The sequence below is a fragment of the Pseudoalteromonas obscura genome (genome assembly GCF_030135505.1).
GTDB lineage: Bacteria > Pseudomonadota > Gammaproteobacteria > Enterobacterales > Alteromonadaceae > Pseudoalteromonas > Pseudoalteromonas obscura.
Genome location: NZ_JASJUT010000004.1, coordinates 57,672 through 115,342 on the forward strand (window position 1 = coordinate 57,672; position 57,671 = coordinate 115,342).

The following is a 57,671-nucleotide window of genomic DNA, read 5'->3' on the forward strand; positions in this document are numbered from 1 at the left end:
ACGCCAGAGCAAGCTCTATTTGATTTTGATGGAATTGAATTTACGTTAAATGCAATGCAGGACTGGATCCCATAATTCAGTCACTGTGCGACCACCTTAGCGGCGCGAGTCGGTCGCTAAGGTAACATCGAATGACGAAAAAACTTAATTAAATCGAGTCCAAATTCTTCAGGCTTTACAGCAGCTTCTAACTCATCATCAACTCGCTTATCGCTCAAATCTATATCTCTCACTTCAACATGGAACATGTTTTTCGCGTTATAAAAGACTTTAACTACAGGTTGTAAAGGCGAATCAGGGTTGCTGGCAGCAACAATGCCAACTCGGTGGCTTTTGAGTTTGACTAGAGTGCCGACTGGGTACATGCCAATACAATGAATAAATTGATTGAGTAAGTGCTCATCAAACTCATGTGGACAGCCATCTTTGAGCTTTTTAAACGCTTGTATCGGCGTCATACCTACTTTGTAGACTCTATCTGCGGTGAGTGCATCGTAAACATCGACTATTGAGATCATGCGAACATATTGAGATAACTCCTCTCCTTTTTTTGCATAAGGGTAGCCTGTGCCATCTAATCGTTCATGATGAAAGCCTGCAATTTCTGAGGCAATGTCACCAAGCCCACTGTCTTTAACAATATCGTGGCTAAATTTGGCATGTTCGCGCATAATCGCGAATTCGTTTTCACTGAGTTTGTCTGGCTTTTGTAGTATTTCGTCAGGGATTTTGATTTTACCAATATCATGGAGCAGCGCACCAGTTGACAGCTCTTCAATGAGCGTACGCTCGAAGCCAAGGTGTTTCGCAAAGATACTCATTAAAATGGAGACGTTTAGGGAATGCTCCAGTAGATAGCCATCTTTTTCACGGATCCGCGCAATACATGCCAATGCGTCTTGGTTTCTAAATACTGAATCAATAAATCCTGAAGCCGTTTCTTTAAAGTCCGCAACATCGATTTTGCGTCCTTCTTTGATGTCTAAAAAGGTTTTCTCTTGGAGTTGTTTAGCCTGTTCATACATCTGAACTGCATGACCAAGTTCAGCTTCAACAGGCACAGACTTATGCCACGGATCCTGTTTGGGTGCTTCGGCGATCTCTTTGACTGTTTCGGTTTCAGGTTGAGATTGATCTAATGTTTTATCGGGATCTATTTCAACTTCCAATACACCAGAGTTGATCAGGTTATTGATCCCTTTTTCATTTCTGACCCAACCCTGATTTTTTACGCGAACATGTCCGGCTTGTCTGATCACGCCAACAACAAACATACCCGGTTGTAAATCTTTGATATTTATTGTTTTCACTGTATAAAAATCCCCCTGTAGAGAATTTAAGCTTAGCAAATGGATGTAAAAATGAAAGGGAGAAAAGTGTTCAGATCTTAATATGATAACGGCAAGTGATCGGTCATAAAGTGGTTGCATTTACCCGCATTTGTTTGCAAGCTGGTACGACTTTTTCAACTTAATAATAATAACCTTATGAAAACATTGCTCACATCAGTGGCGTTATTGTGTTGCGCCAATCAGGTTATCGCCAGTGATTTAGAATCGGCAGTGAGTCTATCACTGCCAAAATTAGAACAACTTTATCTCCACCTTCACCAAAACCCCGAATTATCGTTGCAAGAGAAAAACACCGGAGCACGTTTGGCACAGGAACTCAGGCAGCTCGGTTTTGATGTAACGGATCGCGTTGGTGGATATGGTGTGGTTGGCCTATTCAAAAACGGGCTTGGGCCGACCGTAATGATCCGTGCAGACACTGATGGCTTGCCAATCATAGAGCAAACAGGCAAGTCATATGCTTCAAAAGTCAGAGTGCAAGATGCGAACAATAATACGGTAGGCGTGATGCATGGGTGTGGTCATGATATTCATATGACCAGTTTTATTGGTGCCGCAGAGCAGTTGATAAAGAATAAACACCAGTGGAAGGGCACCTTGATGATGGTCGCTCAGCCAGCAGAAGAAGTTGGCGCAGGTGCCAAGGCAATGTTAAAAGAAGGGCTATTTAGCAAGTTTGCCAAACCAGATCATGTGTTGGGTCTGCATGTCAGCGCATCACTACCTGCTGGTAAAGTGGCTATCTCTCCAGGTTATGCGCTTGCCAATGTCGACTCAGTGGATATTACTGTAAAAGGGCAAGGTGGCCACGGGGCCTACCCGCACACGACAATAGATCCTGTGGTACTCGCCTCTCGTATTGTACTTGGGATCCAGACAATCACAAGCCGAGAGATCTCGCCGCTGAAACCGTCGGTGATCACCGTGGGATCCATACATGGCGGATCTAAGCACAATATTATTTCTAATGAAGTAAAGCTGCAACTAACCTTACGATCTTACGACAGAGAAGTGAGAGATCAGCAAATAGCCGCATTAAAGCGGTTAACTCAAGGAGTGGCCATCAGTGCTGGATTACCCGCTGATAAAGCACCTGTAGTATATGTTCATGAATCGGAAAGCATTCCATCCACGTACAATGATCCTGAGCTTGCTAATGCTGTGACTGCAAGTATCAAAAATGAGTTAGGCGAAGAGAATGTTGTCAAGGCTGATCCTGTTATGGCGGGTGAAGACTTTGGTTTGTTTGGGCGCACAGTTGAGAATGTGCCAATCACTATCTTCTGGCTAGGTGGTGTAAATCCGCAGGATTATGCAGCGGCACAAAAAAATGGCACCGTATTACCGTCACTACATTCGAGCAAATTTGCACCAGACTACCCGCTGGCTTTACAAACGGGCGTGCGTGCAATGACTGCCAGTGCGTTAGATCTCTTTAATCAATAAATACAAATGCGGATCGGATCCTAAAATGGATCCGGCGCATTAAATTGCATCATCTCGCCGCTGACCGGATGGCAGATCTCAAGCATTTGCGCATGTAGTTGTAGCCTAGTTGCCGCTGTCAGGGCGTCTCCTTGGGCGTATAGTCTATCTCCTAAAATCACATGTCCTAAAGATTGCATATGCACGCGTAACTGATGGGAGCGCCCTGTGATAGGCGTTAGAGAAACGCGCGTTGCTTGTGGCTCATATTCGAGTACTTCAAAGTGCGTCAGTGAGGGTTTGCCTGATTCATGGCAGACCATTTGTTTTGGGCGGTTGGGCCAGTCACAGGTTAAGGGCAAATCGACAGAGCCTTGCTTGGACTCTAATTTACCAAATACACGCGCCACATAACGTTTTTTAGTGAGTCTGTCTTGAAACTGGATACTTAAAAAACGATGCGCCTCTTTGTGCATTGCTAAACACAGTACACCTGAGGTTGCCATATCCAAACGATGCACAATTTTTGCGTTTGGAAAAACTCGATTGACGCGGTTAATCGCGCTGTCTGCATGTTTTGGATCTTTGCCGGGAACGGTTAACAAGCCGCTTGGTTTATTGATCACCAACATATGTTCATCTTGATATAAAATTTCAAGGTAGGGATCGGTAGGCGGGTTGTAATTTAAAAGCACAGCAAAATTCCAAAAAAGATCAAAACAGGCATATTCTAACTGCCTACACTCGAAAGGCCAAGTAAGGAGCTAGCTTAACTACTTGGCACGATGGTTAGCTCTATACCAAGCGCTTGAATACTGGTTTGGACATCTGGGCGCACACCTGCATCGGTAATAACATGGTGGATCTTCTGTGCAGGCACGATTTGAAAAGTCATGGTTTTATCCAGTTTATCATGAGGGCCCATGAGTACAGTGCGATCGGCTTGCTCGATGGTTGCTCTAAGTACTTCAGCCTCTTCCAAATAACTCACGCAGAAACCGTGCTTTACATGAAATGCGCAGATCCCCATGAAGACTAAATCAAAACGGATTTGCTTGATCATCTCGATGGCTGAATTTCCAACTGTACGCATTGCCGGTTTGAACATTCTGCCACCAATTTGTATTACGTGTACCTGGGGGTGCTGCATGAGATCTTGAACAATTAAAGGGCAGCCTGTGACGACGGTTAAAGGTAAATTGGCGGGTAAATTTTGCGCCAAGTAACGACAGGTTTCTCCTGAGTCAATCACAATAGTTTGGCCCGCTTCAAGCATGTCGAGTGCGGGTTTTAAGAAACGCTTTTTTGATGGATCTGGCGTACTTAATCTATCGAAGTAGTCGGGCGTGTCCTCTTGTAAAACTAAGGCGCCGCCGTGAACGCGGCGTAACAGCTTGAGTTCTCCTAACTTGTTAAGATCGCGCCTGATCGTGTCTTCACTGACAGCCAGTGTTTTTGCCAGCTCTACCGAGGTGATCCTGCCATGTAGGGTGAGTTGGTCTAAGATCAATTGATGCCGTTCTGCGAGTAGCATTTTGCATGTTCCTGCGTTTTTTTGCCGAATTTTACTTGATCTAATTGGGATCGCAAGCGTATTATTTGCTTGTTGATGCATGTTTTTACGCTTTTTTTGTTTGTTTTGCATGTTTTTGCACTTTTAAGGAGAAGGTATGGAGTTGTTTTGTGACTTATCTAACTATCAAGGGATTATCTTTGATATGGATGGAACGTTAGTTGATTCTGATAAAGCCATCGCGAAAGCCATTGCACCTTGGTGTCAGATTCATCATCTGGACTTAGAAACTGTGCTCAAAGACGGTCGCGGTGTGCGGTTTGAAGATTATATCCGCCAGCATTTACCTCACTTGGATATTCATCAAGAAACCAAAAATTTAGAAGGCGCAGAGGCCACATTTGCCACATATGTATGCGAAATTGCAGGAGCTACGAGGTTTATCGCCCATCTGCACGAACGCCAAATACCTTGGGTATTGGCAACGTCAGCGGATCGGGAGAATGCGCTTCAACGTATGCAACATTGTGGATTGCCTAGGCCGGCATATTTAGTGGGCGCTGAAGATGTGCAAAATGGTAAACCTGATCCAGAGCCGTTTATTAGCGCTGCTAAAAAATTGGGATTATCTTGTCGGGATTGCGTGGTGTTTGAAGACTCGGATGCTGGTGTGCAAGGGGCATTAGCCGCCGGGTGTGACGTGGTGGTGGTAGGGCGATTCTGCCAGTTGGATCATCCCAATATTGTGGCGAGAGTGATAGATTATCGCAGTTGGAATATCGAGTTGTCACAGGGGAAGCAAGCATGTTGAAGACTGTTTGGCACCATTTATTGACCAGTAATGAGCGCTATTGGGATTTCGCTGGGATATTATTTGGTGGGATAGGTGCATTTGCTTTACTTGGACAGTTGCTCAGTGAAATAAATCGTCACGGTGAAAGTACATTATCGATGACATTTTTATTTGGGTATGTTGTCGTGTTTATGTTTTGGTTACTTTATGGAGTTCGCTTTAAGCGTCCTGCCATCGTCTTAACTAATTCAGCTTGTCTAGCATTGCAATCAATGATAGTCATTGTGGTCATTGGATAGAAAAGTGGGGACAAATGATGTCCCCATATGATTTTAGTTTGTTGCTGGGTAGGGGCCAGCATCATGAGTAAATTTAAATACAGCCTGTCGACCTGTCGCACAGCTTTCACCTGGCTGATATTGGCAGACAGAGAGACCATCTCGGGCAAACTTGGTTATTTCAAAAATGCTCTCTTGTTGGTTAATCAGCGTATGCAGGTTGCCATCAATGAAAGAGAAGGTACCAGTGCCCGCAGGCGATTTAACTCGGTTTACAACCTCTCCACTCTCGCTTGGAAATCGACTGAATACGTAAGCTTCTTTTTGCGCTTCATATTCCAAGGTCATTGGGGTGTTTGAGAAGATGTTTCTAGAAAAGTCTTGTATGCCAAACTCTTCATCATACTCGATTTTTAATATCCATTTACCTTGCATCTTCAGAGGACCTTGAGGATAAAACTCAGAGCTAAAATGATGTGCAACGTAAAGTGTATTGCCTTTTTTAGCGAGTAATTCATAGAAGAATTCACAACTAACATAGCAGCTATTATCAGGGCAATTTAATACTACACCTTGCTCTGGGTGTTCTAGTTTTTCTCTGACAAGCTGACCAAGATGGTTGAGCTCCCATTTAGACGCGGTATTGGCGACACCAGCAACCGCAATTTGATCAGGGTAGTAGTCATGAAAACGTCCAGAAGTCTTGCGCCATTGGCCAACGATTTGCTCGTAAGTGAGTGCGACATCCTGCTTTTCGATCATGTAGCCACTGATCCACTTGGCTTTTTTTGACTCTTTATTGACGTGTTTTGCGACAAAACGCAGCCCGATGTCGTCAATATATTCAAATACGCGTAGCACAATTTTCATGGGCTTATCGTTGCGCTGATAATTAAGAATGAGCTTTTTGCCTTTCTGCTTCCATGTTAGGTCACTCTGTGTGTTGTCCCAATGTTGTACGATCCCCGTGCCTTTTTCGTGAAAAGTGACCGAAGCTGAGCTACTGGCTTTAAACCAAGGAGTGTCAGCATGTGTTACTTCATCAATATTTGCGATTTCCCAAGTTTTATTTACCAGTTGTGATTGCCACCTTTTCAGTTGGCGTTGTTTTACTAACACTGCTTCACCTGAGATCGTATAGGTATCAACGACCTCTTGTGATTCTTTGTGCCAAACTTGCAAGTGTTGTGTGTAGGGGCTTTGTTGTTGTGTTTTTGAATTGAAGCTTAACCCCGTCAACTGGTGAATATAGGTCTCATTCTCAGACAATTGTATTTCGAATTGACTTTGCGGCTGAGCGAGCTGCGCCATGATTTGTTGCTGAGGTTGCCACTGCCATTGGGCGGATACTTTAAAGTCTCCAGATACAATGACTTGATTGTTAGGTTTGAAGCTTAATTTATAGGTTTGATCTGTGCCGCTACTATCAATTATAAAATAGTTTCCAATGGGCGAAGTGTTCTTGGCTGCATATGTTTGCATAGATGCTGTGGCCAGCATGAGAAGGCTGAGCATAAAAAGTGAGGTTATTATTCTTATCTTCATAGTCATTTCCTTGATTGTATAAATCTTGACCAAGTTATCAAGCTTTTAACCAATACACAATAACTATATGTTTTATATGAATTTAATAATAAATAATGAGGTTTATGGCTGGTGAAAGAATAAATAGGCAGTAAAGCGGGACTTTACTGCCTGATATTGAATAAATAGTTATTGGTTAGAAACCACAATTAAGCGAATGGCATCGAGTTTAACTTGCGCTTTAGAGATATGCTCGCTGAGCTGTGTTTTTTGTTTATCAAACACTTTAATCTCTTCGTCGCGAATATTGGGGTTGATGGCTTTTAGCGCGGTAAGGCGGTTTTGCTCTTCGTCCAATCGCGTTTGCATATCTGCTTGTGCCTGGTTTTGCAATGTTTCTAGCTGCTCATTTGCCATATCAGTTGCTTTGGCGATCAGTGGGTGGATTCCGGACTGAAGTGCATTGGCAAGCTTACTTGCAGTTTGGCGGCCAACAGCAGACAACTGCTGGTTAAATGCATCGAAGGCAACGTTATCTGCCAAGTTATTACCGGCTTTATCCATCAATACACGTATTGGCGTAGGAGGTAAGAAGCGTCCTACCTGCAATGATTTAGGCGCGGAAGTTTCGGCAACATAGATTAGTTCAACAAAGAAAGTACCTACTGGTAACTTGTTGTTTTTAAGCAATGCAACAGACGCACAGCCAAAATCATCATCACAGATCATGTCCATCACACCTTCTACCATAGGGTGATCCCAACTGATAAATTGTGCATCTTCTTGAGACAGTGATGTGGAGCGATCAAATGTGACTGTAATGCCATCATCTTTCAAACAAGGGAAGGATGGATTGAGCATGTGTTCTGTTGGCTTCAGAATAATGGTGTTTTCACCCTTGTCTTCTTGGTTAACGCCAAATATATCGAACACATTAATCATATAAGCTGGCAGAATAACATCGTCGTCGAGCGTTTCAATTTCACTGACGATTTGCTCGGCACGACCTTGACCGCTTGAATGTAGTTCAAGGAGTCTGTCTCGACCTTGCTCCATTTTGGCGCGCAGTACTTTATTCTGTTTGGCAACTTGCTCAAGCAGCGGATCTAGCTCTTCTTCGTCGCAATTATGGGCTGCGATAAACTCAAGCAAATCTTCAGAAAACTCTTTATAGAGTAGCTGACCTGTGGTGCTGGTGGTTTCAAATGCATCTAATGCTTCGTTGTACCAGCGCAGTAAAACTTCTTGTGCGGTATTGGCAAAGTAAGGCACATGAATATTCACATCATGTTGTTGACCAATACGGTCTAGACGTCCAATACGTTGCTCTAATAAATCTGGGTTCAGCGGTAAATCAAATAGCACTAAGTGGTGCGAGAACTGGAAGTTACGTCCTTCAGAACCAATTTCAGAACACAGTAATACCTGCGCACTGTCATATTCATCGGCAAAATACGCTGCAGCGCGGTCACGCTCAATAATAGACATGCCTTCATGGAACACCGCTGAACGAATGCCTTCACGTTCGCGCAAGGTTTGTTCTAGACTTATCGCGGTTTGTGCTTCTGCACAAATCAAGAGTACTTTTTCGTGTTTTAACTCTTTGAGTTTTTCAATCAGCCAATTTACACGTGGATCGAACTGTGTCCAGCTTGCACTTTCCCCTTCGAATTCTTGGAAGATTTTTTCTGGAAACAATGCACGTAACGCGCTTTTTTCAGCCGTTTGAATGCCACCCATATTACCTAAAACAGACATGGCTGTTTTATATTGTTTCGGCATTTCAACTGCATGTGCGTGGATTTTTCTGCTCGGGTAACCTTCAATACCGCTGCGGCTATTTCTAAACAAGATACGGCCGGTTCCATGACGGTCAAGCAGCATACCCAGCAGTTCTTGTTTTGCACTTTGTTCTTTTTCTGCAACACGCTTAAGTAACTCAGAGATATCGGTTTCTTTGAGAAGCTCAGTGATGGTCTGCGTGGCTTTTTCATCCAGTTCAGTATCTTGCAACAATTGATTTGCCGCGTCAGCAATTTCTTTGTAATTGCTCTCTTCCGCAACAAATGCATCGTAATCATAGAACCTATCAGGGTCTAATAGCTGCAAACGGGCAAAGTGACTGCGGTGACCCAGTTGATCAGGTGTCGCAGTTAACAAAATGAGGCCTGGAATATCTTGGCTAAGCTCAGCAATACGCTGATACTCAGTACTTGGTTTATCTTTTTCTACGGTTAAGTGGTGTGCTTCATCGACAATGAGCAGATCCCAATCAGCCAAGGTCGCCTGCTCAAACCAGCGGCGCTTTTTGGTGATAAACTCAAGGCTCACCAGTACCAATTGTTCAGTTTCAAAGACATTTGGAGAGTCGGCAAATGCTTCGTCGCAGCGTTCTTCATCAAAAATAGAAAAGCGCAAATTGAAACGACGTAACATCTCTACTAGCCATTGATGTTGCAGACTTTCAGGTACAATGATCAGCACTCGGCTAGCGCGGCCAGTGAGAATTTGCTGATGCAAAATCATACCGGCTTCAATGGTTTTACCCAGTCCCACTTCATCAGAAAGCAAAACACGTGGTGCAAAACGCTGTCCGACTTCATCGGCGATATATAATTGGTGAGGTATCAAGCTCGCACGTTGACCGATAAGGCCTTTAAGGTGAGATTGCTGACGGTTAAATTGGTGCTGCCATGTTTGGTAGCGTAATGTGTAGCGATCAAATCTATCTACTTGGCCTGCAAAAAGCCTGTCTTGCGGCTTATTAAACTTAATGAAGTGATCTAAAAAGGTTTCTTTCAGGCTGACAGTTTCTTCTGTGTCTAGACGAACACCATGATAGCAAAGCAGATCCCCTTGCTCTTCGATGCTCTCTACACGCATTTCCCATTCTTCAACACTGCGGATAACATCCCCAGGATTAAATGCTACACGAGTCACCGGCGCTTCTTGTACAGAATAAACGCGGTTTTCTCCACTGGCGGGAAACAGAATGGTTACTTGTCGACCCTCTAAGGCGACAATGGCCCCTAAACCCAAATCTGATTCGGTATCGCTTATCCAGCGCTGACCTAAGGAAAAATTCATGGTTTTCTCATCTTCGCAGAAAAAAGGCGGCTATGTTACCGAGAAGCAAAGCCTTGTTCAAGATTGTAAAAACACAATAAATGTGCCTTACAGCGTGGTGTTGTGCGGGTTTTACCAAATAACTCGGACATATTTGTTGTTTGCTCACCGTTGATTGTTTTTTAATGTGCAATAGTGGCTATTAAGCATAGTCAAACATGCTCATAGTTGGAGATAAAATATACGATCCAATTGATTAAAAAAAGTGACAATGTACATACCTGGAAATAAATAGGGACAGTTTCATACTGCACTTTTTGTCATAAAAACGACTTTTGTGACAAATAGACTAAAATTAAGTTAGAGCGATGTATTGTGTGGCGAGCAATACAGTGTTCAATCATAGAAATTGCAGACGAATAGGAATGCACTATGGGAAAAGATGACCTCGACCGGAAAATATATGTACTAGACACCAACGTTTTACTTCATGAGCCCCTCGCTTACCTCTCCTTCCAAGAACACGATGTTGTGATCCCCATGACAGTGTTAGAAGAACTTGACCACATCAAAGATCGAAAACGTGATGTCAGCAGAGATGCGCGGGTTGCAATTCGTAGCCTCGACGATGTCTTAACCGATGCAACACCCGAGCAAATGTTAGAAGGTGTTGATTTACCTAAAGTACAGAGAGACCCGAATAAACCAGCCAGCAGTGGTAAACTCATTATCGTTAACGACCATTTATACCCTGATAGTATTTCTGGTCTGCCGGGTAATGAAAATGATCACAGCATCATTAACTGTGCATTGCAATTGCAAAAACAGTATGTCGAAAAGCGTGTAGTTTTGGTGACCAAAGACATCAATATGCGACTTAAAGCAAAGGGAGTGGGATTAAAGTTTGTTGAAGATTACCGCACTGACCAATTAATTGATGATATTAATTTACTCACTTCTGGATATAACAAGTTCGAAGGCGACTTTTGGGCTACTGTAGGTGAGTGTCAAACCGAGCAGCAGGGCCGTTATAGTTTGCATAAAGTGCCAAAGTCGCTGATGCCGGAAGTTTTTTACAATGAATATCTACTCGATGACAGTGAGCATTTTGCAGCGCGTGTTATCGGTTATGATGAGGCCCATGTCACTTTAAAGGACATCAGTGTTGAACGTTTAATGCATCAACAAGCTTGGGGGGTTAAGCCAAAAAATGTGTATCAAGGTATGGCTTTAGATGCTTTACTCGATCCCAATATTGAATTGGTGGTACTTACCGGGCCTGCGGGATGTGGTAAAACTCTATTGGCACTGGCCAGTGCGCTAGAGATGATCATTGAAAAAGGGGTGTACGATAAGGTTATTGTTACCAGAAACACGCCAGAAATCGCCGAAAGTATCGGCTTCTTACCAGGTACAGAAGAAGAGAAAATGGCACCTTGGTTGGCGGCGATCACTGATACTTTGGAGGTGTTGCACAAACATGATGAAAGCCCAATTTCCAGTCGTAACTACATAATGGAAAAGGCCAATATTCAGTTCAAGTCTGTGAACTTTATGCGTGGCCGGAGCATTCAAAATGCAGTGGTGATCTTGGATGAAAGCCAAAACTTAACGGCGTCGCAGCTGAAAACCATTATTACGCGCTGTGGTGAAGGGACTAAATTGATATGTACGGGGAATCTGGCGCAGATTGACAGCAACTACTTAACGCCGGTGACATCCGGGTTGACGTATATTGTTGAGCGCTTCAAAGATTTTGAAGGAAGCGCAACAATCAACCTCAATGGGGTTGTGCGCAGCAGGTTGGCGTCGTTTGCAGAGGAAAACTTGTAAAACACGCCGTGAATTGTTAACTCGTTAGCAGGCGGTCGATGTATAGCTGTGAGCACATACGGTTTACTGTTATACATCGGCTGTATGCACAAAAGAAATTGCAGCCAGCGTGAAGCACTTGCTTATCTCAATGGCGCTCGCTACTCTTTCAAAAAAAGATGGAAGCAATTATTACAGGCCCATGAATGGACATTTTGTCAGAGTTCCTGCCCCTTAAAACTTACCGAAAATCTATTTGTGTCGCTTTATTGATACCCTTAATTCTCGCAATCGTTCTGTGCTTTCACTTATTCAATATTAAGTTAGAGCGCCAATATGACGTGTATCAGGTGCAGTTTTCAGCGGTATTGGCACAGGTCGATCAAGCTGCGAGTGCTGCAAGTACGGTTATTGGCAGCATTAAAAGAGGTCTTGATACACCGATTAAATATCAACTCGCCAATAATGTGCAGCAGCAAGTGCGCCAGCAGTTGGGGTACTATTATCATCGATTGCCAGAGCAGGGAGGGGAATTGGTTGGTTTGGGTACCTACAAAGCTTCGCCTCATGTATTGGAGCATTGGTTACACGTAATGGCGCTGGGTCCGAGTTTCGATACTGCGTTGGCATTGATCAGTGAATTAGAGGCCGTGGCATATTTTAATGAACATGGCTTTGCCTTTGTAAAACGCCGAGATGATACACAAAGCCATTTATTAACGGCCATTGTTGAAGGACGTTTTAGTCCAAGAAAAGGGGGGTTAGCAAACCCTGACAGTAAACAGACTCGGCTTTTCGGCAATACTTATTTCAGTATCGCACAGCCTATTATCAGCGGCGGTAAATCACACATAATTCTGATTTATAGTGCAGACAAAGTAACTGCTTTACTGGATAAGTTGACCTTCGATGAGGGGGCATTGGCACTGATCGACGCAAATTCACAAGTATTGGTGCAAAGCAGCCAAGCAGCTGTTTTACAAAAAGACCCCATGGTTGAGTATGCTAGACTGTGGCGTGGAGGGGTTGAGCTACAAGGTGCAATACAAAATGCACCTTATTCGTTGCGGTTTCAGCAATCAGAAGACGCCTTTATTGCGGCGGTGTTTGAAGAGGTCATAATTGAACTTGGCTTTTTGACTCTGTTTATTGTGTTCACCTTCTTTACGTTCTTATGGTTAAACGGACAGATCTTTATTCGTCCGCTGAAGCACTTTGTTCACTACTTGACTAAGCAAGATTTAGCTGAAGACCACACGCTTAACTATCCAGTACCAAGTGATTGGCAGCCATGGTTTAAAGAAATCAAACAAGTTGTCACTCAAAGGCAAGCCTTATTTGAGCAAATGGAAACTCATAATGCGCGTTTAGACGATCAGGTTCAGCGCCAAAGAAAAGCGCTCTCTCGTAGCTTTGAGGCTAAAGAGCGCCAAGCCGCTCTGCTCAATACTGTGCTTAATTCAGTGCCGGATCTCATCTATTTTAAAAATATTGATGGCTCATTCATTGGTTGTAATCAGGCGTTTGAGCGATTTATTGGGGTTGTGCAAGCTGAATTGGTTGCCAAAGAGCATCAGGAAGTGAGTCAAAAGTACTTGGAATTACTTGACCTTGAGCAGGCGATGGAGCTCCACAGTATACCTTTGACAGAAACGCTCAACTTCGATGAAAAAGCATATTTGGTGAGTGTATCTCCATTGTTTGATGAGCAGGGGAGTCGTATCGGGAGTTTAGGTATTGCCCGCGATATTAGTGAACAACAACAGGCTATGATCGCGCTGCGAGCCTCTGAACAAAACTTTAAAGCGGCAATTAAACATGCGCCAAATGGCATTTTGCTGGTCTCAACAGAGTGTGTGATTTTAGAGTTCAATCGCGCTGTACGAAAACTGTTAGATGGCGTTGAAGCTGGACAGCATTTAAGTGCCTTGTTTGATAAAGACGAGCTGGATACACTCAATGGCGTATTGGCGCAATTATTGGAAGAGCGTAAAGGGGTTAAAGTTTTGAGTTTGTCACAAAGCGAGTCAGCGCTATGGCTTCAGCTGAGTGTATCACTCGTTTGGGACAAGCAAAAGGTACCAAAATATTTTGTGATCCATGTACAAAATGTAACAGCCCTGACTAAAGCTAAGATAGAAGCCGAGCGGGCAAATAGAGCGAAAAGCCGTTTTATAGCAAATATCAGCCATGAGATCCGAACGCCTTTAAATGCGATACTGGGGTTAGTGGGGATCCTAAAACCAGGCTTAACACGTGTCCAAGACAGTGAAAAGTTAGCGCATATTGAAACCGCAGCGAAACAACTGCTGACAATGCTGAGCGATATATTAAGTTTTGCTCGCCTTGAGGGTGGACGAGCAAAACTGCATCGCAAACCATTTACGATATTGAACTTGATGAACAGTTTGAGCGCGCTGATCCAGCCTTTAAGCGATGCAAAAAAATTAGGTTTGAAATTACAGGTTGCAGCCAATGTGTGGCCTGAGTTTGTAGGGGATGAAGCTCGGATCAAACAAATTCTCGTCAATTTATTAGGCAATGCGGTTAAATTTACAAGCCATGGTGAAGTGGGCCTTAGGGTGGAAACAAAATGGAGTAAATCAGGGGAGCAGTGGTTGTCTTTTGCTGTATTTGACACCGGTCCAGGTATCAAAAAAGTGGACCAAAACCGCCTGTTTGATGCATTCACACAAGGAAATGAATCCAGTTCTCGAGAGTATGAAGGTATAGGCTTAGGGTTGGCTATTGTAAAACAACAAGTCACCCTATTGGGCGGCAAAATTGAGATCCGAAGCGAAGAAGGGATAGGGAGCACTTTTGAATTTGAGCTGATGTTGAAAACACACGGCCGGGCTTATCAAGCTAATCATAACAACATATGTTTGGTATCAACAAATACACCGCCGAGTTATTTATCGGCCTATCAAGTCACGCATTTTGCCAATTTTGGTGAGGCGTTGGAACAGTTGGATAAATTTGCGTATATCGCCTGTGATGACATCGAGGAGTTGAGCTATTTATGTCATCACTTTAGCGATATGACGTCTTCAGGCTGTTCTGGGTTAGTGGTACCCAATAATTTAAATATGTCGCAATGTGCAAGCCATTCACTTACCACTCTTAGGCTACCTGAGCACATGTTTTACCAGTCGCTGTGTTTATCTCCATTTGAACAAGGCACTGCGTCGCCGCCAAGTCATGATCGTTTGGCAAACGCTTTGTGCTTAGTGGTTGATGACAATGTACTAAACCTTGATATATCCAAAACGGTTTTGGAGCAACATGGTGCGCTAGTTGTGGCGCTCTCTAGTGCACAGGGTATTTTGGATATTTGCCAAAAGCTCAAACCTGACATGGTGCTTATGGACATCTATATGCCACATATTGATGGTTATCAGGCCACTCAAATTATCCGTGAGAAACTCAGTGAAGAGGCATTGCCAATTATTGCGCTTACTGCAAATGCACATGAGCATGAAAAAGAAAAAGCGTTCGAACATGGTGTTAATGCATTTCTAGTTAAGCCCATTTCTCCTGATGACTTATGTGTCGCCTTGCAGCCCTATGTAGGAAATCACCCGCGTGTTTTTGATAAATCGTTTGCCCTTAGGCAGCTGATGAATAACTCGGACCTTGTAAAAGCAATGTTGGATAAGTTTGCTAAACTGTGTGATGAGTATGTTCGTGATTTGCAAGCCGTTGATAGCAATGCGCGGTTGGCAGAGATTGCACACAGTATTAAAGGGGCTGCTGGTGGTATTGGATTGGCGCGCTTAGCTGACTATGCCAAATTGACCGAGGCAAACGCTCGCCGTGAAAAGGTGGTTAATTCATCAGATAGTGGGTCAAGCAGTGCCCCTTTGAATGATAAGATGCGAGATGAGTTAATATCTTTGATTCAACAAGCGCAACAGTTTATTTTATTGGAAGCAAAAGGAAGTTAAATGCAAAAGTCAGCCAATATCTTAGTGTTAGACGGTGATCCTCTCAATCGGGTGGTTTTGGAAAATACCTTATCTGATGAGCACTTGGTGATTGGTTGTTCCAATAGCGGCCAAGCATTTGAGCGCCTATTGCAAACGCGCTTTGACCTGATCATTGTGGATATTTTAATGCCAGATGATGAAGGCCTTGATTTTCTGTTACAGCTCAAAGCGGATCCCAGTAGCTATCAAATACCAGTGATAGTCATTTCAGCTAGTAATAGTTACCAAGATGAAGCGCGCGGGCTGATGTTGGGGGCGGTGGATTATATTGTTAAGCCGTTTAGCCCTAATATCGTCAAAGCGCGGATAAAAATTCATTTGGCAATTAAGCAAAAGAATGACTTGCTTGAGCGTCTAGCTAATATCGATGGATTAACCGAAATTCCAAATCGTAGAGCGTTAGATGAGACCCTTGCCCAGCTTTGGTATCAAAGTCGGGATCAACATGTGCCACTATCAATGTTGCTCGTGGATATAGACTATTATAAAGAATACAACGACAGTTGTGGGTTCAGTGCTGGCGATGAGTGTTTGGTTAAAGTTGCCAAGGTGTTGGAAAGCATCACACAAAAAGTAGAGGGGTTTGTTGCGCGTTATGATGGCGTGCGGTTTGTAGCTCTGATGAATAAACGCAATGCAGATCAAGCGTTGTCTTTAGCTGCTGCGATGCATCAAGCTGTAGATGCTTTATCAATTCCTCATCCTAGCTCTCCTATTTGCGCGCACGTAACGATTAGCATTGGGGTAGTCCATGTCAAAGAAGATTTTTCTGGTGATCACCAAGATAGTTTGAAGCTGGCGGATGAAGCCTTGTTGCAAGCACATCACTTGCAAGAGCGAGTGGTTTTGGTAAACCGCTAACGCTCACTGTACGCCAAATGAAAAAGCCGCGATATGCGGCTTGAGCAGGGAAATGTCTGAATAGTTGGTTACAAGTAAGTATCTACCGCCGACTGACCAAAACCAACGAGTTGATTGTTTTTAAATACCAATGGTGTGCATTCGTCTTTGGTGATCTGACCATCCGCGTGTTTTCTGTTCGTGGCAAAGTAAAGGACCTGATATGTGTGGCCGTCTTTTGATATTGCTTCGTTGAAGTCTGGCGTGCCAAATTCTTTAGTAACTTCTTTGTAGCTAGTACCCAGTGCGAGTTCGCTGATCTTATCTCTATTTTCTTGGTGTTTTGCAGGCCAGCTATTGTAGTGACGCATTTCACCATCAGACACGGCAACGATACAACCAGACAGTAATGTAGTGCTTAAAAGCGCAGTAGCAACAAGTAATTTTTTCATTGTGTTATCCTCATGACCTGATGTGTACAGTCATCATCAAGTTTTATTTTATTTTTTACTTACCTTAACTTTTGCAATTGTTTTGCCAGTTTTTTTATTATTAAAAATCAATTGGTTATGATTTTTGGAGAAAGGTAGGTATGAGATTTACACTAAATAGTAACAATAATGAATAAAATGTGGTGTTTTAAGCCACTCATATTAAGTGGCCTAAACTGCATTGCATTTGCGTGGTTAAACTACACGGTTATGTTGCCCACCATCTAAATAGCTGGTGATGTTTTCAGCAATACCAAGAATTAGTCGAGTGATTGATTCTTGACTGGCCCATGCTGTGTGTGGGGTCAGCATTAGATTGTCGCCCTGATATTTGATCAGTGGATTATCAGCGTCAGCAGGTTCAACCGAGAGCACATCAACACCCGCCGCGGCGATTTGATTGTTAGCGAGTGCATCAGCTAGAGCCTGCTCATTGACTATGCCACCGCGTGCCGTATTGATAAGAATAGCGTGCTTTGGCAACAGTGAAAGAGTCTCAACATTAAACAAGTTTTCAGTTTGCGGTGTGAGTGGACAGTGTATTGAAACAATATCAGCAATCTTCATTGCATCTTCAAATGCCATACGGCCACTGCGTGTTGCTTTGCTATTTGGGCGCTCAGCAATGATCACTTTGGCACCAAATGCCTCAGCGACTTTAGCGGTTGCCTGGCCAAGGTTACCATAGCCGACGATAACAAAGCGTTTATTGGCAATGTCATTAATACTGTGATCTAGACGGCAAAACATTCTACTATTTTGCCAAGCGCCTAGCTTTGTATCTGCGGCGTAGCGATGAATATTGCTCATTAGGTTACCTAGCAAGGTAAAGGTGTGCTGAACGACGGAAGGGGTTGAGTATCCGGCAACATTAGTAACCGCAATACCTGCATCTTTTGCCGCAACCAGATCAATATTGTTAGTACCAGTGGCGGCAACACAGATTAACTTTAACTCAGGTGCTATTGCAAAGTGAGCGCCATTCAACTGAACTTTATTAGAGACGATGATGTTTGCCTGTTGAATGCGACTGTCGACCTCACTGGGGCTGGTGTATTCATATGTGGTTACAGTGCCAAATTCGTGAAGTGGAGAAAGGTCGACGCCCGCCAAAGTAGCGGCATCCAAAACAACAATATTCATATTTTTATCTCGTTATTGACTTTGGAGCTAACTCCAAGGTTTATACTCTTTATTAGTGATGAAATTGACGAAATGGTGGCGATGAATTTTAGCGCCTATTTAATTGATGGGCATTAAACGTGCTAGTTCACGACACCATTTGCAGAGTTCATGTGTGTACGTTCAGCAAATAGCAAACGCCAGTGTATCACTTTTAGCACTTAAATTTGATTTATTGTGGCTAACAAGTTGTTCAGGCTTAAGTGCATCAGCTGACTTTATCGTGTTAACTGAGTGAATAACCATGGCGATGTATCGAATAGGGCAGCTTGCAAAGTTGTTAGGCGTATCGACGGATACGCTGAGATATTATGAGCAACAAGAGTTATTGGTTGCCAATGAAAGAAGTGCGGCGGGCTATCGTCTATATGATAAACAGGCAGTAGATAGACTGCGTTTTATTATTCGCGCAAAGGAAGTTGGATTTAATCTTAAAGATATTCAAGAGTTATTGAGTATCAAGATTGATAAACAACAATATCGCTGTGAAGAAGTAAAAACCCTGACTTTACAAAAGCGAGATTGGGTCCGCGAAAAAATTTCGGAATTGAGCATATTTGAACGTTCATTGACTTTACTGGCTGATCAATGTTGTGGTGGTGATGAACCCGCAAACGCTTGTTCAATTTTAACGGCACTGGAGGATTTAGATGACACTCATCAGTAATTTTTGGCAATTGTTTGTTATATCAGCACCTTGGCTGATGCTGGGTCTACTACTGGCAGGCCTGCTTAATGTATTTATTCCAAAAGACTTTTTACAACGTCATTTAGGTAAAGAGGGATTGTGGACAACAGTTAAAGCGGCATTGATCGGCGCACCCATGCCACTGTGCTCCTGTGGAGTGATCCCCGCGGCCATTGGGCTGCGAAGAGCTGGTGGGTCTAAAAGTGCCACCACTGCATTTTTAGTGTCAACGCCGGAAACGGGCGTGGATTCCATTTCTGTATCGTACGCTATGCTGGGGCCTTTTATGGCCATTATTCGGCCAATTGCTGCTGTAGTCAGCGCGATCACGGCGGGGTTATTGGTTGGCCGAGATAACCACGAACAGTCAGTGGACGCGCAGCATAGTGATAAACCCCCACAAGCGGCGCCGTGTTGTACTAAAGCGCCGCAGGCCGCCCCTAAATCGGAAGCCGCTTGTTGTACCAAGAGCTCGGAAGCTGCATCTGTTTGCCGTGAGCAAGTATCAAAAGTGGTGACTGAGCCCACAGCAACTTGCTGCGGCGCTGAGAGTGTCTCAACGGCACTGCGCGGTACGCATAATCATAAACACATGACGAGTGGTCATCAGCAAGGCAGTTGCCCGGAAGAAGAGAAAATAGAGCAACCAGAAGTAAGTGCTTGCTGCTCTTCTCAAAGTAAATCCAAAGACCGCTTACCTACCAAGCTATGGCAAGCAGTCAAATTTAGTTGTAACAAGCTATTATCTGATACTATGGTTTGGCTTCTAATTGGTATATTCTTCGCTGCATTAGTCCAAACATATGTGCCAACCGAGTTTTTAGCTCAATGGGGTGACGGTATATTGGCCATGATAGTGGTCATATTGATCAGTATTCCTATGTATATTTGTGCGACGGCTTCGACGCCTATTGCTGCAGGGCTGTTGCTCGCCGGGGTGTCGCCTGGGGCGGTATTAGTCTTTATGCTAGCGGGACCTGCAACAAATGTGGCAACCATTGGGGTGGTTGCAAAAGAGTTAGGACGTCGAGCTGTCGCTGCATATATTACAGCTGTTATTGGTGTCGCTATATTGTTTGGTTTTTTAACGGACTATCTTGTTTTGCAATTTGGTTTTGAAGTGGCTGCAATGGCAGGGCATCAGCATGAAGTGTTGCCAAGCTGGCTGAGCCAAATCTGTGCCATTTTACTTGCGATGTTGATGCTGCGTTTATTCGCGATAGATTTCAAACAACGTCTGACAACCTAGTGTGGTCAGACTTGATATTCTTAGCATCCGGGTTGAGAGCGAGATAGAATAGGCCGTTTTTTGTCATACGCCTAGATCAGTAAGAGTAATTTAGTGGATAAATACGCAGATATCAGACCTTATAATGATGATGAAGTGCCCGCGGCCCTAGAGAGGTTATTGGCCGACGAACAGTTTTTAGATGTTATTGCCGAACATAACTTACCAAAATGGATAGCGTCTTTTGCTGCTATTAGCAGGCCTTTGGTAAAAGCGAGACTCAAATCTAAATGGAAAACTGTCAACAATGTTGAAGCCGTTCAAAATGAGGTGGCACAATATTTGTCTATGTTGGTTGAGCGTACCACTTCCAAGGTTACCTATTCTGGGCTTGAGCGTTTAGATAAAAATGGCGCATATTTGTTTATTTCTAATCACCGCGATATCGTATTAGATCCGGCGCTGGTTAACTGGGGATTGCACCAGAACAATTTGCCGACTGTACGCATTGCAATTGGTGATAACTTATTGCAAGTCCCTTATATTACCGAGTTGATGCGCTTGAATAAGAGCTTTATCGTAAAGCGCTCAGCAAAAGCGCCAAAAGAGATGCTCAAAGCGCTGTCGCAGTTATCAGGTTACATTTATGACTCACTGCAAGAAGGCAATTCGATTTGGATAGCACAAAAAGAAGGTCGCGCAAAAGATGGTATTGACTATACCGACCCTGCGCTCTTAAAAATGCTGCAACTTCAGGGGAGGCGTTTAAAAGCGCCATTTGCTGACTATGTACGCAAACTAAAGGTAGTGCCAGTATCAATTTCTTATCAATATGAGCCCTGCGCACTGGCAAAAGCCAAAGAGCTCTATCACAAGCAACAGTTTGGCGAGTACCAAAAAGAAGAAGGTGAAGATATCAAGAGTATCATTGATGGATTTAGCGCTGATAAAGGCAATGTCCATGTCGCATTCGGTACGCCCATTGAGGATGATTTTGAAACGCCAGAGGAGTTGGCGCAAATCATTGACAAGCAAATCATTGATAACTATTACTTGCATTCAACAAACTATTTAGCTGCGGGCGAGCAAGCAAATAGCAGCAGTGAAGAAACTGAACGTTTCAAGCAAAGCATAGAGACACTCCCAATCGAGCTGAAAGAGTTTGTTTTGTCTATGTATGCGCAGCCTGTAAAGCGTAAGTCATCTATATAGACATGAGAAAGTCAATGTAAATAGTGAGCCCATAGGATTATGTTCTGTGGGTTTTTTATTTTGTATATTCGGAAAAAGAAATAAGTCAGGCGAACTCAATGCGAGTTTTGATGGTAGGTGAAGGTGTCCCCGGCTGCGCGGATGCGGATGTAAGTCCTTGAACCCTAAGGTTCAAGGCGGAAGGCAACAACCCACCGTAGGCTTCTCGGTACCTGCCAAGCTTGCGCAAAAGTGAATAAACTGCATTCCTAAAAAAAGTTTATCGGCTCAGGGACATAATCCACTGTCCGGCGAGCTAGGGAACAACTTTAGTATATAAGACAACACCGAATGCTTAAACCATAAAATGAAAAAATCTTACTTATTTGCTGGCAAAATCACCGACTGAGTATTGGCTGCCCAATTTTTGCTTTTTTTACATACACGCGCCCTAGATTCTCTGTTTGAAAACTACCTGTGTCTTGGTAGGCAAACAGATGGAACTGCGGGGTTTTTTCCTTCGAGACAAGACAATGCATTGTAGTTGCTATACTTCGAATGGTAGCATTAACCTTATCAAGTGAATGAGAATTAAGCCTTATGATCGAATTAAAAGATTACCAGCAAGCACAGTTACTACTCGAAAAACACGGCATCTTTGTCGCACCTGCAGAAGTTCATGGCACTATTAGTGGCATTTTGGCCTGTGGCTTGAGTATTGATGATAAAGAATACTTAGGTTTACTCAGTGACGTATTCAATGACGGCCAAGCTTTCGGCGTTGAACTCAAAGGGTTTTTAGCCGAGTTATACAAGCTTGTGGTAGAGCGTTTTAATGATCCTGAACACACCTTTGAAGTTTATTTGCCAAATGGTGATGAAGCACTTATCGATCAAGCTAATGCGTTAGTCTCTTGGGTTTCAGGGTTTTTACTTGGCTTTGGTCTAAAGCAAAAAGACTATGGCAAGCTGTCTGATGACGTAAAAGAAGTGATCAGTGACTTCAGTGAGATCACTAAGCTTGATACACATTTCGATGATACAGAGGAAGACCAACAAGCATTTCATGAAGTGGTCGAGTATATTCGTGTTTCTGCGCTTTTATGCTTTGCAGAGATGGGCAGAGAGCAAGGAAATGGCGCAACATCAAAAACAGTGCACTAATTATGATAAAAAATGAAGAGTTTGTAGCACGTCGCACACGACTGCTAAACAGCCTAGATAGCAATGCGGTGGCGATTATTCCTGCGGCCGCAGAAATTACTCGCAGTCGTGATACTGAATTTCCATTTCGCCAAGACAGCGACTTTTTTTACTTAACAGGTTTCAAAGAGCCGGATGCCGTTCTGGTCTTACACAAAGACAAAGTAGGTAATGGCCGTACTATCTTATTTTGCCGCAATAAAGACAAACTAGCGGAGATTTGGCATGGTAGGCGAGTTGGCTTTGAAAAGGCCAAAACCCAGTTTGATATGGACGAAACCTATGCTTTAACAGATTTAGATGACGAATTATTAGCATTGGTGAATGGCTGTGCGACATTGTACTTTGGTCAGGGAACATATCCAATATTTGATGACAAGGTATGGAGTTTATTGAGCACACTGCGCGGTGCACCGAAAAAAGGCTATAAAGCACCAGAGACCATCAAGGATATCCGTCCCTTGGTACATGAAATGCGTTTGTTTAAGTCAGAGAGTGAAATTGCCGTGATGCGCAAGGCGGCGCAGATCAGCGCACAGGCGCATGTGCGAGCGATGCAATTTGCCAAGCCAGAAGCTACTGAGTATCAATTAGAAGCTGAAATACATCACCACTACGCGATGAATGGCGCGCGATACCCAGCATATGGCACCATTGTTGGTTCAGGTAACAATGCCAATATATTGCATTACACCGAAAATAGTGATGCGTTAAAGTCAGGGGATTTGATCTTGATCGACTCAGGATGTGAATTGGAAGGATATGCTGCTGACATAACACGGACTTTCCCGGTCAGTGGTCAGTTTAGCGCTGCGCAAACTGAAATTTATAACTTGGTACTCAAAGCGCAATTGGCGGCATTTGAAGAAGTAAAACCAGGTGGTACTTTAGTCAAAGCCAACAAGCAGGTTGTTCGTGTTTTAACTGAAGGCTTAATTGAACTGGGTATCCTTTCTGGCACCGTTGATGAGTTGGTCGAAGCACAAGCTTGCAAAGCATTTTATATGCATGGTGTAGGTCACTGGCTCGGTTTAGACGTGCATGATGTTGGTGAGTATAAGCTGGATGAGGCAGATCGACCGTTTGAAGCGGGTATGGTCTTGACCATTGAGCCCGGCTTATATTTCGATGAAGATGCTGAAGTGCCAGCACAGTACAAAGGCATTGGCGTGCGCATTGAGGATGATTTACTGATCACGCAAAATGGCCATGAAAACTTAACCGTTGATGTGCCAAAATCGATAGCAGAGATTGAAGCGCTGATGCAAAAAGCCTAACTGCAAGAATTGGGAGTATCAGGCTTGCAACAATTCGACGTACTTATTGTCGGTGGTGGCATGGCAGGTGCCACTGCTGCCGTCAGTATTAAAAAACAAATTCCCAACTGCCGTATTGCTGTGGTGGAAGCATTTGCCCCTAAAGCGCAAAGCCACCCAAGCTTTGACGAACGCTGCATTGCGCTGGCAGAACAGTCCGTTGATTACTTAAGTCAACTTAACCTCTTTAATAAAACCTGGCCTTTTGCTGAACCAATCTTAAAGGTCAATGTGTCTGATAGAGGTCATTTTGGGAAAGCGGCGATCACACCTCAAGAGTATCAAGTTGATGCATTGGGCTATGTGGTAGAAGTGAATCCATATGGTCAATTTTTGCACCAGCAATTGCAAAGCCAAGACATTTCTTTGTTTTGTCCTGCTAAGGTCACCTCATTAGTGCAGCATTTAGACTATGTTGAGGTGACGCTCGATAGTGATGAAGCAGTAAAATTACGGGCAAAACTACTGGTGGTTGCTGATGGAGCGCAATCACCGACACGAGAATTACTTAACCTCGAGTTTGATAGCTTTCCATATGAGCAAGGGGCATTAATTGCGAATGTGAAAGTGTCGCCTGAACATCAAGGTCAAGCTTTTGAGCGTTTTACATCACAGGGGCCTATTGCACTGTTACCTATGAGCGAAGGACGCTTCTCGGTAGCGTGGTGCATGAATCAAAGTGCGCTAGAGGAAGTATTAACGCTTGATGACAGCCAGTTTTTAACGCGTCTACAACAAGAGTTTGGCTATCGTGGTGGCCTGTTTGAAGCGGTAGGAACGCGCAGTCGTTATCCGCTTGTTCATGGACGTATCTCCAGTGTGGTACATCATCGTGTGGTCGTGATAGGTAATGCCGCCCACGCCATTCACCCGATTGCCGGTCAGGGTTTTAATCTTGGTATGCGTGATATTCAATGTTTGGTCACACAGCTAGAAGCAACAGAACTCGATAGTTGGGGCTGCCATGGGTTTACCCAAGCTTATAAAGTCGCTAGAGATCAAGACATCGGGCGAGTGATGACTTTGACTGATGGCCTTGTGAGGCTATTTTCCAACGAGTCTCGCAGCATCGCTTTTGGGCGTAGTTGCGGCTTGATGATGATCAGCCTGTTTCCCAATTTAAAAATGCCATTGGCTAGACAGCTAATGGGCCGAGTGCAATAGAGGAGCTCTCATGCAGCAAGTGCAAGTATGTATAGTCGGCGGTGGCTGTATTGGATTAACGCTGGCATTGGGTTTAGCACGACAAGGTATTTCGGTGATGGTGCTTGACGCCGGCGCTGCGCCACAGCCATTAAATGAAGACTATAGTGTGCGAGTCAGCGCGATCAGCCTTGCCAGTCAGCAACTGTTTGAATCATTGGATGTTTGGCAGGATATCTTTGCTAGTAGAGCAACGCCTTATACCGCAATGGATGTCAGAGATGCAGACAGCTTTGGCAAAATTGCGTTTGATGCACACGCTTTACAGCTCCCCGAGCTGGGTCACATCATTGAAAACGATGGTATTCGCTATGCGTTGTACAATAAGCTACAGGCATATGAACACGTCACGCTGGCGTTTGAAAGCCGCTATCAAACGATTCATCAAACAGATACCGATGTGCTGATCACGTTAGCGTCTGGCATGCCAGTAATGAGCAAGCTGCTGGTGGCTGCCGATGGCGCAAACTCTGGAGTGCGTAAGTTATTTGATATGCCGCTGAGCTTTTGGGATTACGACCACCATGCAATTGTGGCCACGGTCAAAACCGATAGTGCCCATCAGCATACGGCACGTCAGGTATTTTTACCGACAGGTCCTTTGGCATTTTTGCCATTGCGTGAAGACAATATGCATTCCATTGTTTGGTCAACGTCTCCTGAGCATGCTAAGCAGCTTATGGCGCAAAGCCCTAGCGAGTTTAATAAGTCTTTGTCCGTCGCCATAGATATGCAATGTGGATTGTGTGAAGTGCAAAGTGACAGAGCAGTGTTTCCACTTACTATGCGCTACGCCCAGCAATGGTTAAAAGGTCGTGTGGTATTAATGGGAGATGCAGCCCATACCATTCACCCATTAGCAGGTTTAGGCATGAATTTAGGCTTAAAAGATGCAGCGCATTTAATTCACGCATTGGGTGAGCAGAACCAGGAGTTTGCCGCACATAAAGTACTCAGAGAGTACGAGCGTGCGCGCAAGTTGGATGCACAAAAGCACATTGCTATGATGCAGGGCCTTAAAGACTTATTTGAGGGCGCGCACCCGGCTAAAAAGCTCATCCGAGGCTTGGGTTTGAGCTTAGTTGATAATTTAGGTCCGATCAAAAACCTGTTTGTAAAGCAGGCTGTAGGGCAGTAAGGGTGCTGCGTTACGACAAACGTAACGCGATAAACTCAGCGAGTTTGTTTACAGCGTGGGCGGACTCCTGAGTATTTTTGATTAAACTGATCCCTATTTCGCCAAGCATCGGCAAGTCATGGGTATATTCTTGATAAGATAATTCGCTCGGTACGGTATTTTTGGCTAAAACCGTGATCCCCAACCCTTCGTTTAACGCCGCTATCAGGCCGGTTAAGTCTGCATTGCTGTATACGATACGAAATGGACGGCCGCTTTGTTGCAGCGCTTCAATAGCACGACGTCGATAAATACAGCCCTCTGGTGCGGTGACTAAGGTGATGACATCTTTTTTTGCTAGCGTTAAGTCGCCAACCCAGACCAATTGATCGCGCATAAATATAGGGTGGGTTACAGATTCTAGCTCTTCATTTAACGCCAAAACCAGATCAAATTGATCTTGTCTAGATACCGAAAGTAAATGCTTGCTAAGCCTTGATTTTACTTCCAGTGCTACATCTGGATACAGAGAGACAAAGTCACCGATGATGGCCGGTAGAATACGCGCGGCAAACTCACTAGGGATCCCTAAGCGCACGCGACCTGTGACGCTTTCAGAAGTAAATTGTTGCAAGATGGCGTCATTATATTGCAGCATCTGCTTTGCTTGCGGCAATAGGAGTTCACCGTACTGATTAAGCACTTGACGCTGGCCTTGTTTTTTAAACAACTTACATCCAAGTAAGTCTTCTAAGCGACGGATCTGCAAACTTACGGCTGGTTGGGACAAGCCGAGCAATTCACCTGCTTTTGCAAAACCTCCGACCTCTACAACCGTGACAAGTGTCCGTAGGCCATCAATTGATAAGTTCTTCATATTTAAAAAAGCTATTTATAAATCTTGAATACATTAATATTATTTATCAATTGATAAATAATTACAATTTGTTGTTGGTTATCTGCCACCCTATACTTTTGTCCATCTTAATTTCACTAAGGTGGTTGTATGACGTTTTCTCCGATAATTTTTGCCAAACACCGTCAAGGGACTGTACCAACAAAGAATGCTTACAGTTCACAGGCAGGTCAAGTGGTATTAGATTTTAGTGGCTTTGAAACGACGCCTTTCCTTAATCAAGAGCTTGGCATCAACTTAAACAAGTTGATAGCGCCCGGTCTTGGTATTCAAGGCACATTTGCCAACGGTCACCGCTACGCGGTTTACTACTTTAGTGAAACAGCTTATCGCTTTATTTTGGATCAAGACGCTGCATCAACTTTACAAGTGTTAGTTGAGCAGCATGAGCACGAGTACGATATTGAACTTGTACGTCGAGAAGACTTAGTCATCGCACAGCTCTGTGGCAACGCTGCATTTGATTCATTATTAACAAACTTTTCGCTCACACCTGGCTTAGGTATTTCAGATCTACAAGCTTGTTATGGCAAACAAAGTGGTGATGTATTTATCACTACGTTACTGCAAGATGGTGTGCAGCAGCATCAACTTATCGCGCAGCAAGCCCCGCTTTCAGCGTGGCAAAAAAAGCTCAGCGCTGAAGGTTTTTGCGTAAATTAATTCCGTGCATTTGAGTTGGTCACCAGCTCAAGATTAACCCCTTCGAGGTTTTTACCTCGATTATATGTAAAGCACCTAAAGTGACTTACATAACACAAAAAAGTGAAGGACAAGTATGACTTCTAAAACAGTACTACATGCTAAGCACCTAGAAGCAGGCGCTAAAATGGTTGATTTCCACGGTTGGGAAATGCCAATCAACTATGGTTCACAAATCGAAGAGCACCACGCAGTGCGTCAAGATGCGGGCATGTTTGATGTATCGCACATGACCATTGTGGATGTGAAAGGTGCTGATGCACAAGCGTTCTTACGCAAGCTTGTGGCAAACGATGTTGCAAAGCTGACCGTGCCTGGTAAAGCGCTATACACTGGCATGTTGAATGAGCAAGGTGGTGTTATTGACGACCTTATCATCTACTTCTTCACAGAAACGGATTATCGTCTAGTTGTAAATTCTGCAACGCGTGAAAAAGACCTTGCACACATTGGTGCAGTTGCCGCTGATTTTGAAGTGACAGTCACCGAGCGTCCTGAGTACGCCATGATTGCAGTACAAGGTCCAAATGCAAAAGAAAAAACAGCGACTATCTTAAATGATGAGCAGCGTGCAGCAGTTGAAGGCATGAAACCATTCTTTGGTGCTCAAGCTGGAAAACTATTCATTGCAACAACTGGTTATACTGGTGAAGCAGGCTACGAAATCGTTGTTCATAACGACGATGCAGCAGAACTTTGGCAGCAATTACTAGATGCAGGTGTGCGTCCGGCTGGCTTAGGTGCACGTGATACGCTACGTTTAGAAGCGGGCATGAACTTGTACGGCTCTGATATGGATGAAACGGTTTCTCCACTGGCTGCTAATATGGCTTGGACCATCGCTTGGGAACCAGAAGATCGTGATTTCATCGGCCGTAAAGTAGTTGAGCAACAACGTGCTGATAAGAGTACTGATAAGCTGGTTGGCTTGGTGCTTGAAAGCAAAGGTGTATTGCGCGGCGGCTCTAAAGTTATCGTAGAAGGTGGCGAAGGTGTTATAACTTCTGGTACATTCTCTCCGACTTTAGGTTTTAGCGTGGCATTGGCACGTGTTCCTCGTTCAACAGGGGAAACTGCACAAGTTGAAATGCGCAAAAAGCTAGTAGACGTTAAAGTTGTGAAGCCTAGCTTCGTACGTAACGGTAAGTCAGTGATCTAAGATCATTGTAACGAGTAGAATTATGGGCGGTTGCCCAACTAAAACGACCAAAGGAACAAAAAATGAGCAACATTCCTAGCGAGTTAAAATACGCATCTTCACACGAATGGGTTCGCAGCGAAGGCGACGGTGTATTCACTGTAGGTATTACTGAGCATGCACAAGAGCTTCTAGGCGACATGGTATTTGTTGACCTACCTGACGTTGATGACGAAGTAGATGCTGGCGAAGATTGTGCAGTTGCTGAGTCTGTAAAAGCGGCTTCTGATATCTACGCACCAATCACTGGTACTATCGTTGAAATCAACGAAGAGCTAGAAGATTCGCCAGAATCTGTTAACAACGACCCATATGGCGACGGTTGGTTATTCAAAGTTAAAGCGTCTGACGAGTCAGAGCTTGAAAACCTACTTGACCACGAAGGTTACAAAAACTCAATCGACGAAGACTAATTCGTTGTGTGATTAAAAGCCCCATTTTTTGGGGCTTTTGTTGTTAAATCAAACCGTTTTGGTTTGGTTAACGCTCAAAGCATTATCTGTGACTGCGTTACCAAGGCCTTTGTCTGGCAAAGATGTCAGGCATCAATGCAGGAACACCCATTTTATTTGGATCATAGGAATCTGGACTAATGTCAAACGCCAAATCTCTTGAACAATTAGAGCAAAAGCAAGACTTTATTCGTCGCCACATCGGCCCGAATGCCGCACAAGTAAGCGAGATGCTTGCTGAGCTTGGAGTATCAAGTGTTGAAGAGCTGATCGGTCAAACGGTACCTGACTCTATTCGTTTAGAAACAGGTCTTAAGATTGGTGAAAGCCGTACTGAAGTTGAAACGCTGAGCTACCTAAAATCAGTAGCAAGCCAAAACAAAGTATTTAAATCATACATCGGCCAAGGTTATCACCCAACACACGTGCCTAATGTTATTCTACGTAACGTGTTAGAAAACCCAGGTTGGTACACAGCGTATACGCCATACCAGCCAGAGATCGCACAAGGGCGTTTGGAGTCTCTTCTTAACTTCCAAACACTGACTATGGATGTTACAGGCCTAGATTTGGCAAGTGCATCTTTGCTTGATGAGTCTACAGCTGCAGCAGAGGCTATGGCCCTAGCTAAGCGAGTAGCAAAAGCGAAAAAAGCAAACACCTTCTTTATTGCAGATGACGTACACACACAAACAATCGACGTAGTAAGCACCCGTGCTGAACAGTTTGGTTTTGAAGTTGTTGTAGCGCCTGCAAGCGATGTGGCAAACCACGAGATCTTTGGTGCACTATTCCAGTACCCATCAACATCTGGTGAAGTGGTAGACCTCACAGACCTTATCGCACAAGTACAAGACAAAAAAGCGATTGCCTGTGTTGCGGCAGACATCATGAGTTTAATGCTATTAAAAGCGCCGGGTAAACTAGGTGCTGACGTGGTGCTTGGTTCTGCACAGCGTTTTGGTGTACCTATGGGGTACGGTGGTCCACACGCGGCATTCTTTGCAACACGTGACAAGTACAAGCGTTCACTACCTGGTCGTATCATCGGTGTTTCTAAAGACCGTTTAGGCAACGACGCATTACGTATGGCGATGCAGACGCGTGAGCAGCACATCCGCCGTGAAAAAGCGAACTCAAACATTTGTACAGCGCAGGTATTGCTAGCGAACATGGCTGCATTCTATGCGGTGTACCATGGTCCACAAGGCCTTAAGACGATTGCACAGCGTATCAACCGCTTTGCAAGCATCTTGGCGACTGGCCTTAAATCAAAAGGCGTTGCACTGAAGCACGACACTTGGTTTGATACCATCACAGTTGTAGCAGAAGAAGCAGACAAAAAAGCCGTTGTAGCACGTGCTGTTGCAAATCAAGTTAACTTTGCAATTAACCATGCAGGCGAGTACTCAATCGCACTGAATGAGACAACAACACGCGCTGACATCACAGAATTATTTGACATCATCCTAGGCGAAGGCCATGGTCTTGATGTAGCTGCGCTTGACGCAGAGGTTGCGGCAAACGGCATCACAGGTATTCCAGCAAGCTTGGTGCGTGATGACGAGATCCTAACCCATTCAAACTTTAATGAGTATCACAGCGAAACTGAAATGCTGCGTTACATCAAGCGTTTAGAGAACAAAGATTTAGCATTGAACCACTCAATGATCTCTTTGGGCTCTTGTACTATGAAGCTAAACGCGACAGCGGAGATGATCCCAGTAACCTGGCCTGAATTCGCTGAGCTTCACCCATTCTGTCCACTTGAGCAAGCACAAGGTTATCAAACAATGATGACTGAGCTGCATGACTGGCTTGTAAATATCACAGGCTACGATGCAGTTTCACTACAGCCAAACTCAGGTGCACAAGGCGAATACGCGGGTCTTATCGCTATTCGTAAATACCATGAGTCACGTGGCGAAGGTCACCGTAACGTATGTTTGATCCCAAGCTCTGCACACGGTACGAACCCAGCGTCTGCACAAATGGCAAGCATGAAGGTTGTGGTTGTTGGTTGTGACGACAAAGGGAATATCGACCTTGACGATTTACGTGCAAAAGCAGAAGAAGTGTCTGAGAACCTATCTTGCATCATGGTTACTTACCCGTCTACACACGGTGTATACGAAGAGACTATCCGTGAAGTATGTGATGTTGTTCACCAGCACGGCGGTCAAGTATACATGGACGGCGCGAACATGAACGCGCAAGTTGGCGTTACAAGCCCGGGCTTCATCGGCTCTGACGTATCGCACTTAAACCTACACAAAACGTTCTGTATCCCACACGGTGGTGGTGGTCCAGGTGTTGGTCCTATCGGTGTTAAATCGCACCTTGCGCCATTTATGCCTAACCACAGCATCATCAATGTTGCAGGTACCACAGAAGGCAACGGTGCAGTATCTGCAGCGCCTTACGGCTCAGCGGCGATTCTACCTATCTCATGGGCATACATTGCCATGATGGGCAGCGAAGGTCTTAAGCAAGCAACTGAAATGGCGATTGTAAACGCAAACTACCTAACGGCTAAACTAGCGGATCACTACCCAGTGTTATATCGCGGCCGTAATGACCGTGTTGCACACGAATGTATTGTTGACTTACGTCCACTTAAAGAAGCATCTGGCATTACTGAAATGGATGTGGCGAAGCGTCTTATGGACTATGGCTTCCATGCACCGACTATGTCATTCCCAGTTGCAGGCACGTTAATGATCGAGCCAACTGAGTCTGAATCTAAGGTTGAAATTGACCGCTTTATCGAAGCGATGATCTCAATCCGTAAAGAGATTGCGAAGGTTGAGTCAGGCGAGTGGTCTGTTGAGAACAATCCACTTGTGTTTGCTCCGCACACACAAGCTGATGTACTTGGCAACGAGTGGGAGCGTGCATATGACCGCTTCTATGCTGCATTCCCTGTACCAGCGGTAGCAAAAGACAAGTTCTGGCCAACGGTAACGCGTATCGATGACGTATACGGTGACCGTAACCTTATCTGTTCATGTCCAGCTGTTGAGACATATGCAGAGTAATTGATATCTGATTGTCGGGAGCAGTCCTGACATGGATTTTGATTTGAAAACCGCCTTAAGAAATTAAGGCGGTTTTTTTGTGGTGGGGTGGGTCTAGCTGGAGTTTGATCTCCGTCATTCTGACGGAGAGCAGGAGCCATTTTGCAGAGGTACTAGGCTTAGCTGAAATCTTCCCCTCGTTATCCTGACGAAGGCCAGGAACCATTGTGCAGAGGTGCTGGGTTCAGCTGCAATCTTCCCCTCGTCATCCTGACGAAAGTCAGGAACCATTTTGCAGAGGTATTTGGTTTAGCTGTAATCTGACCCTCGTCATCCTGACGAAAGTCAGGATCCATTTTGCAGAGATGCTGAGTTCAGCTGCAATCCCACCCTCGTCATCCTGACGAAGGTCAGGATCCATTTTACAGAGGTATTAGGTTCAGCTGCAATCTGACCCTCGTCATCCTGACGGAGGTCAGGATCGACGTGTGTCAGGGCAATCAGTTTAACAACCGTTAATATGTTGACAGCTGCCTTCAGCTAAACATTTTGTCGCGTTGGCGACGACAACCAAAGAGGGGCTGGCGCTGGCCCCTCTCTGGACTCTCCCAGCGCCCCGCTATCACGCTTAATCTTCAAAACACTATTGATGTGAACGTAAACCCCATGTATTCGCCATCCTTGGGGAAATCATGGCTTGACTCGCATCCATGCGAGCGCATTACTCATCAATTGCTTATTTTCAGGCGTGATCGAAGGGGAGTGGAGTTGTCTGTGGGGTTGTTTGCTAGGAGGAAGTATCAATAACATAGGACCTTTTAATTACATTTAATTATGATTTTACTGGAGTTTTTATATGAAATACTTAATATAAGGAATAATCACAATAAGAAGGATCCTGTATGAACGCTATCGAGCAGTTAAGGCGTGAAGTTGTTACAGACTTACACAAGCTCTCCACATTAAAAAAAGTTTGGCCAACTTGGCTTGAGTCAATTCAAAGTGTTTTTCAGAACCAGCAACCTACAAATAAAACGATTAGAATCCTTGGTAATTCCCTATATGATATTTTTTCTGGAACTTCTGATGGTTCTAGATCTCAAAAAGAAGTCTCTGGTGGCGGGGCTGCGTGGGAAGCACTAGTGTGTTGGTATCTCAATTTGTGCTTGATAGGAAGTCGAACTGTCGTAATTAAGGCTAAAAAAGCACACATACCAGAGTCAATTCTCCATTCCATAAGTGTAAATTATGGCAATTTTAAATCTAATACAGAAAGTGACCTTCTAGCAATAACATTTCCATTAGGTACAGAGCTTAATGAGTCCTCGTACAGCTCGAAAACAAAATTGCTTGCTGCATTAGAAGAGGTTGTGCACTCAAAGTTTCATGAAACTGAGTTGACCGTAATTCAGTGTAAAACTAACTGGAATGATAATGCTCAAATACCTATGCTTTGGGATTTAATTTATTCATCTAAGGGGTTTTCATCAGAAGCGACAGTTGGCAGTCATGGCTATTCTCATGAGCAGCTTAAGAAATTCTCCTATGCATTTGTGACTGTACCAACGGTAAAACCTGAGGGTATTAAAAATACTTCAACATGTGTGAAGCGTGTGCAAAACCTTTCAGGTGGTAATTTTTGGGGATTACCAAGTAAAACAGGCGTTGCAATGAATGTTGTCGATATTTTGGACAAGAACTTTAAAAGCGCTTTAAATGATTATCAAAAGGGGTGGAATTTTGAGATTAGTGAAAAAGTTAAAGAGCTCAATAAATGTAACTACTTCAAGCTTTAATACGTTGAAATGGCGATAGGTCAACTATTTGGCGGTCACAAATTTTATGTGATGTTTAATGAATAGCTGTTAGCGATAGTGCTACGGCTGGTCACAAATAGTTATTATATTAAATCTTCATGTTTTTTCATTTTAACCTGGTTTTTTATACAGTGTTACGTTAGAATTCACTTTGAATTTGCTATTGGAGTTTTTGGGTGAGTCATATTGAGCTGTTTGCAGGTTGTGGTGGTCTATCATTAGGGTTAGAGAGTGTTGGTTTTAAGTTAATATTAGGGAATGAACTTTCTCCAATGGCTGCTGAGACCTACGCATATAACTTTTTCAATGAAGACTTAAGTGATTTAGCATCTAAAAATGATAGCTCCAAACATGTAATCTGGATTAACAGTAAATTTGAAAGCCTTTCAGATAGGTTAAGGGAAAACCCTCAAAATTACCCACCTTTAGATGAGCAAGGGTACAGTGATTTACCAAAAAACAATACTGATTTTGAAGGTCGTTTAATTGTAGGCAGCATTAGAGAGTTAAATAAGTTGTTAACTCAGCGTGCCGATCTTGGTGAGACTCTTCACAATAGCTTTGGTCGAGAGGAACTGACCTTAGTGTCTGGTGGGCCACCTTGTCAGAGCTTTAGTATGGCTGGTGCTAGAAAGAAAGACTGCGATAAGAATACTTTGCCTTTAGATTTTGTTAATTTTGTCAGCCATGTCTCTCCTAAATTTGTGCTGCTTGAGAATGTGACAGGTATTCTCAGGGCATTTTCAGACGATAAAGGATTGAAATTTCACGCATGGTATGAAGTAGCAAAAGCTTTTGCTGCTATTGATTACGTTCCGCTATGTTTGCATATCAATGCTAAATATGCAGGAGTGGCGCAAAGTCGTCCTAGGTTTATTTTAATTGCAATCAGAAAAGATATTCATGCTAATTTATTGCAAAGCTCAGAACTAACAGACGCAAGCCTTGAATTACTTAAATCATCTATTAATTTTTGTGATTTAGTAACCTGTAAGGGCGTAGAGTTAGAGTTTGGTCACTTGAGCTACTTCGATATCGAGCGGACTCCCCACCTGTTTCGAAACACTTTTTTAAGCCCACTTATCGACAATGACAGTATATCTGTGCAAGATGCGATTGATGATCTGCGCGTAGATGGTTCCGAACCTTCTAACTTTGTCCAAGAGCTGAACACTACTTTTGATCTTCCAAGCCGCACAGAAGTTTTCAACCATGAACTCAGGAAAAATGGAGAGCTAGTCCAAAGGCGTTTTAGGTTATATCAAGTTTTGCAACAGGTAAATAGTAGAGCTGTCAGCAAAGAGGTATTCGCAGTTTTGCGAGGAGAGAGTGAGTCGATTTCGCATGATACGTGGGTTCAACTGCATACTTTTGAATATTTAAACTTTGAAAATGAGTTACAAGTATTCGGGACTCACGAAAGCTTTATTGATTACTTGAAACTTCATCCAACTAAGAAGCAAACTCAACGAGCGTTAAATGCTCAACAACCAGCTCCAGCAGCACTTTCTATTCCAGATGATGCTTGCCACTATCATCAAGATGAGCTTCGTACACTGACTGTTCGAGAAATGGCTCGTATTCAATCATTCCCAGATAATTTCGTGTTTAGATCTAAGGTTACTACTGGAGGTCAGATGAGGAAGTTTGAAGTTCCTCAATATACCCAAGTAGGTAATGCAGTTCCTCCTTTACTAGGTAGAAAGCTTGGGCAAGTGATTAATTTTTTGAACAGCATAGAATAAAGTGATTAATAAAATGGAACAGAGTAATTTTATTCAAATCAATCAAAGGGATCAGATTCATTTGATCCTACCTTTTAATGAGACTGCAGTCTTATAAGAGTTTGGTTGGGGAAAGAGTACTGTGCATTTTTAAAATCATTTACTCTGACCCCATTGATTCCATCCCGCGCAAAAGTGCATTTTGCAACTGAACTAACCTTGCTACTGGTACGATGAGTTGTTACGCTCAAAATAAATAATCATAATTTGAGGCTGCGTCATGCAGGAGTTTTTCGAAAAGTATGCAATTAACACAAAAGTTAATGTGGTATGGGGTGAAATGGATGCGTTAGGGCATGTGAATAACGTGTCGTATTTTCGTTATTTCGAAACCGCGCGCATTGATTTTTTAAAGCAAACCGGTTTGCTTTCTATATTATCTGAGCCCAGCCATAGCCCGGTTCTGCGTGATACTTATGCGCAATACAAGCGACCGGTTACTTTTCCTGATACTTTGTATATTGGTTCATATATTACTGACATCAAAGAAGATCGTTTTACCATGCGCTACGAGGCGTTGAGTGAATCACAGCAAGCAATATGTACAACAGGGTACGCAACTGTGGTGATGTTCAATATGAAAACAGGGCAAAAAGCGCCCATTCCAGAAGATATGCTGACGATACTTAAGCAATACGAGATGCAATCAAAAGGGTCAGAGTAATTTGATCGGGATTTTAATTAACCCGCTGTTTTTTGTCTTGATATGAAGGGGGAAGCGTAAAGTGAATTTGAAAAACCATTTACTCTGACCCCATTGATTCCGGTATGATTCTAATATCAACTATTTAGTACAGCTATCAATGTCAAAATTAACAGCGAATCAGAACATCAATGCGATAGTGACAGCGATAAAAGCCGAAGAGGCATCGCTTAGGGCGCGTTATCCAATCCTTAAATGGCAAAACGGTATTGCCATGGTCATACTATTGTTGTCATTGAGTTCATTTATTGGTGTTGCGACGCTGTATTATGTTGCGGTGATACCTGCGTGGCTGTGTATTATTTTAGTTGCCTTTGTTACTTCTATTGCCCATGAACTTGAGCATGATCTGCTCCATAAGCAGTATTTTAGTAAGCGTCCATTTATACATAACTTTATGATGCTAATTGTGTGGTTGATGCGCCCCAATACGGTGAACCCTTGGTATCGCAGGCAGATCCATTTACATCATCATAAAGTCTCTGGTACTTCACAAGACTTAGAGGAGCGTCTGGTGGGTAATGGTATTAAGTCTCCATTTTTGAGAGCCGTTGTGGTCGCTGATGGGCTGCTGGGTTTATTGATTAATTCAAAGCGTTTTAGTGAAGAAATACGTGACTTTAAGTTTTTTCAGGTCTTTAATGCAGGTGTTCCGCTTGCGACGACTTACTTTGCAATCTTACATTGTGTGATTGTTTATTATGTGCTGCAATTTGTTCACCCATTTGAATTACCTGCATGGGGAGTGGAGTTGCTTGCAGTTGCTGAATTCTTGATGGTGGTACTGATTGTACCAAATATTATTCGCTCAACCTCTCTTAATTTAATTACATCTTCAATGCACTACTATGGTGGTGTGAATAATGTGTTAGAGCAAACACATGTGATCACCAGTCGCTGGTTTTTACCTTTTCAGCTCTTTTGTTTTGACTTTGGCCGTACACATACCATTCATCACTTCGCGCCAAATCAACCCTTTTATATTCGGCAATTGATAAGCCAAAAAATACGGCCAGTTATGGCCCAGCACGGAGTGCGTTTTGATGACTTACAAAGCTTAAAGCATGCAAATCAATACTTAGAAAATGAGTCGAGTAGTTGATTTTAGTGTTAGTCAGTCAAAAGGGGGGTAGAGTCATATGAGCCCTTTCAAAATACTCGCTTTAATTGTTACTTTAAAAGGCCATTAGCTCGTTTCGCTACAGCCCAAATGAGGTCGTTCATCCCACATAGCATGAACGATCAACGACTCTGACCCCATTGTTTTTTTAAGCTCTGTTTTGCATTAATGCACGGTAATAGGCAAATCATTAACCACCAATGACTGGCCATTTTTCTGGGCGCGCTGAAAGCTTGATATTAAAACGTCATTGGACAAGGAGCTGATATCGTCGACCTCTTCAACCATGCAAAACGTGATGGAGTCCCAACCTAAATCTTGGATAAAGGTTTTAAGGTTGTTGATATTATCTTTGTAGTTCTTATCGGTCGTTAACAGGCCGATAGAGTGCTTGTTGCCGAGTTTGTATTTATTTTGATTTGTGGTCGAGCATTTTGCATAGCCGCTCAATACATATACGGTATTTGTGCTTTCATTCATGGTGGTGACATCACTCATTTGAATTTTTGTTCTTAGTGAATTTCTAATGCATTTTTTAAACCAAACTTTCTAAGTAGCATGAGATTGGCTATCTAAGCCGCGAAAACAGTGGATAAAAACTATTTTCTTTATGCCAGCAGAGGCCATTCTCAATCAAGGTGTCAATTTTTTGCAGATGGAGTATGAGGAGCAATTTGTTGGAGTATAGGAAATTAAAAGGGCCAATATCGCTTAAGCTTACTTAAAATCTTTTATTTCAATGAACACTGTAAATTCAACGTATGGTGTGTGTAAGTACTTACAATGGTTTGGGCTCCCATTAATTTGTAGATATGAGAAAGGCTCTTGTTGTTTGAGTCAATCATTCATAGCCCACATACAAAAAAGCTTTTAATACATTTTACTTGTGGTACATTGTTACCATGGTAACAATGTTGAGGTGGGTTGTTAAAATGGAAAAACGAAATAAACAAGAGAAATTGGAAAGGGTACAAACTGGTCTAAGAATGGAGAAGAGATTAGTTAAAGTTCTAAAGGCAACTGCTGAACTGTACGATATGAGTTTAGGTGAATTGATAGAGAGCATTGCATTGCATGCATTTGATGGAGCGCCAGCCTTCGAAGAAGACACCATAAAAAAAATATCAAAATTCAAAGAGATTTACGGGCTTGAATACGAACGTCATGATTCGCGTCTATTTCAAAAAAATAATGAGAAGTGAGCCTTTGTTATTTTCTTGGAGGTAGTGTGGATATCACAACGTGGATATTTTTTTGTATAGCTGAACTTATCTTATGTATTTCTCCTGGACCGGCTGTATTTTATGTCGCTTCTCATGGAGTCAGTTCGGGATATAAAGCCAGTGTTTCAGCTGCGTTTGGAGTGGTTGGTGGAAGTGCGATATATTTTTTAATATCTGCAACGGGAATTAATACCGTACTTTCATCTTCAGATACTTTTTTCTTTTTTGTGAAATGGGCTGGTGCGGCATATTTACTATGGATAGGCATTAATCTATTCCTAGAAAAAAGCGCTCTCAATAAAGTTCAAGGTGCAATTTCAGTAAATGTTTACAAAGCGTTTAAAGGGGGGTTATTTATAGAGCTGTCAAACCCTAAAACGCTCCTGTTTTTTGTTGCAATTTTGCCTCAATTTATAGATGAGTCAAAACCATTTTTATCTCAATTACTGATTTTAGGACTTACAAGCATTGTCATTGAATTATTGTGTTTGCTGCTATATGCCCAGTTAAGTAGCAAAGTAAATGAAAAGGTTACGAGTGAATCTGTGACGGCGATAATGAATAAATTAAGTGCAGTTATGCTGATTTCAATTGGTGTAAGTTTAACATTCATTGATCAACTAACAGGAGATGCATGAAAATTAATACGGTACAAACTGAGCGTCTTACTTTACGCCAGTGGCATGAAAAGGACTTTGAACACTACGCTATGTTTTATCAACATAATTTAGATGCAAAGTATGTAGGTGGTCGGAAAGATAGAGAAGGCGCTTGGCGTAATTTAACTATGTTGATTGGGCATTGGCAACTGAATGGTTTTGGATATTATGCTGTAGAAGAAAAATCTACTAAGAAATTTGTAGGGTGCGTGGGGCTATGGAAGTCGCCAGCTTGGCCTGAATTAGAGTTGGGGTATTGGTTGGTTTCTGAAGCTCGCGGCCAAGGTTATGCGCAAGAAGCTGGACGGCAGTGTATTGAGTTGGCGAGAAACAGCTTGAAAGCAAAAAGCTTAGTGAGTTATATCGATCCTAAAAACAGCGCATCCAAAAATGTTGCTCTAAGCCTTGGTGCACGATATGAAGAAACTATAACGCTACATACCCATGGACGACACTGTGTATTTCGTTATTTTTAACATAGCTAAGTTATAGGTAGTTAGATCAGGCACGGAAGTAAATTATATTTAGCTTGAAGAGCATCTAGGGGGTTGTCCTGATGTGTGGATAGTCATTTATGAGCCACTATTCTCTTATTGTTACATTGAGGTGATCATAAACATATGACACGTAGCAAAATAGTTCAGGGCAGCTTGGGTTTATTGATGGGAAAAAACAGTACCAAGATGTGTATCTTGGTTTGAAAAGAAGTAAGGAAAACCTCTAAAAATTGCTCAGTAAATTTTTGGCCGCTATTTTTTGTTACCAAGTTCTATCCACAGCTGTTTGTCATCAACCTGTGCAGACTTAGGTAGAAACGGATTATCTATGGTTAATATCGTTTTATTATCCCATTTACTAAGGGGAAACAAATGCTTAGTCGTAGGATGAGTTTGCATATATTTATCAAAGCTTCCATCTTTGATTGCCAGCATTAAACCCGACTTCAGGTCATTGATGAGCTGAGAGTTATCTTTATGGGTAAAAAAATACATTGGGAACCGATAGTGCAAAATAACATCATCAAAGACCATTAACTTAGGCATAATTTGTTGTCGGATTTCTACTTCAGAGAAGGCCTCATTGATCCCTCTGGGAAAGGCTTTACATCTATCTGCATAGACTTGCTTAAACATGTTTTCATATACAACGTTGGTGATCACGCTCAGGCCTGCGGCTAGCATGATGTCTGTATCGGGCCAGTGCTGTCCCTGACACAAAGTCGTATTTTTTAGCGATTTTAAAGATTTGATCTGAGAAAAAAGCTGTTCATTATCTTGATGAATAGTAAAAACGCGATACCCGAGTAGCCCTTTAATCAGTGGGATACGCACCACCCCCAACTCAGACTCTCTTTGTTGGTTGGTACCTGCCCAGTATAAGTCAATTAAACGATTAGACTGCAGTTCAAAGAGCGCTCTGTCCTGCACCATATAAGGTGAAAATTGAATTCTAATTGGCTTGTTTAGTTTATCGAAAGCCAGCTCTATGAGTCCTACATAGTAATTGTGAGTACTATCATACTCTGACTGACTGCCTCGCACGCGAATTGTCTCTGTCGCAATAGACGCCTGGCTTACTAGCAATAACCAAATGAGTATGAACTTGTACATTGGTCTCTCATCATTGTTGCCCAATACTATTAGCGTAGTGCATCTTTGGAAATTGCGTCGTGTTCATCTGATTATTTACTTTGTTACTCGCTGGCACCATGTCTTGTAAGGTTCAAGAATCAAAAGGGTCAGAGTCGTTGATCCCATTCAAAAAAACACTTGGCTCGAGACAGTGATTCAATATCCGAAGCTGGAGCTGCGTTAAAACCCTGAACGAGGTCAATAAGTGTAAACCTTAAATTTATCAATGACTCTGACCCCATTGATATTGGGCAGCTTGTGGGTCGATTCAGAAGGTGATAGCGTAGCGATTTATTTTTTAGAGTGTTTGTTCAAAATTACTTGTTTTGGCGAACATTGATACTAACAATACACAGCGGCACAGAAAGCATGAGTTTTACAGATAGGCCTTACCTCAGAGAAATTCAGTTAAAGCGTGACAATATTGACAGCTTCGAGGTTTATCCTTTTAATATTCCAGCGATTAGAGAGCTAGACTACATAGAGTTCCATGCCGATGTTACCTTTTTTGTAGGGGAGAATGGGGCGGGCAAGTCTACACTCATCGAGGCGATTGCGGTGGCTATGGGATTTAACGCTGAAGGTGGCACTAAACAGTCAACATTTACTACCAATAAAACCCATTCTTCACTTTATGAGTACCTTAAGCCAATTAAGAGTTTTAAACACCCAAGAGATGGGTACTTTCTTCGAGCTGAGAGCTTTTACAACCTTGCGACGCTTATGGATGAAGTGGGATATCTGAGTAGCTATGGTGGAAAATCTCTACACCAGCAATCACACGGAGAGTCCTTTATGGCGACTTTGGTAAACAAGTTACGAGGCGATGGTTTATACATTATGGATGAGCCCGAGGCTGCCCTATCACCTGCACGTCAGATGGCGGCAGTGTCAGCTATCCACCAATTAGTTGAAGAAAACTCTCAATTTATTATAGCGACCCACTCGCCAATTTTGTTGGCATACCCTAGAGCAAAAATTTATCAGTTTTCACAGACAGGTATAAGTGAAGTCAAATACGAAGACACTGAACACTACACAATTACAAAGGATTTTTTGAATCATCATGAGCAGATGATGAAAGTTCTGATGGAAGAGTAAACTAATCTAAGGGAGTTGTGAGGGCGGAGTCAAATGTATTTGCAGCTGAGTTTTAGGGCAGGCCTTTTTATCTTCTGCTGCATTAGCGACTAAATTATAACTTGGTCTTTATTCCATTCACTTGGATTGAGTACTTTGGCGCTCATCTTTGACAACGTATTGGTGTATTATTGTGTTTAATTAATAGTGCAATAATTTACACAGTGAGCATAGAGTCATATGGCCAGTACAGCGCATGCGTTACACATCTTGGTAAAGCATAAAGAGCAAGCGGAAGATATTCTCAAACAGCTAAAAAAAGGAGCAAAGTTTCAAACTTTAGCGAAGAAGCATTCAACTTGCCCATCAGGTAAAAAGGGCGGTGATTTAGGTGAGTTTAGACGCGGCACCATGGTTCCTCAGTTTGATAAAGTTTGTTTCTCTTGTGAAGTGCTAACTCCGCAGTTGGTCAAAACTAAATTTGGTTGGCATATCATTAAAGTGCTGTATCGAACTTAAATAATGCTCAAAAGGCTTAAGGTTTGATCTAAAATGATAACGGAGTGGCCTTACCACATAATACTCGCTGTAGGTGTTATACAAAAAGCACGTAGCTTCGTTGATTGTAATCAACGAAGCTAGCATCCAATGCTGTCAAATACCTTTATTCAGCTGCGGTTTTTGGCGCCTTTAATCGAAGGATGAGTGGTTTGATACAGAAATGTGCAAAAACAGATACCACTACAAATATCACTACGCCAACAAATGGGATCATAGGGCCTGTAAAATATGCTCCACCTAACACGTAACCGACAATCGCTTCAATTCTGTATAACGGCACAAAGAGCGAAATAAATGTGATGGCCATTAATATAGACAGTGCAGCTGTTGAATAACCTAGGCTAAAAATAGTCGACTGAGCAATGCTAATAAGTAACATGGCTAAAAAGCTTATGTAAGCCGCTTTATGATAATCGGCTCGGGCCTGTTTATCTGTTAGATGCTGACTTCTTTTTTCAATACTGTAAGCGGTGATCCATACTAAAAATGGTAAAATCACAAGACCCCACCAATTTGACAGACCTGGCATATCCTCTCGAGCTAAAAAGTGATGGGTGACGACACCGCCATTTAAGCTTTCCCATATCAAAAGGGCTATTTGACACGCAATGGCTGTTGCCATTAGGTAGTTTCTTATTGTTTTTATTTCCATAACACAGTTCCTTATCTCATTCAGTAAGTGCATAGTCATATTGAGCAATAAGCGCACCAAATATAAAGTCATTATATTTCAGTGTGTTGGTGTTCAGTGAAACACGGGCGTTGTTCTCAGCTACTAATTTTTAGTGATTTTAATGAATAAGTGGTGTGAATTAGCATGGTCATAATCAATGGGGTCAGAGTCGTTGATTCATGAAATAGAAAGCGATCCACTCGCACAATTGACATCTAGGTAAACACATGGGCTTTGTACTTCGTAAAAAGAGTTAGAGACCTCTTTTTTTACCTTGTACAAAAGTAGTTTTACACGGTCAGGTTCTTCGAATTTGTGTGCACTGTTTTATTTCGGGAACACGATGATTACTTTTGTAAGCTATGCTCAAAGTGAACCATAACTTTGTCTCTCAAACTGCCGTATTTATCAGCGCTGATATCAAGAAATGTAGGCTGAACGGCTTGATCTGGTATGTCTATTTCGAATCTATCATCTTTAGGCGTTAGCCATCTGACAGGTATTTTCCATTCATTTGTTGATGTAGACTTTTTAAGTGCTTGTTCGGGCGGAACTTTGCTGGCCCTTTCTAGGGCTTCTCCTATTGCTATGACTCCGGTTTTTTTGGCGTAAAGAAAAATAATATCGCCAGGTACCACTCTTTTCATGTGGTCTACATATCTATAGCTCTCCCATGCAATCACATGCTCACTGGCAAGCATTAATTCCTCATCAAAATAACTGCCATCATTATTTCGAGCGCTGTACTTTCGGTTACTATTACAAATAAAAAAGTTAGATTTTTTATACTTTTGATGTACAAAATTTATTTTTCTATAATTGATTTCCAATAGATTGTAGTCGTTTTTGATTTTCTTTATTTCTAGCGCTGTTTTCAGATGTTTATTTTGGAAGTTAATCAAGTCTTCAAGCATGTCACCTGTCAGTGGCGTGGCTGTACTCCATAAACTCGCGTACCACTTAACTAATTCAGAAACTTGAGGGGAGTCACTACTTACACCTATTTCGATATTGTTTTCCATTGCGTTGCGAGTGAAGTTTGCGGAAGTAATAACAAACGTATTATGGTCAAATATATACACTTTAGGGTGAAAGTGGTTATTGTCTGGGTCCAATAATCGAATTTCAATACCTTGTTTAAATAACAAAGAAATAGCGTCCAGACTTACTGAGCCACTTAAAATATCATTTGCGGATATTGAAGTGAGGAGTCGAACTTTTACATCTCCTTTTTGTTTAAGTAGTGCTGCCTCAGTTAAGTATGCTGTTGCAATATCAATACTTTTTTTAGAACTAGAAATAAGGCTCTGCAGTTTTTGCTTATGTTTTCTCTCAGTGCCATCTTCAATTAAAATATCCATAGCCTCTTTCTAGTTCCTTGTTTTGTAATTGCTTTATGGCAATGTATCAAAGTTGAAATATAAAGTAACGTTCAATCAAAGAGGAAAGTAAAAAGTCTATGTCTGTTGTCAATCAAGAGTTTGTTGGCGTGATAAAAGGGCTGGGGCTAAATAATCAATGGCTCCGACCCCATTGATTTGACAGATCTATTCACCATCAATCCTTCAGCTTTTGTTGCGGCTTCTATGTGATAGCACAGGATCTGTCTCTGTGCTGTAAGAGCATCACTGTTTAAGTCTAAAAGTATTAACTGCTGCGCAGGAGTTGAGGATATTGCAGATACAATAATAGGTAGGGCTGTGTTTAAATTTGGTTTGAACCTTCGCTCTGAGCAGCTAAAGGTTGGTTTTTAAGTTTTAGGAACACTTCGTTTAATGTACTGCCTATTGCACCCTTATTATGCAAATTATGCTGAACAACTACGAATGCTGTAGTGTTTTCTAAAGTCGATTTTGATGCACTTATTTTTAGTTTATTCATAATGTAAATTGATTGCTTATCATATAAGGTTGTGTGGCACTTAAAGGGGGGTAGAAATTTTTAAACGATGTTATTGTGTAAAAATAATCGCATTACTTATACACGAACGGTTTTCTTCTTGTGAGTATGCTACTTTTCAGCTATTTTCTTACACTAATATTTTGTAGATTCAGCTAATTATTCATACATGGCTTTCAAGGATTGGAGCACAATGATGGAAATTAATCGAAAAAACATCGTTAATAGTCAGCAAGCGCCTACCCGAGGTGCACAGTCTTCACTGAAACAACAATTAAAAGAATCACAGTTACAACCTGAAGTACCTTTAACTTCGGAAAAAGTGACTTTGCAAACACATGTTGGTGTGAGTAAAGAGGATATTAAAACGGCCGAAGACGAGGCAAAAAGAGTTACCCTTGCATATGTTGACGCAATAGAAAAGGTGCAAAAAGCATTGAAAACAAGCCTGAGTGAATTCGAGAGGTTTAAAACAGTGCAAACAGACAAAAATCCCAATTTGGATTTGCGTGATTTGGATTTGTATCAAGACAAAAAAGGAAATTTAAAACTGAGCAGTGGCAAGCTTTCTGCTGCTCAGGTAAATAACTTAGAAACAGTTTTGTCGGGTAACAAGAAATTGAAAGACGCATTTACTCAACTGCACAGCGGAATTGTTGAGGGCTTAAAGCTTAGAAATTCATACCAGTATGCAGATTTGAATGCATCATCTTTAAATGGGTCAATTAGGTTAAATGAACTGACTGAACAGTACGGTAAACAATTCCACCCTGAAGGTTTTGGACAAGAATATAAAACACTCTCTGAGCGCTTAGATGTTGATGTTGGGTTATTTGGCCACTTTTTGTCTGAAGCAATGAACCCGACAATTCGCACGTTTGCATAGATGACGTTTAAAATCAAAGGGATCAGAGAACACTGATCTTTTTATAAATTTTGAATAAAAGTAATGCATTTGCAATAGCCACAAAAGCTAAAGGATTAGTGATAATATGGCGAGACTACCACGATTGAACCTACCTCATATACCGCAGCATGTTGTTCAGCGAGGCAACAACCGACAAGCGACTTTTTTTGATACAAAAGACTATGCGGTTTATTTAGACAAGCTGAAACACTACGCTAAAGAGTATGGAGTGAAAATTCATGCTTATGTTTTGATGACGAATCATGTTCACTTGCTGCTGACTCAAACAACGGCGAATGGTACGAGCAAGCTAATGCAGTCTTTAGGGCGCTACTATGTTCGATATTTTAATACTACTTACCAGAGAACGGGTACTCTATGGGAAGGGCGTTATAAGTCGACGTTAGTGGATACTGAGCGGTACTTTTTGCTTGTGAGTCGCTATATTGAATTGAACCCAATTAGGGCCGGTATTGTGTCGGACCCGGCGAAGTATATCTGGTCAAGTTATCACCACAATGCATTGGGCAAACGTATTTGCTTACTGACAGAGCATGATGTGTATTTAGCTCTGGGTTTATCTTCTCATAAAAGGCAAGCAAACTACCGAGCTTTGTTTGCTCGAGAGATCCCGGCAGCAATGCTCACAGAAATTCACACAGCGACAAACAAAATGTGGGTGCTAGGCAGTAAGCAGTTTAAACAACAGATTGAAACGTTATCGGGTAGACGATCGACTCCTATACCTCGCGGAGGTGATAGGAGGTCAGAAAGTTACAAAAAGCAAAAAGACGACCATTGACTCTGACCCCATTGATTTACTCTACCATGTTGATGATATCAGCTGGTTTTGTGTCTCTGATGATTTTACCGTCCTTGATTTCAATAATGCGATCCATCATGGTGAGGACATCATAAGAGTGGGCGATTGAAATGACGGTTTTCCCCTTCATGAGCACTTTGAGGGTTTCGATAAACTCAGCTTTTAAAGCCGGATCAAGCGCACTGGTTGCTTCATCGAGAAGGAGTATTTTTTTATTTCTCAATATTGCTCTGGCAAATGCCAAACGTTGACGTTGGCCGCCAGATAGTTGCCCACCATTTTCCCCGATAAAAGCAGCCAAGCCTCGACGACCTCGCGCATCTTGATAGCTGTCTACAAAATTGAGGGCGTTGGCCATTTTCAGTGCATGCCTTACCGATGCCTTGCTCATGTTATTCAAGCCAAAAGCGACGTTTTCAAAAATACTCTGATTAAAAAGGCCAATATCTTGATTTAAAAAACTTATTTCACTACAGATGCTCTCGGTTGAATAGTCTTCGATATTTTTACCATCAATATAAATGGCTCCTTGTTCAATTTCATCAATACCAGAGAGCATATTGAGTAGTGAAGACTTACCAGAACCTGAAGGGCCGATGATCCCGACTTTTTCTCCAGCTTTTATTTTTAAAGAGAAGTCAGTGAATAATGGTGCTTTGTTTTCATAGGCAAACTCAACATTTTTAAACGTGATTTTGCCTCTTGCTGCATTGAAGTTTCCCTCCTCTTCGACGAGCTCTACTTCTTCAAGAAACTCATTGATCAGCTCTCTGCCGACGGTCACTTGACCCCAAGAAACAAAAAAGGCGTCAAATTCATCTTGGCACCATTCGGATAGGGATATAACCCGATAGACTAACGCCAGAACCATGGAAAACTCGCCGATTGAGAGCGCGCTTTCCATCCATAGCTTTAAGCACAAACCTCCTGCCCCAACAAGTAATAAACCGTTGAGTAAACCAATCACCGAGGCAAAACTTGAAAACACTCGGTATTCCTTAGCGACGACTCTGCGATGTCGAGAGGCCCATCTTTCAGCAAATTTTTGTTCGTATTCTTTATTAGATAACATTTTCACAGTTCGAATACGCGCGAAACGTTCAGTGAATTTACCGGTAATCTCGGCGCAACTCTCTGCTTCTAGGCGATTAGTGGTTTTGGCTTTGGGGATCCATTGCCCTATCAGCAATGCTAAGAACAGGCCTATCCAAATAAGGAATGGGACGGTGAGCCATCCATCAATATTGCCCACATAAAAAAGTAATGCGCCAATAAATGCCAAGATAAAGCCCGCGAAACCACAAAACTGTAAAACCACATCAATGATGGCTTCGGACGTATCGACAATCACAATGGCTGTAGCCCCCGGATCGTCCTCTTCGTGGTAGCTCGCCGGTGTGCCAATTAATGTACGGTATAGCTTAATGATGGTGTTTTTTTGTAAGTTTGGACCGAGTAATTGATGAAAAACAAGATTCTTAATCAGGGTAATAGCCGGAATAACAACGGCAATCGCAATAGCAATGAAGATTAAATCATGCCCTTTGTCGTTGAGTTGTGATTGATTGCCTACATTATCCAACCAATCGACTAACGAGCCTAAAAAATCATAGGTCACAATTTGTAAAATCCCGCCGAATAAGGCAATCACGAATGCGATAGCTATCCAACTGGAAAACTCTTTTGAGCACTGCTGAATAAATAAAAGATTGTGTTTAGCTTGGTATAACTGGCTGTCAAAAGAGTCTTTTTGGCCTATTTTTTCAAATCGTTTATATAATGACTTCATCGCTTTATGTTGTATCTATATGTATCAAACAGAGTTCAAGAAAGTGAATTGCGCTTGGATCTAATAAGCCACTGGCACGGTACCAACCTCCATATCAGTGACTTTTTTAAATATGCTTATGCCCAAATGGCATATTGAATACGCGACTATTTATCGTAGCTGTTATTTGATGTTTCTGGCGTGTAATCGTCCCAATCACCGGCTTCAGGCATCGACAGAGTGTCCACGTTTTCGCATTTCACAGCTTGATCTACATGTTCTCGCATGTCTTTTGACAAGAAAAAAGCACCAAAGTGTGCCTCAGGTGAGTAGTATTTAGTTTGAATATCCGCTGTAGTAACACGCGATTCTAGCGTTTCTAATGGCAGCGTATTAATGCTGCCATTTCGAGTAGCCCAAATAAATGCGTGGGAGCCACCAAAATAGTCATAGCAGCCGCCCATGTATATGCCAGCAGGATTGTTAAATGCTTGAGTTAAACGCGACACCATGGACTGCATCATGTAAGGTTCGAAATAAGGCGTACCACCTTGTGCAACTAAAATACCTTCAGCCTTTAACGCGGTTAAGCAATTAGCAAAAAATGACTGAGTGAATAAGGTTTCTGATGCACCGCCATCCGGATCGGCGGCATCTAGAATGATCAGATCAAAACAATCGTTGTATTGGGAGATAATGTCAGCACCATCGCCAATGCGCAGCTCGAATCTTGGATCATCAAAGGCGCCATTGTTTATTTCGGGTAAAAATTTACGGCTCAATTGGATAATTTGCTCATCAATATCCACCATGACTACTTTTTCAACACTGCGGTGTTTTAGTACTTCACGTGCACTGCCACCGTCACCACCTCCGACAATGAGCACGTTTTTAACATGGTTATGAAAAATAATAGGCACGTGAGCCATCATTTCGTGATAGATGTGTTCGCCTTTTGTCGTCACCTGAATGCCATCGTCGATGCGCATTACTTTACCAAGGTGGCGGGTCTCAAAAATACTGACGTCTTGAAATTCTGTTTCCACACTTACCAAATCTTTTTCTGAACGAAGTGCAATGTGAATACCACTTGTCATTTGCTCATAATGCCAATTAATTTTAGTCATGTGCTGAATACTCCGTTTTATTATGCGGTTATTGAGGTTGCTTGTAATTTGTTGTGCAAAAGTGGTTGGAACTCCCCCAAGCGGCTGATGGAGCCGCCTCTAGTGAGGTCATTGATTACCATTTTACCCGGTTGAAAATACTGCTCTATCACGGGCAGGCACAGCTGGGGTTGTGCATCACCACACATAAAAATGTCCATGGCTGCAAAGTTGTACTCCGGCCATGTGTGAATAGAAATATGACTCTCAGCCAAAATAATCATGCCAGATACACCACCGTTCATTTCAAATGGATGCACATGGGTTTTCAGGATTGTGGCGTTTGCAGCGTTGGCGCAGTCAATCATCATGTCCTCGATGTTTTGCTCGCCCATTAAATTTGAGGCGTCGAATATATCGACAATAATGTGTTGACCCAAAGGGTAAACTAGCTGTGGATCTGCTGAGGCTATATTCATTTTTTTACTCAATGTGCTGTTTTAGATACGCTCTGGGGGTACCGCCCTTTTTAAGACTTTTATAGTGAAGTCGGGCAACACGTAACAACCAGATATTTAGATACTGGAAAAGCCATTAAAATAAATCTTTTCTGACCACAGGTATTCCAGCATTGAAATGTGCAATGATTGTGGACAAGTGCAAAGTGTAGAAAAATGCTCTTTTGGACGGTAAGAGACAGTCTTTTTATCTTATTTGGTATGTAAGATTAAAAATGGTGATTATTAAAATTCGAGAGCGTTTTTTTAATTTTGTTGTTATTTATATTAATTAACTTAATTTCAATAGTTTCCCTTTTGTTTTGTAAGTTGTTGTATTTTAGGTTGTGTTTAATTTTATTTTTGTAGGATTGTTTAGTTAATTTATTTATTGTTTTTTTTGGTTTTTTATTTTTCTTTTTTATGGTTGTATTTAAATTTTAACGTTGTTATGTTCCTTAAGTAGGGGCGTTTGGTTTTTTTATTCCCCTTAATTTTAAGGGGTTAGTAACTTAAATATATGTATAAAGGAATAATATACAATGAAAGTAATAACTAAATTTTTAGGCGCATCTGTTTTAGCATTGGGCATGTCTGCAAACCTTGCATCTGCTGCTGAGGTTACAATTTCTGAGCAAAATTATGGCTCTGTCACTATTGATACCGCTGAAATTGTAGTCAATCACAGTCAGTCAGGCACTTTTTCTATGAATGTGAGTGCAAATCATTTATCCGTCACTGCAACAGATAGCAATGGTCGTCAATTCAGATGTTTCATGAGTAATGTTGTAACCTATGACGAGCCGGATACACTTGAAAAAGTGGTAAATATTGCTTCAGCTATTTCAGAGGGTGATAGAGTAAAAATTGAAATGCAAAGAGGGGTGTTACCTCAAAAGTGCTTTGTTACTAAAGTCTTAGATTTTTAATCTCTGATTATCAATGGGGTCAGAGTCGTTGATCCCATTTTTAATATACAGTGACGACCTGTTCATATGAACCCTCAAAGGAATCTATCGCGGGTACTACTTATTAGCCTGAGCCATTGTGAATTTCGGTGAAGATGATCATACAACTCAATTACATCGCGTTTCTTATAGTCAATTAAACTGTCTTATTTCAATCCCATTTTTCTATTCTCAGTCGTTTTAAACCTTGGTTCAACGATGACCTTGCTGTTATTCCCTCTCAACTTTCAATGATTATCAACTTTTCTTCAAACTGACTTTTTAGCGAGCTACAGGCCGTATAGAACACGACCTTGTTAAAATTAAGAGAATAAAGTGTGTATTTTTATTGACAAGTCAAAAGTCGGAATGCTAGAAATAAATTGAACCCATAAAAGGAACTTGTTATGAAAATAAAAAAACAATATCTTGCAGGTCTGGTTTCTGCGCTACTTTCAGTCAATGTATCGGCGACAACAGATCGGGATTATGAGCACCGCTGGCTTGATCCAAATGGTGATCCCATGTTGGCACTGCAGTGGAATCTGCTTAATTCAGGTGCCATAAGCAATACGCAGTCGGGTATCGATTTGAATTTGTGGCAAACGCATATTTGGGGTCATAAAGGTCAAGACGTGCTTGTCGCTGTGATTGATTCTGGCGTTGATTTGGGTCATGCGGATCTGGCAGCCAATGTCATTGATGATCCAAAAATAGATGCACGGCCGCCATTTCGTGGCGATCATGGCACCATGGTCGCGGGGATTATTGCAGCTGCTCAAAACAATATAGGTGTTCGGGGTGTTGCACCACTTGCGCAAATTGCCGCATTTACCAATTATGGTGGAACATTTGACAGCCATGAGCAGTGGAGAGTAAGTCACGGCTTTGATGGTAATCAATTTGATAACACAACGGCTGATAGAATTCGTGTATTCAATAAAAGTTATGGCATGAGCCCATCCGTTAGCTTGCCGTATACCTTCTCTAAAACAGTCAAAGATGCTCAAGGTAATGATGTGCTGCTCTTTAGTCAGCCAGAGCAGGAAAAAGTCTACGAGACAGTGACTTTGTCGACTAAAGAAGATCCTCGCACAGCTGTTTATGTGCAGGCTGCTGGTAACTCTTATCTTAATTCTCGCATTCATTATTTCACAGAGCAGGGTCTGTCGTTCTATGGTTATAGCTTTCCTGTCGGAGATAATCATGGTTTGCCTTGGACCAATGGCAACTCACTCTATACGCCAGCTAACTTTTGGAACCTCGCGGTGAGCGCGCTAAGTGCAGATGGCGTGCTATCTAGTTATTCAACAGTGGGTAGTAACGTATTCCTGACCGCGCCTGGCGGGTTAGACAGAGGAACACCCGGACATGCCACTACCCGTATTTCATGTGATTGGATCATTGAGCATGTTGATGCAAGTTTTGACTGCTCTCAATATGATGACTTTACAGTAAGAATGAATGGTACGTCATCTGCTGCGCCAAACACATCGGGTGCTATTGCGCTGTTGCTATCAGCGGCAGAGCAGCAAAATCATGACCTTACTCCGCGTGATATTCGTCACTTGTTAGCGCGCACTGCAACCAAGGTTGATCCAACCCGAGCAGATATTCAGGTCAATGGCATCACAGGCCTCGAGGGCTGGTCAACCAATGCGGCGGGGCATACTTTTTCTCCTTACTATGGATTTGGTTTATTGGATGTGGATAAAGCGACAGAGTTAGTGCGTCGCTATGCCATTGAAGACTTGCCATCAGAATTGGTTAAAACCCCTTGGTATGGTTTGGGTAGTAAGGTAAATGCGACGATCCACGATGATGCATCGCGTACTACAACTGCGTCAATTCAAGTTGATGATGACTTGTTTATTGAAGGTGTTCAGATCCGCCTAAATGCCAAACATACTCGTATTTCTGATATAAAAGTGGAACTAGAGTCACCAAGTGGTACACGTAGTATTGTTATGTCACCATTTAATAATTTAATTGGTCAGCACCTCAATTTACCAGAGCAGTCCCCTGGTAGTGCCGATGGTTATAACGATCATTTGATGCTGAGCTATAAATTCTGGGATGAAAAGGCGAATGCAGGTACAGGGGAGTGGAAAATCCACATTACAGATATGAGCAATGAGCCTATGTCCTTTGGGACGTTTGATTTTGTTGCGGGCCAACAAGTACAGTCTGTCGAGAATAATGTAAAGCCTGGCACTTTAGACAGCTGGTCAATTCGGATTTTGGGACATAAAAATAAAGTGACCAAGAAAAAGGCGCTTTAACTTGCTTTAACCTGCTAGCTAAGCCGTGAGTTTAGCTAGCGATTCACACTTGTGGGGGCTGAGTTACGGCGCCCATTATTACGTTCACTGTTCGTAAACTTTTGTAAATTCTTAAGCTTAGCGTTTTACATTGCTGGCATTTCATCACATTAATAAGACATCTACTTTGTTGCAGTTATGTCCACCTCTTTGTGAAATAAAAGGAGCGTCACGTGTATTTACGGTTTAGTCTAATTGTCTTAATGGTTTGGTTTGCGCAACCAGTCTGTGCTAAAAGCGCTGAAATAGTGATCAATGAAATAAAGACGAAGTACAAAAACACACTTTCAATTGATGCGTTTTCTTTACGGTATCACTTCTTGAATAATGTTTATAGAAGTCAAAACTATTGGGATATGCAAACACCCAACCGGCATATGTCTATTAGATCAATCGATGTCGATATGGTCAATAAACACTTTTATGACAATGATATCTTGTACTTTGCTGGAGGCAGACTATATGACAGAGTGCAGTTTCAAAATGACACGCATAGCTACTTTTACGAAAAAAATGCGTCAACCATAGGGAAAGGAGTGCTCTCAAGGGGCATGGACAATTTCGATCGTGCCTTACCTTATACACTGAGCAATGTAGACTTTTTGACTATCAGACCACTGTTGCGTGAAAGCGACATAAAGAAGCACATAAAAGTAACTTATGACAATGAAACCAACACGTTTTTGATCGCACATCAAGACGCCAGTCAAAAGACGGTTAAATATATATTTGATGCCACAACACTGCGCTTGAAATCTCTTGATCAAGGAGCGGGAGGCGGTCGCTTTGAATATAATAATGTGCAAACTATCAATGGCTTTACGTTAGCGACTGAAGTAAATAAATACTACACAGGTGACTCTTCACCGACCTATATTAGCTTTAACGCGGATTTTTATGCGATAGATAAAATCGACTCCGATAAACTCAAGCTGCCTGCGGGGTATGGGCCTGTCATTAAAGCCGGGGATGGGGTGAGGCAAGCGACGAAAATTGCTGAGAATTTGTATGTTGTAACTGATTCTTCAGCGCGGCATAACAGTGTGTTTCAAGTGAATGGAGATGAGATCACCCTATTTGGTGCAAGTCCAAGTGAACGTGTTGCCAAGCAGACTCTGAGTTTAATCGAGCAGCAATTTCCCACCAAGCGTATCACTTCTGCTTTTATTACTCATCCTCACTTAGGCCAAATTAGAGGATTGAAAGTACTGGTTGAGCAGGGGATCGAGATATTAGCAGATGCATATAGTATTTCTGCTATCAAAGCATATGGCCCATTTGCGCAGCATATTGACCATTTTAAGTTTAAACAAATAGAGCATGAACAGGTCATTCAAGGAGCGCAATTTTATATTTTGGAGAATATGTCAGCAAAGCGTCAGGGCTTTGTATATTTCAAAGATGCGCAGATTATTTTCCAATCAGGTTTTATGCACATCCCATTTGATAATACGATTGCTACAGTCATTCCCAATTATACCCGCGCATTTATTCATTTTATTCGCGAAAATGACCTTGTTTTCAAACGTATTGTCGGGAACTTTAACAATAATAATATCTCAGTAGAAGTCGTAGATAAAACTTATGAAGCGAAGATGTAAGTGAGCCGAATAAAGTTTACACCTTTAAATAATATAAACTGTGTAAGAGGATAAGCTTAAAGTGGTGGTCACTGAGACCACCAACTCAGTATTGTCATAATCAAAAACAGCTGTCATATAAAAGCTAACTTCTCTACTTCATTGCAAGCTATCTAAGTGTATTAGCAATAATGCCAATTTTTGAATTAGTTATGGCCTATCAGATAAGGTTTATTTACTATTTCGGGTAAATAAAAGTCAAATGATGACCCATTGTTCATTAACAAATATACACCATCATGTCGATCACCGAGGATAAAACTACCATCGTTAAATTTACCCAGTCGCTGTGGTTTTATATGGTAGTTATATTGGGGAGCTGCTGTATAAGGAGCTCTATTCATGCCAAGTGGGTAATCAAAATAAACAACAGGTGTTATCTCATTATTTTGCACTGTGACAATACCATTGGAAGAGGCTAAGTACATAACTTCATCTGAAATCAATATGGCACTTGTTGGTAAAAGTGCTTGCCAATGTATTTGGTGCTCCGTAGAAATGGTTTTTTGAGGAGTTAGATTGTTGAAAATAGACGCAAACTTGGTATCACCACTTTTACTGAGCTTGACCAGTGTCCCGTTGTTTGGCGTGCCAATCCAAAGGTTGTCGTGGTTATCAATGGCTATATTACTGATGTTTACGGCTCGTCTGCCAATGTATTTATGCACAAAAAACTTTTTTGCACTTTCAATGTCCGTTTCTGTTAACTTAAGTCGGTATAAATCGGTTTCATTACCTGTATCTTCTATCTGAAAATAAACTGCATTGTTAAACAATAGCGGTGTTGCACTTCTTTGCGGAAAGAAAAATTCATCAGCTTGATGGTTGCCATAGCCGTCAGAGTCGAACTCAGGATATTGTCGCGTACTTGAAGCAGCTTGAAATAGTTGAGTTAGCTTGTCTGATCCCAAGGTATAAATGGCGTCTTGGGAGACAATGATTAATCCTGTTTTGCTTTTACCCAGTCGCAACCAGTCAAACTGAGTGGGTAAGTGTAATGTCTGCCGTGTTGAAGGTGCTTTCGGTTGGGTGGTGATAATTGACCACTCGGTATTTTCTTTACATAGCCATTGGGCCTGATTTCCACGCACGATGACATCGTGAATTTCTGGGCAGCCTTGAACCGAGACAGGCGAGAGCTGCGTTGACTTGGCGGATATAAAATAAATCCCATCATGCCAGATATTTTTAGGGATTTTTCTCCAGCCTTTGACTGTGACAATAAAGCCACTATCGTAGGGCTCAAGTCCCCAGACATCTTTATTATTTGGCTGTTTTGGTAGCAGAGCTTTGGGGGCTTGATGTGTTTTCCATTGCCACCCCAGCATGGCAGATTTTCGTCTGATATATCTTTTTTGCTCCTTTAAAAGGTACTTTTTATGAAGTATTTCAATCTCTTGTTGAGACTGTTGATAGATGTGGAGCTGTTTATCGACCTCCCATGGAAGACCATTAAGTTCGCGATGCAAGCTTTTGATAATAATACTGCTCATATTGTCAGGGTGACGAATATCACGCTGCGTAAACCATTGAGCAAGCGGCGACTTAGACCAAAGACCCAGTGAGTTTCTGAGGCCAGCTCCAAAGCCATGGTGATACTTAGCTAAGTCTGGTTCTGTAGTATTTTTCAGTGCGGCTAAATCCTCAGGCGGTAGCCTAGATTGAAGTATTAAAATAGCTTCTTTCAAGTTTTCTGGTGTTTGCTCTGTGGTTTGGAAAACGGTGGTGGCACAGCTACTGGTGAACAAAATCAAAGATATGATGATCAATTGGATAAACACTCTTTTCATGAATAAAGCCATGCGTATTATTGTTATTTCTTGATTTTATTACTGTGAAATTAAGACTTCAAGAGGCTGTTACGCGGCTTAAAAAGTGCGCTTTATTGCAATGATTTATTGATGTCTCTGGTATTTAAGAAGCCAATATTACATACTCGCGACTAGCAGTTTTACTCGAGATAAAACTGCTTAGGAAGCATAGCCACGTATTACTTTGGCTACTTAAATTAGGAAT

49 protein-coding genes and 1 other RNA gene (1 of these 50 only partly in view) are annotated in these 57,671 nt (G+C 42.2%); 32 read left to right on the forward strand and 18 right to left on the reverse strand.

The window, feature by feature from the left end; genetic code table 11:
• Nucleotides 1-75, forward strand: partial view of a general secretion pathway protein GspB gene (locus QNM18_RS11630; protein WP_284137313.1) — the final stretch only. The gene continues 1,023 nt to the left of window position 1, outside the view; the window shows 75 of its 1,098 coding nt (coding positions 1,024-1,098); its start codon lies beyond the left edge, outside the window; its stop codon occupies nucleotides 73-75.
• Nucleotides 76-116: 41 nt separating this feature from the next.
• Here QNM18_RS11630 and QNM18_RS11635 read toward each other — a convergent pair whose 3' ends face one another.
• The gene (locus tag QNM18_RS11635) at nucleotides 117-1,310 is read right to left on the reverse strand and encodes an HD-GYP domain-containing protein (RefSeq protein ID WP_284137314.1); all 1,194 of its coding nucleotides are present in this window, start codon (nucleotides 1,308-1,310) and stop codon (nucleotides 117-119) included.
• A 177-nt stretch (nucleotides 1,311-1,487) separates the two neighbouring features.
• Here QNM18_RS11635 and QNM18_RS11640 point away from each other — a divergent pair, with 177 nt between their 5' ends.
• Entirely contained in the window at nucleotides 1,488-2,798 is a 1,311-nt protein-coding gene (locus tag QNM18_RS11640) for an amidohydrolase (RefSeq protein WP_284137315.1), read from the forward strand.
• A 20-nt stretch (nucleotides 2,799-2,818) separates the two neighbouring features.
• Here the strand turns inward: QNM18_RS11640 and rluA are convergent, their stop codons facing one another.
• A complete protein-coding gene (gene rluA, locus QNM18_RS11645) occupies nucleotides 2,819-3,472 on the reverse strand; it encodes a bifunctional tRNA pseudouridine(32) synthase/23S rRNA pseudouridine(746) synthase RluA (protein ID WP_284137316.1) in 654 nt (217 codons plus the stop codon).
• 74 nt (nucleotides 3,473-3,546) lie between these two features.
• The gene (locus tag QNM18_RS11650) at nucleotides 3,547-4,422 is read right to left on the reverse strand and encodes a DeoR/GlpR family DNA-binding transcription regulator (RefSeq protein ID WP_247687398.1); all 876 of its coding nucleotides are present in this window, start codon (nucleotides 4,420-4,422) and stop codon (nucleotides 3,547-3,549) included.
• A 25-nt stretch (nucleotides 4,423-4,447) separates the two neighbouring features.
• Here QNM18_RS11650 and QNM18_RS11655 point away from each other — a divergent pair, with 25 nt between their 5' ends.
• Nucleotides 4,448-5,101, forward strand: a complete 654-nt coding sequence (locus QNM18_RS11655) for an HAD-IA family hydrolase (RefSeq protein WP_284137317.1) — start codon at nucleotides 4,448-4,450, stop codon at nucleotides 5,099-5,101.
• The gene (locus tag QNM18_RS11660; RefSeq protein ID WP_284137318.1) at nucleotides 5,095-5,382 is read left to right on the forward strand and encodes a hypothetical protein; all 288 of its coding nucleotides are present in this window, start codon (nucleotides 5,095-5,097) and stop codon (nucleotides 5,380-5,382) included. Before QNM18_RS11655 ends, QNM18_RS11660 begins: the two co-directional genes overlap by 7 nt.
• A gap of 33 nt (nucleotides 5,383-5,415) precedes the next feature.
• Here QNM18_RS11660 and QNM18_RS11665 read toward each other — a convergent pair whose 3' ends face one another.
• Entirely contained in the window at nucleotides 5,416-6,906 is a 1,491-nt protein-coding gene (locus tag QNM18_RS11665) for a hypothetical protein (RefSeq protein WP_284137319.1), read from the reverse strand.
• Nucleotides 6,907-7,074: 168 nt separating this feature from the next.
• Nucleotides 7,075-9,972 (reverse strand): RNA polymerase-associated protein RapA, encoded by a 2,898-nt coding sequence (gene rapA, locus QNM18_RS11670; protein WP_284137320.1) that lies wholly within the window; start codon nucleotides 9,970-9,972, stop codon nucleotides 7,075-7,077.
• A 411-nt stretch (nucleotides 9,973-10,383) separates the two neighbouring features.
• On the opposite strand from rapA, the gene QNM18_RS11675 reads away from it, so the two are divergent.
• The 3 genes from QNM18_RS11675 (at nucleotide 10,384) to QNM18_RS11685 (ending at nucleotide 16,613) form a co-directional block, all read left to right on the forward strand.
• Complete coding sequence (locus QNM18_RS11675; RefSeq protein ID WP_284137321.1) at nucleotides 10,384-11,784, forward strand: PhoH family protein; 1,401 nt, start codon at nucleotides 10,384-10,386, stop codon at nucleotides 11,782-11,784.
• A gap of 185 nt (nucleotides 11,785-11,969) precedes the next feature.
• A complete protein-coding gene (locus QNM18_RS11680) occupies nucleotides 11,970-15,710 on the forward strand; it encodes a hybrid sensor histidine kinase/response regulator (RefSeq protein WP_284137322.1) in 3,741 nt (1,246 codons plus the stop codon).
• The gene (locus tag QNM18_RS11685; RefSeq protein ID WP_211011405.1) at nucleotides 15,711-16,613 is read left to right on the forward strand and encodes a diguanylate cyclase domain-containing protein; all 903 of its coding nucleotides are present in this window, start codon (nucleotides 15,711-15,713) and stop codon (nucleotides 16,611-16,613) included.
• Between the two features lie 68 nt (nucleotides 16,614-16,681).
• On the opposite strand, the gene QNM18_RS11690 is transcribed toward QNM18_RS11685, so the two are convergent.
• Nucleotides 16,682-17,044, reverse strand: coding sequence for a DUF3192 domain-containing protein (locus QNM18_RS11690; RefSeq protein ID WP_284137323.1), 363 nt, complete (start codon nucleotides 17,042-17,044; stop codon nucleotides 16,682-16,684).
• Nucleotides 17,045-17,278: 234 nt separating this feature from the next.
• Nucleotides 17,279-18,226 (reverse strand): D-2-hydroxyacid dehydrogenase, encoded by a 948-nt coding sequence (locus QNM18_RS11695; RefSeq protein ID WP_284137324.1) that lies wholly within the window; start codon nucleotides 18,224-18,226, stop codon nucleotides 17,279-17,281.
• 289 nt (nucleotides 18,227-18,515) lie between these two features.
• Between QNM18_RS11695 and zntR the strand changes: the two genes are divergently transcribed.
• The 3 genes from zntR to QNM18_RS11710 all read left to right on the forward strand — a co-directional run bounded on the left by zntR (nucleotide 18,516) and on the right by QNM18_RS11710 (nucleotide 21,393).
• Complete coding sequence (gene zntR / locus QNM18_RS11700) at nucleotides 18,516-18,932, forward strand: Zn(2+)-responsive transcriptional regulator (protein ID WP_211011469.1); 417 nt, start codon at nucleotides 18,516-18,518, stop codon at nucleotides 18,930-18,932.
• Nucleotides 18,916-20,202 (forward strand): SO_0444 family Cu/Zn efflux transporter, encoded by a 1,287-nt coding sequence (locus QNM18_RS11705; protein WP_284137325.1) that lies wholly within the window; start codon nucleotides 18,916-18,918, stop codon nucleotides 20,200-20,202. Before zntR ends, QNM18_RS11705 begins: the two co-directional genes overlap by 17 nt.
• 93 nt (nucleotides 20,203-20,295) lie before the next feature.
• Nucleotides 20,296-21,393 carry a lysophospholipid acyltransferase family protein gene (locus QNM18_RS11710; RefSeq protein WP_284137326.1) on the forward strand — a complete coding sequence of 366 codons (1,098 nt, stop codon included), beginning with the start codon at nucleotides 20,296-20,298 and terminating at the stop codon, nucleotides 21,391-21,393.
• A 122-nt stretch (nucleotides 21,394-21,515) separates the two neighbouring features.
• Here QNM18_RS11710 and ssrS read toward each other — a convergent pair.
• Nucleotides 21,516-21,698: non-coding RNA, 6S RNA (gene ssrS / locus QNM18_RS11715), on the reverse strand.
• A gap of 274 nt (nucleotides 21,699-21,972) precedes the next feature.
• Between ssrS and QNM18_RS11720 the strand changes: the two genes are divergently transcribed.
• From QNM18_RS11720 to QNM18_RS11735, 4 genes are read left to right on the forward strand one after another with little or no spacing between them, the layout of a single operon-like run.
• Complete coding sequence (locus tag QNM18_RS11720) at nucleotides 21,973-22,536, forward strand: UPF0149 family protein (protein WP_023400822.1); 564 nt, start codon at nucleotides 21,973-21,975, stop codon at nucleotides 22,534-22,536.
• A 2-nt stretch (nucleotides 22,537-22,538) separates the two neighbouring features.
• On the forward strand, nucleotides 22,539-23,852 hold the full coding sequence (gene pepP / locus QNM18_RS11725; protein WP_284137327.1) for a Xaa-Pro aminopeptidase: 1,314 nt from the start codon (nucleotides 22,539-22,541) through the stop codon (nucleotides 23,850-23,852).
• 24 nt (nucleotides 23,853-23,876) lie between these two features.
• Nucleotides 23,877-25,055 (forward strand): 2-octaprenyl-6-methoxyphenyl hydroxylase, encoded by a 1,179-nt coding sequence (gene ubiH, locus QNM18_RS11730; protein ID WP_284137328.1) that lies wholly within the window; start codon nucleotides 23,877-23,879, stop codon nucleotides 25,053-25,055.
• Between the two features lie 10 nt (nucleotides 25,056-25,065).
• On the forward strand, nucleotides 25,066-26,232 hold the full coding sequence (locus QNM18_RS11735) for an FAD-dependent oxidoreductase (protein WP_284137329.1): 1,167 nt from the start codon (nucleotides 25,066-25,068) through the stop codon (nucleotides 26,230-26,232).
• Between the two features lie 10 nt (nucleotides 26,233-26,242).
• Here the strand turns inward: QNM18_RS11735 and QNM18_RS11740 are convergent, their stop codons facing one another.
• Nucleotides 26,243-27,088: a LysR family transcriptional regulator gene (locus QNM18_RS11740; RefSeq protein WP_211011397.1), complete on the reverse strand. Its 846-nt coding sequence runs from the start codon at nucleotides 27,086-27,088 to the stop codon at nucleotides 26,243-26,245.
• 129 nt (nucleotides 27,089-27,217) lie between these two features.
• Here QNM18_RS11740 and QNM18_RS11745 point away from each other — a divergent pair, with 129 nt between their 5' ends.
• From QNM18_RS11745 to QNM18_RS11780, 8 genes are all read left to right on the forward strand, one after another.
• Complete coding sequence (locus tag QNM18_RS11745; protein WP_284137330.1) at nucleotides 27,218-27,790, forward strand: hypothetical protein; 573 nt, start codon at nucleotides 27,218-27,220, stop codon at nucleotides 27,788-27,790.
• A 115-nt stretch (nucleotides 27,791-27,905) separates the two neighbouring features.
• Nucleotides 27,906-28,988 (forward strand): glycine cleavage system aminomethyltransferase GcvT, encoded by a 1,083-nt coding sequence (gcvT, locus tag QNM18_RS11750; protein ID WP_211011395.1) that lies wholly within the window; start codon nucleotides 27,906-27,908, stop codon nucleotides 28,986-28,988.
• 62 nt (nucleotides 28,989-29,050) lie between these two features.
• Entirely contained in the window at nucleotides 29,051-29,440 is a 390-nt protein-coding gene (gene gcvH, locus QNM18_RS11755) for a glycine cleavage system protein GcvH (protein ID WP_023400829.1), read from the forward strand.
• A 179-nt stretch (nucleotides 29,441-29,619) separates the two neighbouring features.
• Nucleotides 29,620-32,517, forward strand: a complete 2,898-nt coding sequence (gene gcvP / locus QNM18_RS11760; RefSeq protein WP_284137331.1) for an aminomethyl-transferring glycine dehydrogenase — start codon at nucleotides 29,620-29,622, stop codon at nucleotides 32,515-32,517.
• An 881-nt stretch (nucleotides 32,518-33,398) separates the two neighbouring features.
• A complete protein-coding gene (locus QNM18_RS11765; protein ID WP_284137332.1) occupies nucleotides 33,399-34,292 on the forward strand; it encodes a hypothetical protein in 894 nt (297 codons plus the stop codon).
• 197 nt (nucleotides 34,293-34,489) lie between these two features.
• Complete coding sequence (locus QNM18_RS11770; RefSeq protein ID WP_284137333.1) at nucleotides 34,490-36,058, forward strand: DNA cytosine methyltransferase; 1,569 nt, start codon at nucleotides 34,490-34,492, stop codon at nucleotides 36,056-36,058.
• 259 nt (nucleotides 36,059-36,317) lie between these two features.
• Nucleotides 36,318-36,761 (forward strand): acyl-CoA thioesterase, encoded by a 444-nt coding sequence (locus tag QNM18_RS11775; RefSeq protein ID WP_284137334.1) that lies wholly within the window; start codon nucleotides 36,318-36,320, stop codon nucleotides 36,759-36,761.
• Nucleotides 36,762-36,900: 139 nt separating this feature from the next.
• On the forward strand, nucleotides 36,901-37,902 hold the full coding sequence (locus QNM18_RS11780) for a fatty acid desaturase (protein WP_284137335.1): 1,002 nt from the start codon (nucleotides 36,901-36,903) through the stop codon (nucleotides 37,900-37,902).
• A 183-nt stretch (nucleotides 37,903-38,085) separates the two neighbouring features.
• Here QNM18_RS11780 and QNM18_RS11785 read toward each other — a convergent pair whose 3' ends face one another.
• The gene (locus QNM18_RS11785) at nucleotides 38,086-38,400 is read right to left on the reverse strand and encodes a hypothetical protein (RefSeq protein WP_284137483.1); all 315 of its coding nucleotides are present in this window, start codon (nucleotides 38,398-38,400) and stop codon (nucleotides 38,086-38,088) included.
• Between the two features lie 452 nt (nucleotides 38,401-38,852).
• On the opposite strand from QNM18_RS11785, the gene QNM18_RS11790 reads away from it, so the two are divergent.
• From QNM18_RS11790 to QNM18_RS11800, 3 genes are read left to right on the forward strand one after another with little or no spacing between them, the layout of a single operon-like run.
• On the forward strand, nucleotides 38,853-39,122 hold the full coding sequence (locus QNM18_RS11790; RefSeq protein WP_211011388.1) for a hypothetical protein: 270 nt from the start codon (nucleotides 38,853-38,855) through the stop codon (nucleotides 39,120-39,122).
• Nucleotides 39,119-39,781, forward strand: a complete 663-nt coding sequence (locus tag QNM18_RS11795) for a LysE family translocator (protein ID WP_284137336.1) — start codon at nucleotides 39,119-39,121, stop codon at nucleotides 39,779-39,781. The genes QNM18_RS11790 and QNM18_RS11795 overlap by 4 nt, the downstream gene beginning before the upstream one ends.
• Nucleotides 39,778-40,278, forward strand: a complete 501-nt coding sequence (locus QNM18_RS11800; RefSeq protein WP_211011386.1) for a GNAT family N-acetyltransferase — start codon at nucleotides 39,778-39,780, stop codon at nucleotides 40,276-40,278. Before QNM18_RS11795 ends, QNM18_RS11800 begins: the two co-directional genes overlap by 4 nt.
• 273 nt (nucleotides 40,279-40,551) lie before the next feature.
• Here the strand turns inward: QNM18_RS11800 and QNM18_RS11805 are convergent, their stop codons facing one another.
• Nucleotides 40,552-41,412, reverse strand: coding sequence for a hypothetical protein (locus QNM18_RS11805; protein ID WP_284137337.1), 861 nt, complete (start codon nucleotides 41,410-41,412; stop codon nucleotides 40,552-40,554).
• Nucleotides 41,413-41,802: 390 nt separating this feature from the next.
• On the opposite strand from QNM18_RS11805, the gene QNM18_RS11810 reads away from it, so the two are divergent.
• Nucleotides 41,803-42,534, forward strand: a complete 732-nt coding sequence (locus tag QNM18_RS11810) for an AAA family ATPase (RefSeq protein ID WP_211011384.1) — start codon at nucleotides 41,803-41,805, stop codon at nucleotides 42,532-42,534.
• Nucleotides 42,535-42,753: 219 nt separating this feature from the next.
• Nucleotides 42,754-43,032: a peptidylprolyl isomerase PpiC gene (gene ppiC, locus QNM18_RS11815; protein WP_039612035.1), complete on the forward strand. Its 279-nt coding sequence runs from the start codon at nucleotides 42,754-42,756 to the stop codon at nucleotides 43,030-43,032.
• Between the two features lie 145 nt (nucleotides 43,033-43,177).
• Here the strand turns inward: ppiC and QNM18_RS11820 are convergent, their stop codons facing one another.
• The 3 genes from QNM18_RS11820 to QNM18_RS11830 all read right to left on the reverse strand — a co-directional run bounded on the left by QNM18_RS11820 (nucleotide 43,178) and on the right by QNM18_RS11830 (nucleotide 45,628).
• On the reverse strand, nucleotides 43,178-43,726 hold the full coding sequence (locus QNM18_RS11820) for a hypothetical protein (protein WP_284137338.1): 549 nt from the start codon (nucleotides 43,724-43,726) through the stop codon (nucleotides 43,178-43,180).
• A 368-nt stretch (nucleotides 43,727-44,094) separates the two neighbouring features.
• Entirely contained in the window at nucleotides 44,095-45,108 is a 1,014-nt protein-coding gene (locus QNM18_RS11825; protein WP_284137339.1) for a phospholipase D family protein, read from the reverse strand.
• Between the two features lie 343 nt (nucleotides 45,109-45,451).
• Nucleotides 45,452-45,628, reverse strand: a complete 177-nt coding sequence (locus QNM18_RS11830; protein ID WP_284137340.1) for a hypothetical protein — start codon at nucleotides 45,626-45,628, stop codon at nucleotides 45,452-45,454.
• Nucleotides 45,629-45,839: 211 nt separating this feature from the next.
• On the opposite strand from QNM18_RS11830, the gene QNM18_RS11835 reads away from it, so the two are divergent.
• Both QNM18_RS11835 and QNM18_RS11840 read left to right on the forward strand, forming a co-directional pair.
• Entirely contained in the window at nucleotides 45,840-46,532 is a 693-nt protein-coding gene (locus tag QNM18_RS11835) for a hypothetical protein (protein ID WP_284137341.1), read from the forward strand.
• Nucleotides 46,533-46,638: 106 nt separating this feature from the next.
• The gene (locus QNM18_RS11840; RefSeq protein ID WP_284137342.1) at nucleotides 46,639-47,355 is read left to right on the forward strand and encodes a transposase; all 717 of its coding nucleotides are present in this window, start codon (nucleotides 46,639-46,641) and stop codon (nucleotides 47,353-47,355) included.
• A 16-nt stretch (nucleotides 47,356-47,371) separates the two neighbouring features.
• On the opposite strand, the gene QNM18_RS11845 is transcribed toward QNM18_RS11840, so the two are convergent.
• The 3 genes from QNM18_RS11845 to speD all read right to left on the reverse strand — a co-directional run bounded on the left by QNM18_RS11845 (nucleotide 47,372) and on the right by speD (nucleotide 50,729).
• Nucleotides 47,372-49,165, reverse strand: coding sequence for an ABC transporter ATP-binding protein (locus QNM18_RS11845; RefSeq protein ID WP_284137343.1), 1,794 nt, complete (start codon nucleotides 49,163-49,165; stop codon nucleotides 47,372-47,374).
• A 146-nt stretch (nucleotides 49,166-49,311) separates the two neighbouring features.
• The gene (speE, locus tag QNM18_RS11850; RefSeq protein WP_211011379.1) at nucleotides 49,312-50,271 is read right to left on the reverse strand and encodes a polyamine aminopropyltransferase; all 960 of its coding nucleotides are present in this window, start codon (nucleotides 50,269-50,271) and stop codon (nucleotides 49,312-49,314) included.
• Nucleotides 50,272-50,291: 20 nt separating this feature from the next.
• Complete coding sequence (gene speD, locus QNM18_RS11855) at nucleotides 50,292-50,729, reverse strand: adenosylmethionine decarboxylase (RefSeq protein ID WP_284137344.1); 438 nt, start codon at nucleotides 50,727-50,729, stop codon at nucleotides 50,292-50,294.
• A gap of 560 nt (nucleotides 50,730-51,289) precedes the next feature.
• Between speD and QNM18_RS11860 the strand changes: the two genes are divergently transcribed.
• The 3 genes from QNM18_RS11860 (at nucleotide 51,290) to QNM18_RS11870 (ending at nucleotide 55,616) form a co-directional block, all read left to right on the forward strand.
• Nucleotides 51,290-51,676: a hypothetical protein gene (locus QNM18_RS11860; protein ID WP_211011377.1), complete on the forward strand. Its 387-nt coding sequence runs from the start codon at nucleotides 51,290-51,292 to the stop codon at nucleotides 51,674-51,676.
• A 425-nt stretch (nucleotides 51,677-52,101) separates the two neighbouring features.
• On the forward strand, nucleotides 52,102-53,976 hold the full coding sequence (locus QNM18_RS11865) for a S8 family serine peptidase (RefSeq protein WP_284137345.1): 1,875 nt from the start codon (nucleotides 52,102-52,104) through the stop codon (nucleotides 53,974-53,976).
• Nucleotides 53,977-54,188: 212 nt separating this feature from the next.
• Nucleotides 54,189-55,616, forward strand: coding sequence for an MBL fold metallo-hydrolase (locus tag QNM18_RS11870; RefSeq protein WP_284137346.1), 1,428 nt, complete (start codon nucleotides 54,189-54,191; stop codon nucleotides 55,614-55,616).
• A gap of 185 nt (nucleotides 55,617-55,801) precedes the next feature.
• Here the strand turns inward: QNM18_RS11870 and QNM18_RS11875 are convergent, their stop codons facing one another.
• Entirely contained in the window at nucleotides 55,802-57,445 is a 1,644-nt protein-coding gene (locus tag QNM18_RS11875; protein ID WP_284137347.1) for a DUF6794 domain-containing protein, read from the reverse strand.
• Between the last annotated feature and the right edge of the window lie 226 nt (nucleotides 57,446-57,671).

Excerpts from the sequence above, each read along its gene's own strand:
- QNM18_RS11640 (WP_284137315.1), top strand. The coding sequence starts at position 1,488 with ATGAAAACATTGCTCACATCAGTGGCGTTATTGTGTTGCGCCAATCAG.
- QNM18_RS11650 (WP_247687398.1), bottom strand. The coding sequence starts at position 4,422 with ATGCAAAACAAACAAAAAAAGCGTAAAAACATGCATCAACAAGCAAAT.
- QNM18_RS11655 (WP_284137317.1), top strand. The coding sequence starts at position 4,448 with ATGGAGTTGTTTTGTGACTTATCTAACTATCAAGGGATTATCTTTGAT.
- QNM18_RS11660 (WP_284137318.1), top strand. The coding sequence starts at position 5,095 with ATGTTGAAGACTGTTTGGCACCATTTATTGACCAGTAATGAGCGCTAT.
- QNM18_RS11665 (WP_284137319.1), bottom strand. The coding sequence starts at position 6,906 with ATGAAGATAAGAATAATAACCTCACTTTTTATGCTCAGCCTTCTCATG.
- rapA (WP_284137320.1), bottom strand. The coding sequence starts at position 9,972 with ATGAATTTTTCCTTAGGTCAGCGCTGGATAAGCGATACCGAATCAGAT.
- QNM18_RS11675 (WP_284137321.1), top strand. The coding sequence starts at position 10,384 with ATGGGAAAAGATGACCTCGACCGGAAAATATATGTACTAGACACCAAC.
- QNM18_RS11680 (WP_284137322.1), top strand. The coding sequence starts at position 11,970 with ATGGACATTTTGTCAGAGTTCCTGCCCCTTAAAACTTACCGAAAATCT.
- QNM18_RS11685 (WP_211011405.1), top strand. The coding sequence starts at position 15,711 with ATGCAAAAGTCAGCCAATATCTTAGTGTTAGACGGTGATCCTCTCAAT.
- QNM18_RS11690 (WP_284137323.1), bottom strand. The coding sequence starts at position 17,044 with ATGAAAAAATTACTTGTTGCTACTGCGCTTTTAAGCACTACATTACTG.
- QNM18_RS11695 (WP_284137324.1), bottom strand. The coding sequence starts at position 18,226 with ATGAATATTGTTGTTTTGGATGCCGCTACTTTGGCGGGCGTCGACCTT.
- zntR (WP_211011469.1), top strand. The coding sequence starts at position 18,516 with ATGTATCGAATAGGGCAGCTTGCAAAGTTGTTAGGCGTATCGACGGAT.
- QNM18_RS11705 (WP_284137325.1), top strand. The coding sequence starts at position 18,916 with ATGACACTCATCAGTAATTTTTGGCAATTGTTTGTTATATCAGCACCT.
- QNM18_RS11720 (WP_023400822.1), top strand. The coding sequence starts at position 21,973 with ATGATCGAATTAAAAGATTACCAGCAAGCACAGTTACTACTCGAAAAA.
- pepP (WP_284137327.1), top strand. The coding sequence starts at position 22,539 with ATGATAAAAAATGAAGAGTTTGTAGCACGTCGCACACGACTGCTAAAC.
- QNM18_RS11735 (WP_284137329.1), top strand. The coding sequence starts at position 25,066 with ATGCAGCAAGTGCAAGTATGTATAGTCGGCGGTGGCTGTATTGGATTA.
- QNM18_RS11740 (WP_211011397.1), bottom strand. The coding sequence starts at position 27,088 with ATGAAGAACTTATCAATTGATGGCCTACGGACACTTGTCACGGTTGTA.
- QNM18_RS11745 (WP_284137330.1), top strand. The coding sequence starts at position 27,218 with ATGACGTTTTCTCCGATAATTTTTGCCAAACACCGTCAAGGGACTGTA.
- gcvT (WP_211011395.1), top strand. The coding sequence starts at position 27,906 with ATGACTTCTAAAACAGTACTACATGCTAAGCACCTAGAAGCAGGCGCT.
- gcvH (WP_023400829.1), top strand. The coding sequence starts at position 29,051 with ATGAGCAACATTCCTAGCGAGTTAAAATACGCATCTTCACACGAATGG.
- gcvP (WP_284137331.1), top strand. The coding sequence starts at position 29,620 with ATGTCAAACGCCAAATCTCTTGAACAATTAGAGCAAAAGCAAGACTTT.
- QNM18_RS11765 (WP_284137332.1), top strand. The coding sequence starts at position 33,399 with ATGAACGCTATCGAGCAGTTAAGGCGTGAAGTTGTTACAGACTTACAC.
- QNM18_RS11775 (WP_284137334.1), top strand. The coding sequence starts at position 36,318 with ATGCAGGAGTTTTTCGAAAAGTATGCAATTAACACAAAAGTTAATGTG.
- QNM18_RS11780 (WP_284137335.1), top strand. The coding sequence starts at position 36,901 with ATGTCAAAATTAACAGCGAATCAGAACATCAATGCGATAGTGACAGCG.
- QNM18_RS11785 (WP_284137483.1), bottom strand. The coding sequence starts at position 38,400 with ATGAATGAAAGCACAAATACCGTATATGTATTGAGCGGCTATGCAAAA.
- QNM18_RS11790 (WP_211011388.1), top strand. The coding sequence starts at position 38,853 with ATGGAAAAACGAAATAAACAAGAGAAATTGGAAAGGGTACAAACTGGT.
- QNM18_RS11800 (WP_211011386.1), top strand. The coding sequence starts at position 39,778 with ATGAAAATTAATACGGTACAAACTGAGCGTCTTACTTTACGCCAGTGG.
- QNM18_RS11805 (WP_284137337.1), bottom strand. The coding sequence starts at position 41,412 with ATGTACAAGTTCATACTCATTTGGTTATTGCTAGTAAGCCAGGCGTCT.
- QNM18_RS11810 (WP_211011384.1), top strand. The coding sequence starts at position 41,803 with ATGAGTTTTACAGATAGGCCTTACCTCAGAGAAATTCAGTTAAAGCGT.
- ppiC (WP_039612035.1), top strand. The coding sequence starts at position 42,754 with ATGGCCAGTACAGCGCATGCGTTACACATCTTGGTAAAGCATAAAGAG.
- QNM18_RS11820 (WP_284137338.1), bottom strand. The coding sequence starts at position 43,726 with ATGGAAATAAAAACAATAAGAAACTACCTAATGGCAACAGCCATTGCG.
- QNM18_RS11825 (WP_284137339.1), bottom strand. The coding sequence starts at position 45,108 with ATGGATATTTTAATTGAAGATGGCACTGAGAGAAAACATAAGCAAAAA.
- QNM18_RS11830 (WP_284137340.1), bottom strand. The coding sequence starts at position 45,628 with ATGAATAAACTAAAAATAAGTGCATCAAAATCGACTTTAGAAAACACT.
- QNM18_RS11835 (WP_284137341.1), top strand. The coding sequence starts at position 45,840 with ATGATGGAAATTAATCGAAAAAACATCGTTAATAGTCAGCAAGCGCCT.
- QNM18_RS11840 (WP_284137342.1), top strand. The coding sequence starts at position 46,639 with ATGGCGAGACTACCACGATTGAACCTACCTCATATACCGCAGCATGTT.
- QNM18_RS11845 (WP_284137343.1), bottom strand. The coding sequence starts at position 49,165 with ATGAAGTCATTATATAAACGATTTGAAAAAATAGGCCAAAAAGACTCT.
- speE (WP_211011379.1), bottom strand. The coding sequence starts at position 50,271 with ATGACTAAAATTAATTGGCATTATGAGCAAATGACAAGTGGTATTCAC.
- speD (WP_284137344.1), bottom strand. The coding sequence starts at position 50,729 with ATGAATATAGCCTCAGCAGATCCACAGCTAGTTTACCCTTTGGGTCAA.
- QNM18_RS11860 (WP_211011377.1), top strand. The coding sequence starts at position 51,290 with ATGAAAGTAATAACTAAATTTTTAGGCGCATCTGTTTTAGCATTGGGC.
- QNM18_RS11865 (WP_284137345.1), top strand. The coding sequence starts at position 52,102 with ATGAAAATAAAAAAACAATATCTTGCAGGTCTGGTTTCTGCGCTACTT.
- QNM18_RS11875 (WP_284137347.1), bottom strand. The coding sequence starts at position 57,445 with ATGAAAAGAGTGTTTATCCAATTGATCATCATATCTTTGATTTTGTTC.